Source organism: Pseudomonas helleri, from assembly GCF_009600315.1.
Lineage (GTDB): Bacteria > Pseudomonadota > Gammaproteobacteria > Pseudomonadales > Pseudomonadaceae > Aquipseudomonas > Aquipseudomonas helleri_A.
Genome location: NZ_WIWC01000020.1, coordinates 1 through 56,633 on the forward strand (window position 1 = coordinate 1; position 56,633 = coordinate 56,633).

Sequence of the window (56,633 nt, forward strand, 5' to 3'; positions counted from 1 at the left end):
ACCGGCGCACTGGTCGGTGCAGCCGCGGGCGGCGGTGCCGGCGGCGCGCTGGGCAACTACATGGGTAATAAAAGCGACGCTGACGATCGCCGTTACAACAATCGCGATAACCGCCGCTATTACCGCGACGACAACCGTGGCCGCGGTCATGCGTACGGTCATCGTAAAAAGAACAAACACCGTCACCATTGATACCCAACAACGGGAGCCCACAAGGCTCCCGTTTTTGTTGGTGCTCTTAAAATTGTTTCAATGCATTACGCCCGCCTGTTTAGCCGCCATCATGCAAGCTGCATGACCCCGGAAAACGGTTGGTTTTATAACTCCTTGATAAATATAGATAAAAGCTAAAACCGCAGATTGGCACAACCCCTGCAATCTCCTGAGTGAACGACACATCCAGTCACTTCAGGAGCACAACAACAATGATCGGGACAACAGAAAACTATCCCGCTGCCCTGCAAGACACCTCAGGACACTCCGGTGTTTCCTGGGCTGCCATCTTTGCCGGTGCCGCTGCTGCTGCCGCACTCTCTTTGCTGCTCCTGATGCTGGGCGCAGGATTGGGCTTTTCCGCCGTATCGCCGTGGGCGAATGAAGGCGTAGGGGCCAAGGGTCTCGGTATTACTGCCATTATCTGGCTCGCTGTTACGCAAATTATCGCTTCCGGCATGGGTGGCTATCTGGCCGGCCGTCTGCGGGTACGATGGGCCAGCCTGCACGGCGATGAAGTGTACTTTCGCGACACCGCGCACGGCTTCCTGTCATGGGCAGTCGCCACGCTGGTGACGGCCACATTGGTTGCAGGTTCGGTCAGCAGCGTAATTGGTAGCGGTGTGCAAGCCGGGGCCAGTGTTGCCTCGGGTGCCGCTACGGCCATGAGCAGTGCCGCCGGTAGCGCCGCAGGTAACCAAGCGAATAAAGGTGCGGGCAATGGCACTGATTACTTCATCGACACGCTGTTTCGCGATGATCGCGGCACCGCAGTCAGTGAAGACGCTGCCCACGGCATCGTGACCCGCATCTTTGTGCGCAGCCTGGGTAACGATGGCCAACTGAGCAACGAAGACCGTACCTACCTGGCGCAGATCGTCGCTCAACGTACCAACTTGAGCCAGCCAGAAGCTGAGCAACGGGTTGATCAGGTCTACACCAAAGCTCATCAGGCCATCGAAGACGCTAAAGTCAAAGCCAAGGAAGCCGCCGACACCGCAGCTAAAGTTGCCGCCTGGACCACCTTGTGGATGTTTATCACCCTGTTGATTGGCGCGTTCTTCGCCAGCCTGTGCGCCACCTTCGGCGGTCGTCGCCGCGATGCAGTGACGTACGTTGATCACACCACGACTACCGTTCGTTAATTCTGGAGAATAAAAATGCGCTCACTTCTGCTGCTGTTTCTCGGTATTCCAATTCCGATCATCATCCTGATTGCGTTGTTTGTTCATTGATCAAACCGTAATCAACCCAGAACGGCCTTCTCTTGAAGGCCGTTTTTTTTTGCCGGCTAAACAGGCAGGCAGGTGGTGGATTTAATTTCGGACAGCGCCACGATCGAATTCACCTCTTGAATGCCGGGAACCATAGAAAGCTTCTCGAAGAAAAACCGCTCATACGCTTCAATGTCCGCCGTGACGATACGCAGTAGAAAATCCACCGCACCCATCAACACATAACACTCCAGCACTTCAGGAAAGCCGCGGATGGCGTCGGTGAATTCAGTGAAGTTGGAGCGGCCGTGGGCATTGAGTTTTACCTCGGCGAAGATCTGCGTGTTGAGGCCGATTTTCTTGCGGTCGAGCAAGGTTACCTGCCCGCGAATGATGCCTTCGTCTTTCATGCGCTGAATGCGCCGCCAACAGGGAGACTGCGACAACCCCACCTTTTCGGCAATTTGCGCACTGGACAATGAAGCGTCCTCTTGCAGCAACGCTAAAATATGCCGGTCATAAGCATCCAGATCGCCTTGCATAAAAACACCTTTAATTTATCTATGTGCGACTTGAGCAAGTCTTAATTTCGTTGAAAAACCGCATTTTAGATAAAAAATTTCCCACGCGACGTGTAAATATTTCCCGACCCAATCAGGAGTTATCGCATGCCGCCTCTGGAAGCTGTCCACCCCACACTGCGCCCCGACGTTTGGTCTATCAACGCCGCTCCCTGCGCAGTGTTCTTCCATATTCACGCGCAAGCTGAAGCCGATGTGCTGTGCCGGGTGCTCAACCTGTTTGCCTTACAGCAACTGGTGCCTCAGCAAGTCGATGTGGTGCGCGATCAGGACACATTGAGCATTGAAATTCTGAGCGATGAACAAAGCTGGCATCGCGCCCAGGTGATAGGTGAAAAACTGCGCAATCTGGTCAGTGTATTCAGCCTGGAACTGCAACAGGTCCCCGCCGCCAAGGCACCGGTGCGACAACTTTTGGGGTAATACCTGGCAACGAATCGCCAGCGAGGTGTTATCACGCTGCATCTAGGCTTTGCAGCTCCGCCCGGACAAGGACCTGTCCGGGCACGTGCTTGCAGGAGCGTTTATGCACACCGCCCCACCTCATGATCAGTGGCTGGACCTCACCTACATTCTCCCTCTGTTGCTCACTCAGGGTCGCGTTCATCACGAATGTGCCGAACTGGCCCTGATCCGTAGCCGCGCAGCCCTCCAGAAGAGCGCACACCCTCTGGTATTTCTGGCCGGCCAGCAGCTCAGTGACCCCAGTCGCCCCGGCAAAACCCTCGATATTGAAACCCTCACCGCCTGGCTTTCCCATCAGTGCCACTTGCCTTATTTGCGCATCGACCCGCTCAAAATTGATGTGAAAACCGTCACCGGGCTGATGTCGTTTGCCTTTGCTCAACGGCATCAGATCCTTGTGGTGGCGACCGATGAGCACAGCGTCACCATTGCGTGCACACAGCCGTGGGTGCGCAGTTGGGAGGCAGACCTCAAACAGGTGCTCAAACGACCTGTCAGGCGAGTCATGGCCAACCCACTGGAGATTCAGCGCCTAACCGTGGAGTTTTACGCCTTGGCAAAGTCGGTGACGGGTGCAGCGTTGAATGATCAAAAAAACAGCAGCCAATCCCACCGTGAACAACTGCTCACCCTCAGTGCCAGCCAGCAAGAGGCTGATGCGAACGATGCACACATTGTGAACATCGTGAATTGGCTTTTTCAGTACGCTTTTGAACAACGCGCCAGCGACATTCATATCGAGCCGCGTCGAGAGCAAGGGTGCATGCGCTTTCGTATCGACGGCGCGCTGCATGACGTTTACCCGTTCTCGCCACAGGTCACGATGGCAATTGTGAGCCGCCTGAAAACCCTGGGGCGCATGAACGTTGCCGAAAAACGCAGACCGCAAGACGGCCGCTTGAAAACCAGAACCCCGGCCGGAACGGAAGTTGAATTGCGACTTTCCACATTGCCCACTGCCTTTGGCGAAAAACTGGTCATGCGTATTTTCGACCCTAAAGTGCTGCTCAAAACCTTCGACCAGCTGGGTTTTGGCGCTGATGACCTGCGGCGCTGGGAACACATGACCCGTCAAACCAGCGGTATTATTTTGATTACCGGCCCTACCGGCTCAGGCAAAACCAGCACCCTCTATGCAACCCTCAAGCAACTGGCCACGCCGCAGGTCAACTTGTGCACCCTGGAAGACCCGATCGAGATGATTGAACCGGCCTTTAATCAAATGCAGGTGCAATCCACTATCGACCTGACATTCGCCAATGGTCTGCGCGCCTTACTGCGTCAGGACCCGGACATCATCATGCTCGGTGAAATACGGGATCTGGAAACGGCCGAAATGGCGATTCAAGCCGCGCTGACCGGCCATTTGGTGCTATCCACCCTGCACACCAACGATGCGCCGAGTGCGATCAACCGCTTGCAAGAGCTCGGTATTGCGCCCTATCTCATAAAAGCGACGCTGCTCGGTGTCATGGCCCAACGGCTGGTTAAAACCCTGTGCCCGGATTGCAAGGCCCAAGAGCCCTTGACGCAAACCGACTGGCAGAGCTTCGCCGCCGACTGGCCCACCTCGGCCCCCGCGCACACCTGTCGTGCACAAGGCTGTCAGGAATGCCGGGGCAGCGGTTACAGCGGGCGAGCGGGGGTTTACGAGATCATGGTGATGAGTGACCGCCTACGCGCCCTGATTGGCCCGCAAACCGATGTAAACGCCCTTCGTCGCGAAGCCTGCGCTGAAGGCATGCAACCGTTGAGATGGGCGGCGGCCAGCAAGGTGGTCGCGGGCCAGACGTCAATGGAAGAAGCGTTACGTGTGACACCCGAATCAGGCTCACAACGGCCCAGTAATATTTAGGACGATGGCGGGTAGACAGCGGAACTAGACTGACCTATGGAGTATCAAACACTTCATATAACTTATTCGGAGTCACCGTTATGCGCCTCAAATATGCTGTCGCCGCTATCGCCCTGTTGTCCCTTCCTGTTGGCTCAGCCATGGCCGACACATTCTGGCGTAATGTGTTGTCTTCGGGTGCCACAACAGGGTCCACGTACCTGACCTTCAAAAAAGACCGTAAAGTCATTGCCGCCCAGGATGATGCGGGCAGCTTTGTCGCCAGCAATGGCTCGATTCGTGGCCCGTACCTCGAATCAGCCATGCAACAAGTGCGCGCTGATAACCCGCAGTTGAATGTGAGCGACATGGACTTAGCCAACGCCATTCTGGCTAAAAACGCTACAGCGGAGTAACCCTCCCGGCTCCCGTAATGACCCAATCTCGCCCACGCCACGACGCGGTTATTACGGGAGGCTGACCAGCCATTCAGCCCCCATACAGAATTTTCACCCGATGTGAGTCACGCTCTGGGTATGATCTGAACCTGTGTTCCCATACCTATTCACATCGGACGTCTTGCCGCTATGAGCTCACTGCCTTTCCTGCCGTTTTCCAAACCCACTATTGATGAAGCCACCATTGCTGCCGTGGGCGACGTATTGCGCTCAGGCTGGATCACCAGCGGGCCAAAGGTTCAGGCATTCGAAGCCAAACTCTCCGAGTATTTTGGTGGTCGCCCGGTGCGCACTTTCAACTCCGGCACCTGCACGATGGAAATTGCGCTGCGCATCGCGGGCATCGGTGCTGGGGACGAAGTCATCACCACCTCTATTTCATGGGTGGCCACAGCCAATGTGATTCTCGAAGTCGGCGCCACCCCTGTATTTGCCGATATAGACCCGGTGACTCGCAATATTGACCTGACAAAAGTCGAGGCGGCCATCACGCCACGTACCAAGGCCATCATCCCGGTCTATCTGTCGGGCTTGCCGGTGGACATGGACGCACTCTACGCACTGGCCAAAAAACACAATCTGCGGGTGGTCGAAGATGCTGCTCAAGCCTTGGGCTCCAGCTGGAACGGCCAGCGCATAGGCGCACGCGGTGACTTTGTGTCGTTCAGTTTTCAGGCCAACAAAAACATCACTTCATCTGAAGGCGGTTGTTTGGTTCTGAATAATGACGAGGAAGCGCGTCTGGCCGAGAAGTACCGCCTGCAAGGCGTTACCCGCAGTGGCTTTGATGGCCTGGACGTCGATGTGCTGGGGGGCAAATTCAATATGACGGACATTGCGGCCGCCATTGGTCTGGGCCAGTTTGCCCACATTGAAGCCATTACGGCGCATCGTCGGGCGTTGGCCAAACACTACTTCGACTGTTTCGGCCCGGAGTTTGAGGCTGAGTACGGCGCGCAACTGCCCGTGGCTGACTTCAATAACACCAACTGGCATTTGTTCCAGCTCGTGTTACCCGAGCGCAAAGACGGCGAACCGGCCCGTGCCACCTTCATGAAAGAGATGCAGGCGCTCGGCGTGGGCGTGGGTTATCACTACCCGCCGATTCACTTGTTGAGCTTGTATCGCGCGCAAGGTTTTGGCGAAGGCATGCTGCCGATTTCCGAACGGGTCGGCCGCTTGATCGTATCGCTGCCAATGTTTACGGCCATGACCAAAGCCGACGTAGAGCGTTCGGTGGCGGCGGTGAAAGCGGTATTGAAAGACGCCTAAACTACATCTCCCGTAGCAGCTGCCGAAGGCTGCGTCCGGCGACACCGTCGTCGTAAAACCTGAGATCACGGTCTATCAACAAAGCCGTGAACACAGAATTTACGATTGCTGCGCGACCGAACGCCGCCTGCGGCAGCTGCTACAGCAGTGGTTTACTCGCCGATAGCGGCTTTATAACCGGCAGCGTCCAGCAGTTTTTCCAGTTCAGCGGTGTCGCTTGGCTTGAGTTTGAAAATCCAGTGAGTGTACGGGTCTTCGTTCAGGCCTTCCGGGCTGTCAGCCAGGGCGTCGTTGACCGCAATCACTTCGCCCGACACTGGCGCGTAGATGTCCGAGGCAGCTTTTACCGACTCCACGACGCCTGCCGTATCGCCAGCGGCAAATACTTTGCCGACTTCAGCCAGCTCAACAAACACCACATCCCCCAAGGCTTCCTGAGCGTGATCGCTAATGCCCACGGTCACCGTGCCGTCAGCTTCCAGGCGGGCCCACTCGTGACTTTCGGCAAAGCGCAGGTCGGCAGGGATATTGCTCATATTCAGTGTCCTCAAAAGGGATTGTCAGCGGCTTGCACAGGGTGCAAGCCTGCCAGAAAAGGTTAGATCAAGGCTTTGCCAAGACGAACAAAAGTCGGTTTAACCACGCGAACCGGATACCACTTACCCCGAATTTCGACCTCGGCACGGTCAGCCGTAGCGGTCGGAACTCGCGCCAACGCAATCGATTTGCTTAGCGTAGGAGAGAAACTACCACTGGTGATCTCCCCTTCGCCAATCCCCGCGATCCGAACGACCTGATGCGCACGCAACACACCACGCTCTTCAAGCACCAAACCCACCAGTTTGAGGGGCACGCCGCCCGCTTTTTCAGCCTCCAGCGCTGCGCGCCCAATAAACTGGCGCGATTGCGGTTCCCACGCGATGGTCCACGCCATATTGGCGGAAAGTGGCGAGACAGACAGGTGAATATCCTGTCCATAGAAGTTCATGCCAGCCTCAAGACGCAACGTATCGCGAGCGCCCAGGCCAATGGGGGAGATACCGGCGCCCACCAGATCGTTGAAGAACGCCGGAGCCTGGTCAGCCGGGAGCAGAATTTCCAGGCCATCTTCACCGGTATAGCCGGTGCGGGCGATAAACCAGTCGCCGCAGCTTTGCCCTTCGAAGGGCTTGAGTTGCTGGATAAGTTGGCCACGGGCCTGACTCACCAGCTCGGCGACTTTGTGTCGGGCTTGCGGGCCTTGTATGGCCAGCAACGCCAGCTCGGGCCGCTCCAGCAGTTGCACGGCATAACCTTGAGCCTGAGCCGACATCCAGGCCAGATCCTGTTCGCGGGTGGCGGCATTGACCACTAGCCGATAACCCGCAGGCATCAGGTAGACAATCATGTCGTCTACCACGCCGCCCTGCTCGTTGAGCATGGCGCTATAGAGTGCGCGGCCGGGCGTGTTCAAACGGTCGACATCGTTGGCCAACAAATGCTGTAGCCATTCCTTGGCCTGATCCCCGATGACGTCAATCACGGTCATATGCGAGACATCAAAAACCCCACAGTCGCGGCGCACCTCGTGGTGTTCCTCAACTTGCGAGCCGTAATGCAGGGGCATATCCCAACCGCCAAAATCGACCATTTTCGCGCCTAGGGCGAGATGCAGGTCATACAGAGGCGTACGCTGTCCCATGGGTTTCTCCTTCCGGGCGTGGCGAAGGTGCGGACAGGCGTGTTAAACAATTCAGATCTCAGACAGGGACCTTGATGCGTTTAACAGAGAACCCGGCCTGACAGACAAACCGCACCGAATGCGGCGCATTGTAGCCGCATGGGCCAGCACTGGCACCTAACCGTTGCGATGGGCGGAGCGACGAATTAATCCGATGACCGGGAGCAGACCGACCAGCACCAACGTCAGCGCAGGCAAAGAAGCCCGCGCCCATTCACCTTCACTGGTCATCTCAAAAATGCGCACCGCCAGCGTATCCCAACCAAATGGACGCATCAGCAGGGTTGCAGGCATCTCTTTGAGCACATCGACAAACACCAACAACGCGGCGCTCAAGGTGCCAGGCAGTAATAACGGCAGATACACTTTGAAAAAAAGTCGTGGACCGCTGACGCCCAAACTCCGGGCAGCCTCAGGCAATGAAGGACGAATGCGCGCCAGACTGCTTTCAAGCGGGCCATAGGCCACCGCGATAAAGCGCACCAGATACGCCAGCAGCAAGGCTGACAGGCTGCCGAGCAAGAGCGGCTTGCCCGCCCCACCCAACCAGCCCGACAGTGGAATCACCAGCTCACGATCCAGATAGCTGAAAGCCAGCATGATGGAGACCGCCAGCACTGAACCCGGCAGGGCATAGCCCAGATTCGCCAGACTGACCCCGGCGCGGATCGCAGGAGTGGGAGCCTGACGGCGGGCAAACGCCAGCACCAATGCAACGCTGACCGTGATCAACGCGGCCATGGCACCTAAATACAAGGTATGCACGATCAGCCCGGTGTAACGCTCATCCAGGTCAAAGCGTCCGCGCTGCCAGAACCACACCACCAGTTGCAGCATGGGAATCACAAATGCACAGGCAAAGACCAGCAAGCACCAACCGCTGGCCAACCATGCTTTGGGACCACGCAAGTGATACAACGCCTTGACCCGTGGACGCTCGTTGCTGGCCCGGCTGGCACCCCGTGCGCGGCGTTCGCCGTACAGCACCACCATGACCACCAGCAACAACAAACTGGCCAATTGCGCAGCCGTCGACAGGCTGAAGAATCCGTACCAGGTTTTGTAGATGGCGGTGGTAAAGGTGTCGAAATTAAACACCGACACCGCGCCGAAATCAGCAAGGGTTTCCATCAAGGCCAGAGCCACACCCGCCCCAATCGCCGGGCGGGCCATCGGCAAGGCGACTCTCCAGAACGCTTGCCACGGGCTTTGGCCCAGCACGCGAGCGGCTTCCATCAAACCTTTGCCCTGGGCGAGAAATGCCGTACGCGCCAGCAGGTAAACGTAGGGATAGAACACCAGAATCAGCACGATGATCACGCCGCCGGTGGACCGCACCCTCGGCAGGCGCAGGCCCATGCCAAACCATTCACGCAGCAGGGTCTGCACGGGCCCGGCAAAATCCAGCAGGCCGACAAAAACAAACGCCAGCACATAGGCCGGGATCGCGAAGGGCAGCATCAGCGCCCAGTCCAGCCAACGCCTGCCGGGGAATTCGCACAAGCTGGTCAACCACGCGAGGCTGACACCCAGCAGCGTCACGCCAATACCGACCCCGACGATCAACGTCAGGGTATTGCCCAGCAAACGCGGCATTTGCGTGTCCCAGAGGTGGCTCCAGATCTGCGTGTCGATACTTTGCCAGGAGAGCAACAGGACGCTTAGCGGTAACAGCACTAGAGCAGCAATGGTAAAAACCAGCGGATACCAGCGACGTTGGGCAGGATGGGCCACAAAAAACTCTCGAAAAGTGGTGAATGCAGCCCTCACCCTAGCCCTCTCCCAAAGGGAGAGGGAACTGATTTGAGGTGTATCGAAGATCTGCTTTAGTCCCCTCTCCCTCCGGGAGAGGGCTAGAGTGAGGGGCTTTTGATTAATTCCAGCCCGCACGATCCATCATGCGTATCGCTTCAGCTTGCCGCTTGCCAGCCACTTCAACCGGCAGTGCATCGGCCTTGAAAGTGCCCCAGCTGGCCACTTCGGCCGAAGGCGCAACCGCGGGGTTAGCTGGAAATTCCTGATTGGTACCGGCAAAAATCGCCTGAGCTTCAGGCGTGGTCATCCATTCCACCAGCGCCTTGGCGGCTTCAGGATGCGGTGCGTATTTGGTCAAACCGATTCCCGACAAGTTGACGTGCACCCCACGGTCCGCCTGATTAGGCCAGAACAGTTTCACTCCCAGATCGGGCTTTTGCTTGTGCAGGCGGCCGTAGTAATAGGTATTGACGATGCCGACGTCGCATTGCCCGGCGTTGATGGCTTCAAGCACCGCAATGTCATCGGAGAACACGTCAGTGGACAGGTTATTGACCCAGCCCTTGAGAATTTGCTCGGTTTTATCCGGGCCATTAACTTCGATCATCGTGGCGGTGAGCGACTGGTTGTAGACCTTTTTAGCCGTACGAAGGCACAGGCGCCCTTCCCACTTTTCGTCGGCAAGTGCTTCGTAAGTCGACAGTTCTTCGGGTTTTACCCGGTCGGTGGCATAGGCAATGGTCCGCGCACGCAGGCTCAGGCCTGTCCACTGATGGGTCGAAGAGCGGTATTGAGGCGGGATGTTTTGATCAATCACGTCGGACTTGAGCGGCTGCAAAATGCCCATTTGTTCGGCTTGCCAAAGGTTACCGGCGTCTACGGTGAGCAACAGATCGGCGGTGGCGTTTTCGCCTTCGGCCTTGATGCGCTGCATAAGCGGCGCTTCCTTATCGGTGATGAACTTGACCTTGACCCCGGTCTTGGCGGTGTAAGCATCAAATACCGGCTTGATCAGCTCATCGATACGCGAGGAATACACCACCACTTCATCGGCAGCAGACACACTGCTCGCAAAAACGGTAAGGGCCAGGGCAGTCAGTAGACGCTTGGGTACCAGCATGGGAGGCGGTCTCTCGTGATGCGAATCGGGTGTAAATGGTAGTGAATCACATTTGCCATCTCAACCGAACTCGCCCCCGAGCCGTTACTGAATGTTACAGAAAAAGAAGAAGCGGCTTAAGCGCCACTATCACGCCTTGGCCAACGGCGGTAAATCGCCGCTCAAGCCCAGCGCTTGGCGTACGAACAAGGCTTTCGCTTCAGGCATTTTATCGACCCACTTCAAACCGGTATTGCGTACCAGCCGCGCCGTGAGCGAATCGGACTGGAACAGTCGCTCAAAACCCTCCATCGCGGCCATCAGCGCCAAATTATGCGGCATACGTCGACGCTCATAACGGCTCAGTACTCGTACATCCGCCAGACGTTCGCCACGGTCAGCTGCGTGTAGCAGCACGTCGGCCAGCACGGCGGCATCCAGAAACCCAAGATTCACGCCTTGTCCGGCCAGGGGATGAATGGTGTGCGCCGCATCGCCGATCAGGGCGAGGCCTTCAGCTACGTAACGTTTGGCATGACGCTGACGCAACGGAACGCACACCCTTGGATCAGCACTGAGCACGCTGCCCAGTCGCCCCTCAAAAGCGAATTCCAGCTCGCGGCAAAACGCCTCGTCATCCAGCGCCATTAATTGCTCAGCCTGTTCAGGCGTGGTCGACCAGACAATCGAACACCAATCTTGCTCGCCTTCGCGTTCCAAAGGCAGAAATGCCAATGGCCCGTGGTCAGTAAACCGCTGCCAGGCAGTTCGCTGATGCGTTTGCGCGCAGCGCACACTGGTCACGATGGCGTGATGCTGGTAATCCCACTCGCGAGTCTCGCAGCCGGTCAGGCGGCGCACAGCAGAGTTGGCCCCGTCGGCAGCAATGACCAGTGGCGCACGCAAGGTGCGGCCATCGGCCAAGGTCAGCAGCCAGTCGTCACCCGAGCGGCGCATTTGCTCAAGGCGCGCATTGGCCAGCATTTCAATGTCAGTCTCCTGCAAAGACTCCAGCAACGCGTCCTGTACCACTCGGTTTTCGACAATATGCCCCAGCACCTCGGCATGCACACTGGCTGCCGAAAAGTGAATCTGCCCGGTGCCGCTGCCATCCCACACATGCATGTGCGAGTACGGGCTAACACGCCGCCCAGTGATGCCGTCCCACGCACCCAGACGCTCAAGAATGCGTTGGCTGGCCGCCGATAGTGCGCTCACGCGAGGCTCGAAAGGGTCTTGGGCCGTGAAGGGTTTAACGCTCAGCGGGCTGCCATCCAGCAACAGGATGTTAAGTCCGCTGTTTTGGAGCGCCAGCGCCAGGGCGCTTCCGACCATTCCGGCCCCAACAATCAGCAAATCTGCGCGCATTTCCATGCTTTAAGCCTGTCTCGTGAGCGGCCATGACCGCATCTGAAAAAAGAGTTCGACCCGGCACTGAGTGCCGAGCGTCATCAACTGTCTGCGCGGGTGCCCAAGCCCATGGCCTGACGGGCAAACCAGCGTTTGGCAGGGGGCATCAGGTCGAGGCCCAGCAAGCCAAGGTTGCGGCCCAGCGATATCAGCGTTTGATCGCTTCCAAACAAACGCGTCACCTGGTCCGAGAAACCTATGGTCAGTTGCTGGTCCGGCGTCTGACGCTGTTGATAACTCAATAGCGTCGCCAAATCGCCGGGGGTTTTGTCGCTCGCCAACAGCACATCCGCCAACGCCTGAGCATCGCGCAGCGACAGGTTGAAGCCCTGCCCCGCAATCGGGTGCAGGCTGTGAGCCGCATTACCCAACACCGCCAGATGCGGCCGTACTTGCTCTTGCGCCTCGACCAGTGTCAGCGGGTATAAATGCCGCGCACCCACTTGTTTGAGCGTGCCCAGACGATAGCCGAACACGTCCTGCAACTCGCGCAAAAAGCTTCGCTCGTCCATCTCTGCCAGGCGTTTGGCGTCCATTCCCAGACGCGTCCACACCAATGCACAACGATTGTCGGGCAAGGGCAGCAAGGCCATCGGCCCTTCGTCGGTGAAGCGTTCAAACGCCATACCATCATGGGGTTGGCTGGGGGTGATGTTGGCAATCAGCGCGCTTTGGTCGTAAGGGCGCTTGCGCACATGGATACCCAACTGTTCGCGCAATCCCGAACGCCCGCCATCAGCCAGTACCGCAAGGTCGCAGTCGAGCGAGGTTTCGTCGTTGAGGGTCAAACGGTAGCCCGAGTCCATCGGCTGCATGTGGGTAACTTCTGCCGGACATCGCCAGCTGATCACCTCAGGGTCCAGCCCTTTCCACAAACATTGACCCAGCCAGGCGTTTTCGACCACGTAGCCCAAGGCCGGAACACCCTCTTCACGAGCGGATAAGCGGGCGGTGGAGAAGCGACCGCGATCAGAAACGTGAATATCCATGATCGGCTCGGCACGCTCGGCAATCGCCGACCACACGCCCATACGCTCATAGATAAGGCGGGCACCATAGCTGAGTGCCGAAGAGCGGGCGTCATAACTGGGCTGGTAACTGTTGCCGGGCGCAAAGGGTTCGATCAGGACGATTTTCCACCCGCGTGCCTTCGCCCCGGACTGCAACGCCAAGGCCAGGCTGGCGCCGACCAGACCGCCGCCAATGATTGCCAGACTGACACGACTCATGCTGCGCTCATCCGCGCAGAGGCCATCAAAGCTTCGATTTCAGCGACGGTTTTGGGCACATCGCCAGTCAGAATTTCACAGCCATTTTTAGTGACCACGACGTCATCCTCAATGCGTACACCAATGCCGCGCCACTTCTTGGCAACCTGCATATTGGAGGGGCTGATGTAGATACCCGGTTCTACCGTCAAGGTCATGCCGGGCTCCAGCACACGCCATTCACCGCCGACCTTGTATTCACCGACATCGTGTACATCAAGCCCCAGCCAGTGCCCGGCGCGGTGCATATAAAAGGATTTATAGGCTTCGCTGGCGATCAATTCATTAACATCGCCCTGTAACAAACCGAGTTCAACCAACCCCGCCGTGATGACCTGAACCGTGGCTTCGTGCGCCTGGTTCCAATGCTTGTTGGGTGCAATCTCGGCAAACGCGGCTTCTTGCGACGCCAGCACCAGTTCATAGATGGCTTTCTGCTCCACCGAGAACTGGCCGCTTACCGGGAACGTACGGCTGATATCGCTGGCATAGCAGTCAATCTCACAACCCGCATCTATCAACACCAGATCGCCGTCCTTGAGCAGGGCGTCGTTCTCCTGATAGTGAAGAATGCAGCTGTTATCGCCCGCAGCCACGATTGAGCCATAGGCGGGCATTTTTGCCCCGCTTTTGCGGAATTCGTAATCCAGCTCTGCTTCAAGGCTGTACTCATGCAAACCAGCCAGACTGGCCTGCATGGCACGGATGTGAGCGCGAGCCGAGATCTGCGCCGCGTGGCGCATGACTTTGATTTCAGATGCTGATTTATACAGACGCATGTCATGCAGCAGATGATCCAGCGCAACGAATTCCTCCGGTGGCTGGGCGCCCAGATCGGCCTTGGAGCGAATGCTGTTGATCCAGTCCATCAGATGGCGGTCGAAGGTCGGGTTGCTGCCCATCGCCGAATACACCCGGTCACGCCCTTCGATCAAGCCCGGCAGGATGTCGTCAATGTCAGTGATGGGGAACGCGTCATCTGCGCCAAAGTCGCGTACAGCGCCTTCTTGACCTGCGCGCAGGCCGTCCCACAGCTCTCGCTCGGGGTTGCGCTCGCGGCAAAACAGCACGTATTGCCCGTGGGCTCGACCGGGGATCAAGACGATCACGGCCTCAGGCTCAGGAAAGCCGCTCAGGTACTGGAAATTGCTGTCCTGACGGTAAAGGTATTCGACATCACGGTTGCGAATGGCCACTGGCGCAGCAGGCAATATCGCGATGCTGTTAGGCCCCATCTGCTCCATCAGTGCCTTGCGGCGACGTGTGTATTCCGATTTCGGGATATGGATCATGGGCAGACGGGTTCCCTCTTGGCGATCAATCAGTGCAGTGAAGGCTTGGCAGCCGGCGCGTCGGTTTTTTTGGTTTCAGTAAACAGCAACAACGGCGCGACACGCAGGTATTCCATTACTTCCATGTAGTCGGTTTCGCCGTCTTCGGACTCTTCCAGGGCGTCTTGCACCTGAGAAATAGCCGCCAGGTCGCGCAGCACTTCGCTGGCTTCTTCGCTCATCGCATATTCGCGACGGGTCAGACCGAAACCACTCAGGAAACCGCGGCACCACTCACCCAGCGCGGCAGCGCGCTCGGGCAGCGGAGCATCGTCGGTCGGCAACAACAGTACGACAGTCATGTCGTCACTGGTCAGTTCACCTTTGACCATCTCTTGCAAACCGATCAGGGCATTGCGTACGTTGTCCTGCGGCTCGCCGGAAAGTAGCTCGGTGGCTTCAGCCAACCAGCTATCGTTATCAAAACCGGCGCCAGCACAACTGCGGCCCAATAAATGGCCGTGCAGTTCAGCAGGCGAGACGGAATGACCGCTGGCAGTCAGCAGGGTTACAAAGGCTTGATACGGGGAATTCTGAATAGGCATGGTCAGCTAGGCGCCAAGCGGCGCTATGTCTAGAATGGAGGCCTTGTATCGTAGGGTCTGTGCCCGTTTCAATGCAAGCCGCGTCGCTGGGTCAAATTTAGCCAGGCAAGGCGCAGAGCGAAGGGAATGGTTGTTCCCTTCCGAAGCTCTGCAACACAGCCTGGCTAAATTTGACACGCGACCGGAAGGGACGAAAGCCCATGTGGCGCAGGGCGGCGTTGCTCGAAGCTTATTTGGGACAACCAAACTACGCTTCTCGCGCCTTGCCCTGCACCACGTGGGCTTTCGTCGCGGCTGCATTGAAACGGGCACAGACCCTAGCATCGGCAGACGAGCCAGACCATCAAGGCGTCAATACGGTTGGCTTTCACCCTCCATCCGAAAAACACAGTAGGACCCAATGGAAGACACTGACCTGCATGCACTGATGGCTAGACTTGAATTACTGATTGCCCGAGTCGAGCAACTTAACCGCCAAAACGGACTCTTAGTAGCTCAGGAAAAGACTTGGCGCGAGGAACGCGCGCACCTCATTGAAAAAAACGAAATCGCCCGACACAAGGTGGAATCGATGATTTCGCGCCTCAAAGCCCTGGAGCAAGACTCATGAGTTCAAGTAACAGCATTACCGTACAGATTCTCGATAAAGACTATTCGATCATGTGCCCCCAGGAAGAACGCAGCAATCTGGTGAGCGCCGCTCGATACCTGGACGGTAAAATGCGCGAAATTCGCAGCAGCGGCAAAGTGATTGGCGCCGACCGTATCGCCGTGATGGCCGCGCTGAACATCACTCACGACCTGTTGCACAAACAGGAAGTCGCTGAAGTCCAGACCAGCGGTTCCACCCGCGAACAGGTGCGTGATCTGCTTGAACGCGTTGATGTGGTGCTCGCCACCGATCCGAACGAACGTCAAAGCTGATTCAAAAGGTTTCTTTGGGGTATACTCGCGCCACTCCCTGAGGTATTCGCCAGTTAGCGATGTCCCTGAGCCGATTCGCACTACCCTGGAGCTTGCACGTTGGGCCGGTGTGCATGTCCGCTAGACGGAAAGCCTTAAGGTCTACTGCAACTTCCACCTTGAACTTTCGGGTTCAAGGGCCAAGCCGACAGCGGTACGTCGGGGAGCCTGATTTCTTTATCCATGCCAGCTTCTTGCTGGCATTGATTTTTACGAGCACCGCCCGGTGACTCGACTGTGAAGTGCCCGCCACCATGACCGAACCGGTGACACGCCCGCAACTTCGACGCCAACTGCGCAAAGCCCGCCGCGAGCTATCGCCCTGCGAGCAACGCCAAGCCGCCCGCGGCCTGTATCGGCAATTGGCGCAACACCCGCTGTTTCGCCGCGCCAGACACATTGCCCTGTACTTGCCAACAGACGGTGAAATCGACCCGCGCCTGCTGCTAAAAGAAGCTCAACGACGGGGCAAGACCACCTACCTGCCGGTGCTGAGCGCGTGGCCTAACACCAAAATGGTGTTTCAACGTATCACGCCCGGCGAGAAGCTTATGCCCAACCGCTTTCGCATTCTTGAACCGCGCATTAATAGCGCACGTCAACGCAAGGTCTGGACGCTAGACCTGGTGCTGTTGCCACTGGTTGGATTTGATGCGACGGGAGGACGGCTGGGCATGGGCGGCGGTTTTTACGACCGTAGCCTGGCTTATCTGGCGCGCCGCCAAAACTGGCGCAAGCCAACATTGCTGGGGCTGGCCCATGAGTGCCAAAAAGTCGCGAGCCTGAATCAGGCCAGCTGGGATGTACCGCTGCAAGGCACCGTCTCGGACAAACGCTGGTACGTCGCCCACTGACAGCTGAGGCATCACTCAAAAGCGATGCCCGAACCCCAAATGCTTAGCGTTTAAACGGCGGGATTTGCTGTTGCGCCAATTCAATAGGCGCGTCGGTCGAGTTAGACCAGAGGCTTTGCGCATAACCGGTTGTGACCACGCCCAAACCGAACAAAATAACCAACATCCACAGTAAATCCGGTTTGCGTTTCATCGATTGCCCCCCTTCAGGCAAATCAACACGATGACAGCAACGGTTTTTGTTATAGGCCGTGCAGCAGCGTCAAGCTTAAAATCCCGGCATTCTGAGGCAACGCGAACAGACACGCAAATGCTGACGTCAACCGACTGTCGGTTTACAAGCGCTTGCCAGACAATATGACCACGCAGCATTTAAGGAGTAGGGAAAATGGCCTATTGGTTGATGAAATCCGAGCCTGACGAGTTCTCCATCAAAGATTTGCAGAAGCTGGGCGAAGCGCGTTGGGATGGTGTTCGTAATTATCAGGCGCGCAATTTCATCCGTTCCATGGCCGTCGGTGACGAATTCTTTTTCTATCACTCCAATTGTCCACAACCCGGGATTGCCGGTGTGGGGCGGATTGTTCAGGCGGCCTATCCGGACCCCACTGCGCTTGACCCTGAAAGTCATTATTACGACCCCAAAGCGACCCCCGAGAAAAACCCGTGGAGCGCCCTGCAAGTGGCCCATGTACACACCTTCCCCAAGGTCATCACGCTCGACTACCTGAAACAGCAAACTGCACTGGCCGAGATGCCACTGGTGCAAAAAGGCAGCCGCCTTTCTGTGATGCCCGTGACACCGGAGCAATGGGCAGTGGTGATGGGATTGCTGCGTTGAGGGTTTGTAGTCGCTGCCGAAGGCTGCGATAGGGACCACAGGCTTCTTTTTGGAGCGCCCCTTCGCAGCCTTCGGCAGCGACTACAGGTTTTCTCATGTCGTCAGGCAACATCCTGTTTTAGCAACTAGGCTGTGACTTCCTTTGACTGGAATCAAATTCCTTCAGGTTTGAAATCATCAAACTAGAGCGCTCTGTGACACAGGATGTCGGCATGTCCACAAATAACCGTATCTCCCATTACTTTGTTATTCCGTTGGCAATTCTGCTGATCGCAGCAGGCGGGTTCGGTTACTGGAAGTCCCAACATGATCGCCTCCCCGAAGGCATCGCCATGGGCAACGGTCGGCTCGAATCCACCGAAGTGCAAATCGCCGCAAAAATCCCGGGCCGTCTGGCCGAAGTGTTGGTTGACGAAGGCGATCACGTCACCAAAGGCCAACTGCTGGCACGCATGGACACCCGTACCCTCGAAGCCTCTCGCGCGCAGGCACAAGCTGAAGTACAGCGAGCCCGTGAAACGCTGGCGGCCAACGAAGCCAACGTCAAACTGCGCCAGAGCGAAAAACTGCTCGCCAGTCAGGAGCTCAAGCGCATTAGCCAGTTGGCCCAGCGCGGGTTTGCCAGCGGTCAGCAGTTGGATCAACAACAGGCGAAATTCAGTACCAGCAACTCCGCCGTCGCAGCTGCGCAAGCCCAAGTCGCCGCCGCCCGAGCCGCTATCGTTTCCAGCGAAGCCCAAGTGGCGCAACTGACCAGCGAAATCGAAGACAGCAGCCTGCGTGCGCCTATTAACGGGATCATCCAGTTGCGTCTGGCTGAGCCGGGTGAAGTGCTCGGCTCGGGTGGCCGCGTCTTTATGATGATTGATCCCAGCGACCAGTACATGAACCTCTACTTGCCCGCTGCCGTGGTCGGCAAACTCACCGTCGGTGGCCAGGCCCGCATCGTTCTTGATGCCCTGCCCGATCAGCCGCTGCCGGCCAAAGTCTCATTTGTCGCCGACAAATCGCAGTTCACCCCTAAAGAGGTCGAAACCCGCGACGAACGGCAAAAATTGGTGTTCCGCGTCAAACTGCGCCTGACCGATCCCGGCGCCGTGCCGCAAGCCAAACCCGGCATGCCGGGGGCAGGCTATGTGCGAACTGCTGACGTGGACTGGCCGGCTAATCTGCAATGACCGCCCCGGCGATCAATGCCAGTGGCATCAGCCACCGGTACGGCAAGCAACAGGCACTGCTGGACGTCACTTTCAGCCTGCCCAAAGGCACGCGCTGCGGGCTGATTGGTCCCGACGGCGCGGGCAAGTCGAGCCTGCTCGGGTTGATTGCCGGGGTCAAAAAACTTCAGCAAGGCGCTCTGGAGGTATTGGGCGGCCCCATCGATGATCGTCGCCATCGCAACACACTCTATCCGCTGATCGCCTTTATGCCCCAAGGGCTGGGTGGCAACCTCTATCCAGAACTGTCGATCAGCGAAAATATCCGCTTTTTCGGCACGTTGTTCGGCCTATCAAAAGATGAATGTGAGCAGCGCATGGCACAGTTGCTCAAGGCCACCGACCTTGAGCGCTTTGCCGAGCGTCCAGCGGGCAAGCTGTCCGGCGGGATGAAGCAAAAACTCGGCCTGTGTTGCGCCTTGATCCATGAGCCCGACCTGCTGATCCTCGACGAACCCACCACCGGCGTAGACCCGCTGTCACGCCGCCGTTTCTGGGAGTTGGTCAACGATGTACGCAGCCAGCGACCTCAGCTGACCCTGCTGGTGGCCACCGCCTACATGGAAGAAGCTGAGCAATTTGAGCATTGCCTGATGCTGGATCGCGGCACCTTGATTGCCACCGGGCTGACCCAGGAGTTGGCCGCCGTATCACCCACCGGCAAGCTCGACGAAGCCTTCACCCATTTTCAGGGGGACAGCGGCCATAACAATGAACCTCTGGTGATTCCGCCGCGGGCCCATGACAACAGCGATATCGCCATTGAAGCTCACGATCTGACCCTAAAATTCGGTGATTTCACGGCCGTGAACAAGGTCAGCTTTGCCATTGGTCGCGGTGAGATATTCGGCTTTCTTGGCTCAAACGGCTGTGGCAAAACCTCCACCATGAAAGTGCTCACCGGTCTGGTGCCCGCCACCGAAGGCAGCGCCGAACTGCTGGGCAACCCGGTTAACGCCAGCGATCTGGCCACACGTAAACGCGTGGGCTTTATGTCGCAGAATTTTTCGCTGTATGGCGAACTCAGCGTGCGCCAAAACCTGGTGCTGCACGCCCAGCTGTTTGACATGGCCAAAGACGACAGTCGAACGCGCATCGAAGAACTGATTGAACGCTTCGACCTCGGCGAGGTGGCCGAACAGCAATCCGGCGAGTTGCCTCTGGGGCTGCGCCAACGTTTATCACTGGCAGTGGCGGTGTTGCATCGTCCCGAAGTGTTGATCCTTGATGAACCCACCTCCGGTGTCGACCCGGCCGCACGCGATGACTTCTGGCGCCTGCTGATCGAGTTGTCGCGTGATCAGGGGGTGACCATATTCTTGTCGACTCACTTTATGAACGAAGCCCAACGCTGTGATCGCATCTCTTTGATGCACGCCGGCAAGGTACTCGCGTGTGATACACCGTCCGCATTACAGCAGCAGTTCAAGGGCGATACGCTTGAAGCGGCTTTTGTCACTTGCCTTGAGCAAGCGCAAAACGAACAAACGCCCACCTCAACCGAAACAGCAGCTAGCCCCGTGGTGAACACACCACCGCCGCCGAGCAAAAGCGGTTTTAGCGTGACTCGTTTGTTTGCGGTGGCCAGTCGCGAAACCAAAGAGCTGTTACGCGACAAGGTGCGTATGGCGTTCGCGCTGTTAGGTGCCGTTTTCATGATGGTGATATTCGGCTACGGCATTTCGCTGGATGTAGAAAACCTCGCATTTGCCGTTTACGACCAGGACCAAAGCCCGCAAAGCCGCGCCTACCTCGAAGCCTTTCGTGGCTCTCGCTATTTTGAGGAGCACGCGCCGATCCACAGCGCCGAAGAACTGCACGAACGTCTGCAGCGCTCGGAAATCAAAATCGCCCTTGAGATTCCTCCGGGTTTTGGTCGGGATCTTTATGCCGGTCGCCAGCCTACCGTGGCCGCGTGGCTTGATGGCGGCATGCCATTTCGCGCAGAGACCAGTCGCAGTTACATTCAGGCCGTGCACCAAGCCAACCTTGAGCAAATGGCCGCCTTGAGCAGTCTGGCGCAAAACAAACAGGCGGCGGCAAAGCTCGAAACGCGGTTTCGCTATAACCAGGATGTGATCAGCGTCAACGCCATCGGCCCCGGTGTGATGGCGCTGATTCTCGCCTTTATCCCGGCGATGCTCACGGCACTCGGCATCGTGCGTGAAAAAGAGCTGGGGTCGATCACCAACTTCTACGCCACACCGCTGACGCGTCTTGAGTTCCTGCTGGGCAAACAAGCGCCCTATCTGGCGGTCAGTCTGGTCAATCTGGCGTTGCTGGTGGCGATGAATCGCTGGCTGTTTGGCGTACCGTTCAAAGGCAGCGGCGTCACTTTAGCGCTGGGCGGCTTACTGTATGTCCTGTCGACTACCAGCATGGGCTTGTTGATCTCGGCGTTCACCCGCACCCAGATTGCAGCCATTCTGGGCACCATGATCATCACCAGCCTGCCCACCATTCAGTTTTCCGGGTTGCTGGTGCCGCGCTCCTCGCTGGACGGGGCATCGGCGATGATGGGCATGTTGTTCCCGGCCGGGCATTTCCTCGATATTGCGGTGGGCACCTTCACCAAAGCGCTCGATCTTCGTCAGTTGTGGCCGCAGTGCCTGGCCCTGTTCGGGTTTTTCGTCGCGTTTACTGGGCTGAGCCTGATCATGCTCAAGAAGCAGGAGGTTTGATGCACAAGCTCACACACATCCTGCGCCTTGGCCTCAAAGAATTTATCAGCCTGCGGCACGACAATGTACTGCTGCTGTTTTTGCTTTATGCCTTCACCGTGGCGATTTATATGCCCGCGTCGAGCTCAATCATCGGCGTGCACAACGCCAGTGTTGGTTTTATTGATGAAGACCACAGCGCCCTGTCGCGCAAGCTCAGCGAGTCGCTGCTGCCTCCGGAATTCAAGGCGCCAGAAGCCTTGCCCTACGACCAGTTCGATCAGGCCATGGACAAGGGGCAGTACACGTTTGTGATCAACGTACCGGCTAACTTCCAGGCCGACCTGCTGGCGGGCCGCGAACCCAGCGTGCAGGTCAACGTTGACGCCACCGCCATGAGTCAGGCTTTTATGGGCGCGGGTTACATCGGGCAGATTTTCCAGCGAGAGCTGCTCAATTACACGGGCCAAACGGATGCCGCCGCGAACACCCCCGCGCGAATTTCGAGCCGTGCGTTATTCAACTCCAATCTGGAAGGCGGCTGGTTTTTGGCGATCATCCAGATCGTCAACAACATCACCATTCTGGCGATTGTGTTAACCGGCACAGCGCTGCTGCGCGAGCGAGAGCACGGCACCCTCGACCACTTGCTGGTGCTGCCACTGACCGCGCTGGAAATCATGCTGGCGAAAATCTGGAGCAACATGCTGGTGGTTGTGGTGTGCACCTGGATATCACTGGAAGTGATCGTGAAATGGGCGCTGGGCATACCGCTGGCAGGGTCGATGGCCTTGTTTTTGATGGTGACGGCGCTGTACCTGTTCGCCAGTACGGCCCTGGGGATATTTCTCGCCACACTCGCTCGCTCTACCCCGCAGTTCGGCTTGCTGGCGATCCCGGTGGTCATTCCGATGCTGCTGTTATCGGGCGGCAGCACCCCGTTGGACAGCATGCCTGAGTGGCTGCAATGGGTGATGCAGTGCTCGCCGTCCACCCACTTTGTCAGCTTGAGCGCCGCGATTTTGTTCCGCGGAGCGCCGGTTGAAGTGGTGTGGCCGGACTTGCTGGCACTGCTCGCCATAGGCCTGGTGTTTTTCGCCATTGCGCTGGGTCGGTTCCGCAAGAGTCCGGCGTCGTAGCGGCCGGTACGCTCTTGGTCGCAGCTTAGGCCCCCGTCTTTGAACGGCGGTAAAAACGGCTCGCAGCCTCGTGCCTCGGCAGCGACTACAGGGTGCATGACGCAGAGGCTTTGAGCGTTATTGAACAATCAAATTGTTAAACAGCAAATCGTCCACCATCGGTTTGCCGGTCTCGTCACTCATGACCTGTTGAATCTGCTTCAACGCCTCTTGGCGCAGACTTTCCTTGGCCTCAACGCTGCTCAGCGTTGCGCTGGTCTGTTGGGCAAACAACCCCACCAACTGATTACGGATCAACGGATCATTGGCCTTTACCGCTTTAGCCGCCGCATCACCTGTTACGCGCAAGGAAATATCGGCCTTGAACACCTTGAGTTTCGGACTGCCGTCCAATCCGTAATTGCCCACAAAGGGCGGGCTCAAGGTGATGTAGCTGACCTTGGCAGCGCCCTCTTCAGCCTCTTCAGCGACCGCTGCCAGCGGCAAACACAGGGCCAGCATCAATACGATCCACGCTTTCACAATTCGCTCCTTTGTTTGATTAGGCAAGCAGGCGGGATAACCGCCATTCAACAGCAGCACGACGACCACCCTTGAACGCTTCATTGGGTTATCGGCCGTTTTTTTCAGAACAATAGATGTATCTCCGGCGTTCTAAAACAGTGCTGTTTCACCGGATCAAACGGGGGTAATGATGCTATTTAGCGTGAAGAATAAAGTCCGGGCGCTTACGACAAGTCATACACAAGCACCGTTTCACCGCAGTGCCGGCACTGATACTTGTCCACCACAAAATCCTCATTGGGTCGGCCTTCGATAAACGACGCCCACTCATCGACGCTGCGCCCAAAATCATTCATCCATGACGCTTTGTTCGAGTGGCTGGCATTCGCTAAATCCTGCGCATCAGCCTGACCCAGATAGATGCAGGCATCTTTGCAGTGCACTTCCCAGCTGTGTTCCTGCCAACTGATAATCCCCGGCGTTTTGTGTTCAATAATGTCTCTGATTGTCTGACTGACATCCCCGTCTATTTCGTTAAAGACAAGGTCGAATCTTTTGGCAGCCGAACCATCAGCCACACAGGCCGGACAAATATGAACTTCATCCCCACCGTCGAGATTGGACAGTGCGACGTGATAATAAGAAGAGACCGTTGAACAGCAATCGCAAAGCATGTCTTCTTGAATAAAAGCATGATGACTATAAGGGTCAGAAAAATACTCAAAGGCAGGCAATTCTTTCATGGGTTGACCCTTCTTATTTAAATAGGCTGGCTTTCTGCCGGTGCTTTTACGCTCACCGCGCGCGCTAATAGCAACTGAACACTCTCCGGCAATTTCTCGACAAACCGGCGACTTATGGTTCGCTGACAGGTTCTCACGATGCTTTCCGTTGCCTGAGAAAGATCAAACAGTGCAATCGCCAACTCCTCGCTGGAATAGCGCTGGGCCACTAACCCGCTAATCAGTTGATAACGCGTCTTGCTGAACAACCCCAAATGCGCCAAAGGAAGATTTACCCTGCGACGCATGTGGTTTTCAATGTCGGTGTTCAGTTGGCGGCATGTCGAGGCCTCAAGATCGATGGCGCTCAACGGTTTAATTTTTTTGCCGCTGGAATCAGCGTTAAACAGCAGCGGAGCGATGACTTCAACCTGCTCGGGCCGACCTGCCCCCAATGCCCAAGGGCTAAAGCGCCACGCGCGAACAGCCTTCAAAGTCGCGCCCGCAAACTCCGGATGAGAGCTGTAGAGGATGACAGGATCAACGACGGTGCCATCAAGGTTGACCAACATCCGTACTCGTACGTCACCCTCGATGCCTAAAAGCTTCAGGTCTGTTGGGTATGTGGGTTCCAACAGATAGACAAGTGATGGCGGTGAATTGTGCCCCCAGGTATTAAACGCCATCAACAAAACTGCCAACCCCATTAAATGCTTCATCGCCGTTCTCCAGAACTTGCGGCAAGCCGCCTCGGCATCAGTACCGTGGGGACGAATACTATTAATGTGTAGCCAATTCTTTCAGGTGATGGGTTCCGATAGTTCTGTGGGATAACTCTTATTGATTAGGCGAGCTGTTAGTAGGCTATTCAGGTTTGGACTCTTCATGCCTCGCGAAAGGTTCTCAGGACTGGGCCGCACCGCAGCGTTTAAGCCGTGCTTCCAGATTCCGATCGGGCATGGCATGAGTGCGCAGCGCTTTTACCGTCTGCTCAACATAATCGCGAGTAGTACCGTAGCGCCCGCTGGCGTTGGCCAGAACCTGACGCAGCACAGTGTCCGGCAAGTTGCCTGCATAGCTGGGTAAATGGCGCTCCAGCACAAATCCGAGTGCCTGTACCTCAGTGCCGTTGTCCAGCCGACAGCTAAGCCAGCACGGCCGGTAGGAGGGAACCGGCATTTCCCGCAGCCAAAGTGCGTGCAATGCCGCGTCCAGGTTGTCCTCTGGCAGCCTGTACGCAAAGCCACTGCATGAACCACCACGATCCAGACCAAATACCAGACCCGGCCATTGCGGCGTACCACGATGTTCGTGAGATCACAGATACAGGCCGCGATGGTAGCCATGCACTCGTCCGCGCACACGCTCGACCGCTGAACATTCGGGGCGCCAGATCAGTGAACCGTAGGCAAACAACCACACTGGCCCGCCTTGGTGACGCGCCATGGTGCTACGAAGGGAGTTGTGCAATTGCTCAGGGGTCAACGGTGCCCCGAGGTCGAGTCGCGGCGGGTAGTGCGGATTTAAGCAGTCAGTTTCTATAACCGTCATAACCAGTGATCGCGGCCTTACACGCTTAACATGAAGTAAACAAAATAACGTGTTGATTCTTATAGCACTAAAAATAAGACGCTGCGGTTTGTCAGATGAACTGTGCAGGCAAGCCAGCCGTGATGCTGTCGAAAATAGGGCTTGCCTGCCCTGTTTTCAAGGCCGTGGGCAGTAGGCGAACACATCGGCGCGCATTTGATGCGGGTCCATGCCGGCGCTGACCAACGCGTCAAGGGTGCCGTAGATCATCGCAGGGGAACCACTGGCGTAAACATGTACAGCGCTCAAATCACTGATGTCTTCGCACACAGCCTCATGCAGCAATCCACAGCGACCTTCCCAGCCACACAGGTCACTGACGACTTTGTGCAGGAACAAATTGGGAGTTTTTTGCCAGGCTTCCCACTCTTCGAGGCCGTAAAAGTCCTCGGGGCGACGCACGCCCCAGTACAGGTGTACCGGGTACTTGAAGCCTTTCTCTCGGCAATGCTCAATCAGGCTATGCATTTGCGCCATACCGGTTCCGGCAGCGATCAAAACCAAAGGACCGTCTGGTAACTCGGCCAAATGGGTATCGCCATACGGCAGCTCAATTCTAACCATCCGGTTACGCTGCAATTGCTCAATCAAGCTGAGCGAACTGGCCTCACGGGCCAGAACATGCAGCTCCAACTCACGGCCGGAGTGCGGTGCACTGGCCAGTGAGAAGGCCGATTTCTCACCATTCTCGCGTGTCAGCATCGCGTATTGCCCGGCGTGATAACGCGGAAGTTTGCCGGCTGGCGCACGTAAACGCACACGCCATACATCCCCCCCGACTTCGACACATTCGACCAATTGACACGCCAGAGTTCGCACCGGTATTTCTCCTAACGCAAGCACGCCATCCCACAGCACCACGCAGTCTTCAAGCGGTGCTGCCAGACAGGTATAGACCTCGCCGTGATCGCGCACTTCCCCCGCCTGGTCAACCTGCCCTTCAACCAGCAAGGCCGCGCACACGTGGCAATTACCATTGCGGCAGCTCTGCGGGCATTCATAGCCCAAGCGCTGCGCCGCATCCAGAATTCGCTCACCAGGCCGGGTTTCTAACACCGCGCCTGAAGGCTGCAAGGTTACTCGCATCAATCTATTCCTAATTGATTCCAGATGTCATCGACCCGGCGGGTAACCGCTTCGTCCTTGACGATGACCCGGCCCCATTCGCGGGTGGTTTCACCGGGCCATTTATTCGTGGCGTCCAACCCCATCTTGGAACCCAGGCCGGAAACCGGCGAGGCAAAATCGAGGTAGTCGATAGGCGTGTTTTCGATCATCACCGTGTCGCGCTTGGGATCCATGCGTGTGGTGATGGCCCAGATCACGTCGTTCCAGTCGCGGGCATTGATGTCGTCGTCAGTCACGATAACGAATTTGGTGTACATGAACTGGCGCAAAAACGACCACACACCGAGCATCACGCGCTTGGCGTGCCCCGGGTACTGCTTTTTCATGGTCACAATGGCCATGCGGTATGAGCAGCCTTCTGGCGGCAGATAGAAGTCAGTAATTTCCGGGAATTGCTTTTGCAGGATGGGTACAAACACTTCGTTTAATGCCACACCCAAAATCGCCGGTTCGTCAGGCGGACGGCCGGTGTAGGTACTGTGGTAGATCGGTTTGACCCGATGAGTGATGCGCTCAACAGTAAAGACCGGGAAGCTGTCGACTTCGTTGTAATAGCCGGTGTGGTCGCCATACGGACCTTCAGGGGCCATTTCACCCGGGTGGATCACGCCCTCAAGAATAATCTCGGCAGTGGCAGGCACTTGCAGGTCGTTGCCTCGGCATTTAACCAGTTCAGTGCGGTTGCCACGCAACAAACCAGCAAAGGCATATTCGGACAGACTGTCCGGAACCGGCGTTACAGCGCCCAAAATAGTTGCCGGGTCTGCACCCAAGGCGACTGAAACAGGGAACGGCTGGCCGGGGTGTTTTTCGCACCATTCACGGTAATCCAGCGCGCCGCCGCGATGGCTCAACCAGCGCATGATGACCTTGTTGCGGCCAATCACTTGCTGACGATAGATGCCGAGGTTTTGTCGGTCCTTGTTCGGACCTTTGGTCACGGTCAGGCCCCAAGTAATCAGTGGCGCCACGTCGCCCGGCCAGCAGTGCTGAACCGGCAACATGGCGAGGTCGACGTCATCGCCTTCAATGACCACTTCCTGACACACCGCGTCTTTAACGACTTTCGGGGCCATGGAAATGATCTTGCGGAAGATCGGCAGCTTGGACCACGCGTCTTTCAGACCTTTAGGCGGCTCCGGCTCCTTGAGAAACGCCAGCAATTTGCCAATTTCACGCAGTTCGCTGACAGACTCCGCCCCCATACCCATCGCCACACGCTCGGGTGTGCCGAACAGGTTGCCGAGCACAGGAATGGTGTGACCGGTCGGGTTCTCGAACAGTAACGCCGGGCCTTTGGCACGCAGCGTGCGGTCGCAGATTTCGGTCATCTCCAGCACTGGAGACACGGGAATCTGGATGCGTTTCAACTCTCCGCGCTGTTCCAGTTGCTGCACGAAGTCCCGAAGATCCTTGAATTTCATTGACGTTGGCACCCTCTAAATAGGCGTACATCCTACCTGCTAAGCCCGTCGCTGGCAGCTTATCGCTGCTTAACGGGCGGTATTGGCATTGTCCAAGCCCGATGAGCCTTTTGCAGGCAGACTTTCAAACAGCGGCTGCAACACAGGAATTATCAACTCAGCCCCCACTTCAGAGAGGTGATTGTCGTCGGCATACAGCGAGTTGCCATTCTTTTCAGCCCGGCAAAATCCAGAGGTGTCACACAATTGCGGTGTCGGGTCCAGCACCTTGACGCCCGGATCTGCTGCCGCGAACTGATCAAACAAGGTATTGATAAACGCTTTTTGTTTGAGATGGTCAGCCAACGGCATTCCCACGTGGTCGGTTGGCTGGCCCAACATCGCCATACGGCTCAAACGGTAAGGCGGATTGAAAGGCTGCAACGGTGCCTCTTTCATCAGCCACACGCGATAACCGGCCTTGCGTAATTGTTCCACTCTGGCACGCAAGCCTTGTGCGAAGCGCTGTTCGGCGGTGGCGCGGTCATAGCGGCCATTACTATCGTGCAAGGCATGCTCGTGATCGCCTTTAGCATCGCCATAGAGGTACAGACTCCAGCGGGCCACCAGCATCACATCAGAAACGGGTTCGGCTTGCAGAGCACGCTCGGCACGGCGGTTGTCATGGGCGCAACGAGCACCGTATTCCAGCCCCTCAAGGGGCAAGCAACCCGCGGAGCTGGCCAACAACACATTGACCCCATGCCGTTTGGCGCTGGCTTGCAATGCCGGGATCAGCGCTGTGCCGTGGCTGTCGCCCCATACCAGCACCTGAGCGGGTGCATCGGCTGGCTCGCCGTAACGGCAAAACGGTGTATCGACAGGCTGCTTGCCATCGGTAATGCACGCCATCAACTCAGGTCGCCATTCGCTGGCCTTGGCAAAGTGCAAGGCTTGCTCGGACAGGCGCGAGGGCAAACCATCAGTCCAGCGCAGCGCCTGTCCTGCCAAACTCAAGACTAAAATACCCAGACCGGCCGCAGTCAATATTTGGCGACGGCCCGCCAACAGGCGACGTTCCCGGAACGGTGTTTCGACCCATCGCCATGATGCATAACCGAGGATCAACGTCAGTACGATCAACGCGCTCGTCAGCCAAGGGCCGAATTGACCCACATTGATATAGCTGGCGAATACAAATACCGGCCAATGCCACAAGTACCAGGAATAGGAAATTAAACCCAGACCTACCATGGCGGGCAGACTCAACACGCGCCCCACCCACGTGGTGTGACACTCATTGGCCCAAATCAGAGCAATAACCCCCAGGACCGGCAGCAAGGCAGCTGCGCCGGGGAAAGGCGTGTGTTTGTCGTAACCCAACACGGCGATCAGAATCAAACTGAGGCCTAGCAGACTGATGCACTGTGCCGCTGTGGCCGTGAGGCGCTTCTTTTGCGCAGGCGCGACTGCCAGAAGTGCACCCGCTAGCAGCTCCCATGCCCGCATAGGTAAAAGAAAAAATGCCTTTTCTGGATGCTGTGCCACGGCCCACACGCTGAGCCCGAACGACATTAACAAGAGCGAGAGCAATGCCAAACGCCAGTGTTTTAAACGGCTGGCGAGTACCGTCAGCACCAAAGGGAAAACAATATAAAACTGTTCTTCAACGGCCAATGACCAGGTATGAAGCAACGGTTTTAAATCACTGGCCGCATCAAAGTAGCCGTCCTGACGCATAAACAGGAGGTTGGAAGCGAACATCACTTGATAACGAACGGAGCGGCCAAGCTCTTCATAATCCTTGGGCGCCATCAGGAACCAGCCCACTGCCAGCACAGCTGCCAACAACACAAACAAAGCCGGAAGAATGCGCCGTGCGCGTCGCGCCCAAAACTCGACAAAACTGAAACGACCAGCTTCTCGCTGACGCCAGATAATCGAAGTAATCAGGTAGCCCGAAATAACGAAGAACACGTCGACGCCAACAAAGCCGCCTGAAAAACCCGGCACACCAAAGTGAAATAACACAACGGCAATAACAGCCACTGCACGCAGACCATCAATATCTCTGCGATAAACAAGAGAAGTCATAAAACCAGTAATCCGTTAATACATTATTGTTATTGACCCGCGCTGGGCACGAACCTTCATTATTTTTGATAAAAAAAAAGGCGCCCGTACATGGGCGCCATTTTTTATTCGAGAAACCGTATTACTTACGCTTCATCGACAGGAAGAACTCATCGTTGGTCTTGGTCTGTTTCAGCTTGTCGATCAAGAACTCGATCGCTGCGACTTCGTCCATCGGGTGCAACAGCTTGCGCAGAATCCACATGCGTTGCAGTTCGTCATCAGCGGTCAACAACTCTTCGCGGCGTGTGCCGGAGCGGTTGATGTTGATTGCCGGGAAGACTCGTTTTTCAGCGATCTTGCGGTCCAGAGGCAGTTCCATGTTGCCAGTGCCTTTGAACTCTTCGTAGATCACTTCATCCATCTTCGAGCCGGTTTCAACCAGCGCGGTAGCGATGATGGTCAGCGAGCCGCCTTCTTCGATGTTTCGCGCCGCACCGAAGAAACGCTTTGGCTTCTCAAGGGCGTGAGCATCGACACCACCTGTCAACACCTTGCCGGAGCTTGGGATGACGGTGTTGTAGGCACGAGCCAGACGGGTAATGGAGTCGAGCAGAATCACCACGTCTTTTTTGTGTTCCACCAGGCGCTTGGCCTTTTCGATCACCATTTCAGCAACCTGCACGTGGCGGGTTGGTGGCTCGTCGAAGGTGGAAGCAACCACTTCGCCGCGAACGGTACGCTGCATTTCGGTTACTTCTTCAGGGCGCTCGTCGATCAACAGAACGATCAAGTGCACTTCAGGGTTGTTGCGCGAAATGTTCGACGCGATGTTCTGCAACATGATGGTCTTGCCCGCTTTTGGCGGAGCAACGATCAGACCACGCTGACCTTTACCAATCGGGGCACAGAGGTCGATCACACGGCCGGTCAAATCTTCGGTGGAACCGTTACCGATTTCCATCTTCATGCGTACGGTCGGGAACAACGGCGTCAAGTTCTCGAAGAGAATCTTGTTTTTCGCGTTCTCTGGACGATCGTAGTTGATCGTGTCGACTTTCAGCAGTGCGAAGTACCGCTCGCCTTCTTTTGGCGGACGGATTTTGCCGACGATGGTGTCGCCAGTGCGCAAGTTGAAGCGACGAATCTGGCTAGGCGAGACGTAAATATCGTCCGGGCCGGCCAGGTACGAAGCGTCAGCGGAACGGAGGAAGCCGAAGCCGTCCTGGAGAATCTCCAGCACGCCATCACCCGAGATTTCCTCGCCGCTTTTCGCGTGCTTTTTGAGCAGGGAGAAAATCACGTCCTGCTTGCGCGAACGGGCCATATTTTCTATGCCCATCTGTTCGGCCAATTCGAGCAGTTCGGTAATCGGCTTTTGCTTGAGTTCAGTCAGGTTCATATAGGAATGACGTAATCATTTATGGGGAGGGAAATTAAGCTTTTGGGCTTAATGAGGCCGCGCCGCAGAGAAGGCGACAGGATCGCGTACTAATTCGATAAGGAGTGCGTCGGCGACGGCTTGCAGGGGGCAGTGGAGAAACCAGTGCGGGGCCGAATGTACCACTTGAGTTTCATAGCGTCTAGTCCTTGAGCCATGAAAAAGCCCCGCATTTAGCGGGGCTTTTATCGACGCTTAAATGTTTGCGTCGAGGAATGCTGCCAACTGCGACTTCGACAAAGCACCTACTTTGGTGGCTTCAACGTTGCCGTTCTTGAACAACATCAGAGTAGGAATACCCCGTACGCCGTGCTTGGCAGGAGTTTCCTGGTTTTCATCGATGTTCAGTTTGGCAACAGTCAGCTTGCCTTTATAAGTCTCGGCGATCTCGTCCAGAACGGGCGCGATCATTTTGCAAGGACCGCACCATTCAGCCCAGTAGTCGACCAATACAGCGCCTTCAGCCTTGAGAACATCGGCCTCAAAGCTAGCGTCGGTGACGTGTTTAATAAGATCGCTGCTCATGGAAGTCTCCGTGGTTGTAAGCAAAAACGTAGCACATCATAGCCGTCATCAACGCGTTCAGGAAGCTGAGCGATGATTGACTCTTACTATAGTGGTACCTGATCAAATGTATCGATCAGGTCGCTCAAGGATCCTGGTGCGCAATTAAGGTGCGCCAGCATCCTTACTCACGCGCCATTGCAGCACTTCATCTGCGCGGGAGCGCCCTGAACACGGAGAGTCATTCACTGAAACGGCTCATGGCTTGAGAGTCGCCCACCGTGTGTAGGCATTTTTGAAACCGACAATAAGAAAAACGAATTATCCGGGAACAGCTAATGTCTTAGCTTGCATGTTCCATATCAAAGCATCTGACACTACGCGTTGGCGCGAGCGTTTGATCGTGGCACGATGGCGACGTTATCGACCGAGACCTCTCAACCATGCCCCAATCCCAACCCAAGAGTCCGCCCCTGATCGCCGCCATTGATCTGGGTTCCAACAGTTTTCATATGGTGGTGGCAAAAGCGCAGAACGGTGAAATCCGTATTCTCGAACGTCTGGGGGAAAAGGTTCAGTTAGCTGCGGGCATCGACGAAGAGCGCAAGCTCAACGAAGAATCCATGCAGCGCGGGCTTGATTGCCTGAAGCGTTTTGCCCAACTGATCAACGGCATGCCGCTGGGTGCCGTGCGTATCGTGGGTACCAACGCCTTGCGTGAAGCCCGCAACCGCCATGAATTTATCGTGCGTGCCGAAGAAATTCTGGGCCATACCGTTGAAGTTATTTCCGGCCGCGAAGAAGCCCGCCTTATCTATTTGGGCGTGTCGCACACCCTTCCTGACACGCCCGGCAAGCGTCTGGTCGCCGATATCGGCGGCGGCAGTACAGAGTTCATTATCGGCCAGCGCTTCGAGCCACTGTTGCGCGAAAGCCTGCAAATGGGTTGCGTCAGTTTTACTCAACGTTACTTTCGCGACGGCAAGATTACGCCGGCGCGATACGCTCAGGCCTACACGGCGGCGCGCCTCGAAATCATGAGTATCGAAAACGCGCTGCACCGTTTGGGCTGGGATGAAGCCATCGGTTCGTCGGGCACTGTTCGGGCCATAGGGCTGGCCATCAAGGCCGGCGGGCACGGCAGCGGCGAAGTGAATGCTGAAGGCTTGAACTGGCTGAAACGCAAACTGTTCAAGCTGGGCGAAGTCGACAAAATCGATTTTGAAGGCATCAAACCGGATCGCCGGACTATTTTCCCGGCGGGTCTGGCCATTCTTGAAGCCATCTTCGACTCTCTTGAACTGCAGCGCATGGACCACTGCGACGGCGCACTGCGTGAAGGCGTGCTGTATGACCTGCTGGGTCGCCATCATCACGAAGACGTACGTGAGCGCACCCTCAGCTCGTTAATGGATCGTTATCACGTTGACCGCGAACAGGCGGCGCGAGTTGAGGCAAAGGCCCTGCGGGCTTTCGATCAAGTCGCCAAGTCATGGGACCTCAAGGACGGTGTGTGGCGAGAGCTGCTGAGCTGGGCAGCCAAAGTGCATGAAGTCGGCCTGGACATTGCCCACTACCACTACCACAAGCACGGTGCTTATCTGATCGAGCACTCCGACCTTGCCGGCTTTTCACGCGAAGACCAACAAATGCTCGCGCTGCTGGTGCGCGGTCATCGACGTAACATCCCTAAAGACAAATTCGCCGAGTTTGGCGAAGACGGCATCAAGCTGATTCGCCTGTGCGTGCTACTGCGCTTTGCGATTTTGTTCTATCACATCCGGGGTAATCAGGAGGCGTCGCAAGTCAAACTGCGCGCTCACGGCGACCACCTGGAAGTGATGTTCCCCGAAGGCTGGCTGGCACAAAACCCGCTGACTCAAGCCGACTTCGAGCAAGAAGCACAATGGCTAACGCGAGTTGGGATTGTGCTGACGGTGTCTTAAAGACCTGAGTGCCGTAGCAGCTGCCGAAGGCTGCGTCCGGCGGTGAAACCGCCGTAAGGCCTAATATCGCGGTGTTTAAATTTTACCGGGACTTCAGGGTTTACGAGCGCTTCGCACTCGGACGCAGCCTGCGGCAGCTGCTACGGAACTGGGCCTTTACACCGATGGGCCGGTGCTGACGGTCAACACTGGCAGGCTCAAACGCTCAAGCAAGGTCGCCTGTGCGCTACGCGGGTTCTGGTTACCGGTGGGTGTATTGCGCACATAACGACCGTCAGACTGCAAAATCCAGCTGTGGGTGTTGTCCGTCAGGTAGCACTCCAATTCCTTCTTGACCCGCAGAATCAGCTTTTTGCCCTCGATCGGGAAACACGTCTCCACGCGTTTATCGAGGTTGCGTTCCATCCAGTCAGCACTCGACAGGAACATCTGCTCCTCGCCGCCATTGAGGAAGTAGAACACCCGTGTGTGCTCCAGGAAGCGACCAATGATCGAGCGCACGTGAATATTGTGCGAAACGCCGGGAATCCCTGGTCGCAAGCAGCACATGCCCCGCACGATGAGGTCTATTCTCACTCCCGACTGACTGGCTTTATACAGTGCACGAATGATTTTCGGGTCAGTCAACGAGTTGAACTTGGCAATGATGTGCGCAGGCTTGCCCTCTACCGCGAACTGAGTTTCGCGGGCGATCATGTCGAGCATGCCTTTTTTCAGGGTAAACGGCGCATGCAGCAGTTTCTTCATGCGTAACGTTTTACCCATCCCGATCAATTGGCTGAACAGCTTGCCAACGTCTTCACAAAGCGCATCGTCCGACGTCAGCAAGCTGTAGTCGGTGTACAACTTGGCGTTACCGGCGTGATAGTTGCCCGTGCCCAAGTGTGCATAGCGGACGATTTCGCCCGCTTCACGACGCAGAATCAGCATCATCTTGGCGTGAGTTTTAAACCCCACCACACCATAAATCACCACCGCACCAGCGGCCTGTAGACGGCTAGCCAGTTGCAGGTTGGACTCTTCGTCAAAGCGCGCACGCAGCTCAACCACCGCCGTCACTTCTTTGCCGTTGCGCGCAGCATCCACCAGCGCGTCAACGATTTCGGAGTTGGCACCGCTACGGTAGAGCGTCTGGCGCACGGCAAGTACATGCGGATCTTTGGCCGCCTGACGCAACAAATCGACGACCGGAGTAAACGACTCAAACGGGTGAAGCAGCAAAATATCCTGCTTGCTGACCACGCTGAAAATGTTCTCACTGTTCTGCAACAGCTTGGGAATGGCTGGCGTAAACGGCGTGTATTGCAGCTCCGGGTGGCTATCCAGCCCGGTGATGCTGAACAGCCGTGTCAGGTTGACTGGACCATTGACCGTATACAGCTCGGTTTCGTGCAGGTTGAACTGTTTGAGCAAGTAATCGGACAGATGTTTAGGGCACGTATCCGCCACCTCCAGACGCACTGCATCGCCGTACCGACGTGAGAACAACTCGCCACGCAGGGCGCGGGCCAGGTCTTCTACATCTTCCGTATCGACAGACAAGTCTGCGTTTCGGGTCAGTCTGAACTGATAGCAGCCCTTGACCTTCATGCCTTGGAAGAGGTCATCGGCATGGGCATGAATCATCGACGACAGGAACACATAGTTGTCCCCTGTACCGCCAACGTCTTCAGGCACCTTGATCACTCGCGGCAATAAACGCGGTGCCGGGATAATTGCCAGACCCGAATCACGGCCAAAGGCATCAATGCCTTCAAGCTCGACGATAAAGTTCAAGCTTTTGTTAACCAGCAACGGGAACGGATGCGTCGGATCAAGGCCGATAGGCGTGATGATGGGTGCTATTTCGTCGCGGAAAAACTTGCGAACCCAAGCTTTGATCTTGGTATTCCAGTGGCGCCGACGAATAAAGCGCACCTGATGCTTTTCGAGTTCAGGGAGCAAGATGTCGTTGAGAATCGCGTATTGGCGATCAACGTGACCGTGCACCAACTCACTGATCCGCGCCAGCGCTTGATGCGGCTGCAAGCCATCTGCGCCCGCTTGTTCACGAGCAAAGGTAATTTGCTTCTTCAGGCCGGCGACACGAATCTCGAAAAATTCATCCAGATTGCTGGAGAAAATCAGCAGGAATTTCAGCCGTTCCAGTAATGGATAGGACTCATCCAGCGCCTGTTCCAGCACGCGAATATTGAACTGCAATTGCGACAGTTCGCGATGGATATACAGGCTGCTGTCATCCAGGCTCGGAATGGCGATCACTGGGTGCGCCGCCGCAGGTGTTTCCGCCGCCGCTGGAGCATGGGTGTCCTGCACGGGTGGCGTTTGCGGGGCCGGCTCAACCATCGGTTGGGCCTCGGTAGCAGCGAGTTCTGTCAGTCCTTCGGTATTCATTGAATGTTCCTGTAAGAGCGGGTTGACTCTCGTAACAGTTAAGCGGCGCATGCGGTCAAGCTGCCAGAATGCCACCAACGCCGGTGGGTTTAAACCGCTCGAAGGTGCTTTGTGTAAGTCAGAGCCTGTTAGAGGACGATTTGTCGATTTTGTTCGTGGTAAACACGCCCACACCTGCGCGCGCCTTTTATACCGACCCTCCATGAACACTAGATGACAACGCATATGATGTAGGTCAAATGGAAATCATTTGTAGGAATTGTTAACGACAAGAGACCTTCCGAGACTTTCCTGAACGTGCCTTAAGGCGTAGGCTGCGCGTTCAATTTCGCCAGCATCCAGACAATGCTCCAACAATTTCTTCAAGAATTCGGCTACTTCGCCCTGTTTCTAGGGACGTTCTTTGAAGGTGAGACCATTCTGGTTCTCGCAGGCTTCTTGGCGTTCCGCGGATACATGGACCTCAAACTGGTCATGATTGTGGCGTTCCTCGGCAGCTATGCCGGCGACCAGCTGTGGTATTTCCTGGGGCGCAAACACGGCCGCAAATTGTTGGCGCGCAAACCGCGCTGGCAGCTGATGGGCGACAAGGCGCTGGAGCATATCCGCAGGCACCCTGATATCTGGGTACTGAGTTTCCGTTTCGTCTACGGCCTGCGCACGGTCATGCCTGTGGCCATTGGCCTGTCCGGCTATCCGCCGGGGCGCTACTTGCTGCTCAACGGTATTGGCGCGGCCATCTGGGCCATTGCACTGGCGACCGCGGCTTATCACTTTGGCGCGGTACTTGAGGGCCTGCTGGGCAGCGTTAAAAAGTATGAACTCTGGGTGCTCGGTGCTCTGCTCCTGCTCGGTGTGTGCCTGTGGATACGTCGCCGCATCAAAAATGCCCGTATTGCAAAACAGACGGCATTGGAAGAAAAAAACAAAGCCGCTGCAACCACAGATATCCCGCCTTCCGAATAGACCTGTCAGCTCCATCGGATAACACCGCCGCCTTGATGATCCAAGCCCCGGCGGTGTACAAAGCCCTATAGCTTCACACGCCGAATCCGGCGACATTAGGGCCATGTCCAAAGGAGACTTCCAATATGACTCAGAAAAAAGTTGCCGTGATTCTCTCCGGTTGCGGTGTCTACGACGGCGCTGAAATTCATGAGACCGTTATTACCTTGCTGCGCCTGGATCAACGCGGTGCCAAGGTTCAATGTTTCGCACCCAACATTGCGCAGCATCATGTGATCAACCACCTGACGGGCGAAGAAATGCCGGAGTCGCGCAACGTGCTGGTTGAGTCGGCGCGTATCGCTCGTGGCGATATCAAGGATATTAGCGAGGCCAATGTCGAAGATTTCGACGCGCTAATCGTTCCGGGCGGGTTTGGTGCAGCCAAGAACCTTTCGGATTTTGCCTTCAAGGGCACCGAATGCGCCGTTCAACCGGATGTGCTGGCGCTGGCCGAAGCCTTCGCCGAAGCCGGTAAACCGATTGGCCTCATGTGCATCTCGCCTGCCATTGCCGCCAAAATCTATGGCCCGGGCGTGGTTTGCACCATCGGCAAAGACGCCGATACAGCGGCTGCGGTCAGCAAAATGGGCGGCGAACATCACGAGTGTGACGTGTCTGAAATCGTTGAAGACAAAGCTCGCAAACTCGTCAGCACACCCGCTTACATGCTCGCCAACTCCATTAGCGAAGCGGCTTCTGGCATCAACAAAATGGTCGACCGCGTGCTGGAACTGACTCAACAGGAGTAATCAGCCCCGCATCAATCGGGTCAGAATCCGGTCAAGTGAATTGGCGAACGCTTGTTTCTCGCGCTCGCCATAGGCACCCTGCCCGCCGCCCATCTGGCCCTGCTCACGCAGGTCGGTAAACAGGTTACGCACCGCCAACCGCTCACCCATGTTTTGCGGGTCAAACTCCTTGCCGCGAGGGTCCAGTGCTGCCACGCCCTTTTTTACCAACCGGTCAGCCAGCGGCACATCGCTACAAATCACCAATTCACCGGGTACGGCATGCTCCACCAGATAGTCATCTGCTGCGTCGGGGCCGCTGGGCACGACGATCAGCTTGACCAGCGCGTACGTGGGTTTGATCTGGCTTTGCCCCGCCACCAGCACCACTTCGAACTGACGCTTGAGCGCGAACTTGATAACTTGATCCTTCGCAGCCTTTGGGCAAGCGTCTGCGTCAATCCAGACTCGCATGGTGGGTACTCCTGAAGTGAATAATGGGCCTGCAACCTACGTCCGTAGCAGCTGCCGAAGGCTGCGTCCGGCAGCAAAGCTGTCGTAAAGCCAGGCTCCTCGGTGTGCCGGGATACCTGGAACTCAGGATTTACGATCGCTACGCAATCGGACGTCGCCTCCGGCAACTGCTACGAAGCCTGCACCCGGCGCCTTTCAGCCAGTTTGCTACGCCCGAAGAGCACCGCAATCGCCGCCAGCGCCAACACTTGTGCGCCCAGTGAATAGGCGTCCGCGTGAATGCCCAGCCAGTCGAACTCAAAGAACGCAACGGGTCGCGTACCGAAAATACCGGCTTCTTGCAGGGCCTTCACGCCATGCCCCGCGAACACGACTGACAAAGCGCACAGCAATGCCGCATTGATGCCGAAGAACAGCGCCAGCGGCAGCTTGGCCGAGCCGCGCAGAATGACCCACGCCAGACCGATCAACAGCACCAATGCCGTGGCACCTCCCGCTAGCACGGCATTGTGGCCGGCCGGGCCGGCTTGCAGCCACAGGGTCTCGTAAAACAGGATGACTTCGAACAGTTCTCGGTAAACCGAAAAGAACGCCAAAATGGCAAAACCAAATCGACCGCCACCGCTGACCAGGCTGCTTTTGATGTAGTCCTGCCACGCTGCCGCATGACGCCGGTCGTGCATCCACACGCCCAACCACAACACCATGACGCTGGCGAACAAGGCGGTACAGCCTTCGAGCAGTTCACGCTGGGCGCCACTGACATCAATCACATAGGCAGCCAAGGCCCACGTCGTCAACCCCGCAACCAATGCCAAGGCCCAACCGGCGTTGACGCTGCGTACCGCAGATTGCTGACCCGTGTTGCGCAAGAAGGCAAGAATCGCCGCCAGCACCAGAATCGCTTCAAGCCCTTCGCGCAGCAATATCAGCAAACCGGAGATGTAGCTCAATGACCAGCTCAGACCGTCGCTGCCCAGCAACCCTGCCGACTCTTTAAGCAAGGCTTTAGCCGCCTCCAGACGCTGCTCAACCTGTGCAATCGGCAACCCGTCCTGCAGCGATTGCCGATACGCCATCAGCGCTTTTTCGGTGTTTTTGCGCACGTTGCTGTCAACGTTATCCAACGAGCTTTCAACCAGCTCAAAGCCTTCCAGATACGCGGCCACAGAGAGGTCGTACGCTTGTTCGTGATCCCCTTCGCGGTAAGCGACCAGGCTCTTGTCGAGCGTTTCGCTGGTGTAGTCCAGCAACTGCGCAGGACCACGCTTGACCTGCGGCGGTTGGGCCCGTTGAGCACGGAACGTTGCCGCCGCTTGTGGGCCTGCAGCTGCCAGTACTTCATTGGGTGTTTGACGGGCAAGGTCGGCAAGGTTGTAGGTTTTCTCTGTCTTGGCAGCCGCCGGATCGGCACTCAAACCTGCAACATAGGTCGCCAGATCCCAACGCTGGCGCTCGTCCAGTTGGTCGGCAAACGACGGCATATCGGTGCCTTCAACGCCTAAGGTCAAGGTGTTGAAAATAGCGTAAAGACTCAGACGATCCAGCCGCGCTGCGTCGCGAAGATTGGCGGGGGGCGGTGTCATGCCGAGGCTGGCCGGGCCATCTCCCGCCCCGGTTTCGCCGTGACATACCGAACATTGCTGCGCATACAGCGTCGCACCGCGGGCCGGGTCGGGGGTAATTACCGGTGCTTGACTGACTTCGTAAGCCGCCGCCAGCTTGGCCCCAAGCTGGCGCGCTGCACGGGCCACGCTGGCGCCGTCTTCACGCCGTTCGATTGCGCCCTGCAAGGCACTGACGCCTTGTACCAGTTCGCCATGCTCAGGACGATCTGGCAGGTCAGCAATCAAGCCTTTAAGCACCGACAAAAATTCCAGCTGCTCGCGATACTCGGTTTCGTCGATGACCTTGCCATCTTCAACCGTAGGCGGATAGTCAGCCCCAATGTAGTCGATCAGGTGCAGCGCTTGTGAAGCACCTTCCGGGGAATTGGCAGATACGGCAAGGCTGCACAACGCGAGCGCTGGCAGGATCAGCCAGGCCAAGAAACGCGAGCGGGCGGTCATGGATAAATCCGAATGGAAATGAGAAGTAACACATTGTTCACTTCCCATGACCGCGACTCAAGATGTTTAAGTGGTGGCGCGGTGCAATGTCGCCAGAAAACCGGCTGCGCCTACGAACAAACCCGCAAAGGTGCGGTTCATGCGCCGCTGCTGCTTGGGGGTACGCAACATGCGCAGCACTTTGGAAGCCAGCCCGGTGTAGCCGGCCATGACAATCAGGTCAACGCAGATCATGGTCACGCCCAGCGTTAGATACTGGCTTACCAATGGCGCGTTAGGGTCTACAAACTGCGGCAACACCGCGAGCATGAATACCAGCGCTTTGGGGTTGCTGACGTTGACCAGAAATCCCCGAAAGATCAGCGCCAGCGGCTTGCCGATGGGGCGCACGGCAGCGTCATCGGAGAGATCAGCCGGCATGGCCCGCCATTGTTTAACGGCAAGGTAGATGAGGTAGGCCACGCCGAACCATTTGATCGCGTAGAAGGCATTGGAAGAAGCCGCGAGCACCGCTCCGACGCCGGCGGCAACGATCGCGATTTGCAGCGCCAACCCCAATTGCAGGCCTAAAGCGTTCCAGTAACCGCGCCAGAACCCGTATTGCAGGCCGCACGACATTGAAGCAATGGCACCCGCGCCGGGCGACAGGCTGATCACCCAACAGGCTGCAAAAAAGGCTAACCACGTTTCCATCGACATCGCGCACCCCGGACAAATGCTGTAACAAGTCCATCAAGCTAATGCGCGTCTGTCGAAGAATCAACTGTGTTTCGGCGTCAGATGTCGCCTTCACGCCAGCGGCGCACCGAGCGCTGGAAGAACAGGCTGTTGGGAACTTGCACCATACTGCTGCCGCTGCCGGCTTCTGCAGGTTCAATCAAGGTGGTGTAAAGCAGGTTGATGGCGACCACACGGCCTTTGACACCCGGCTTATCGAGGGTGTCGAGCAGCTCCACCACATCGCCAATCCGAAAGGGTCCGACGGTGAAAATCAGCACCGCGCACAGCAGGTTGGACAGCACACTCCACATCGCGAAGAAGGCAATCGCTGCTACGGCGACAAAGCCCGACAGGGCTGTCCACAACACCGTGGCCGAAACACCGAGGCGTTCCAGCACGAAAATCACCGCGCTGCCCATGATGAACCAGCGCAAACCACCTCGCAGCGGCAGTAGCAACTGCGGCGGTAAGGAAGGGTAGCGCTCACCCATGCGGGTCAGAAAACGCGCCACCCCACGTTGCAGGAAGTAACCCACCAGCAGGATCAAGAGGATTTGCACGCCAATCCACAGAGGGCCGATCAATTGCGCCGGCACCGGTAGGTTGAGGGCTTCCATCAGGACAGTGCCTCCAGCTCCGCTTGCAAGCTTTCAAGCAGCTCCAGTGCTTCCATCCAGCGCTCTTCGAGCTGGCCTTCCAGCACTTTAAGCTTGGCCTGTTCAGCCAGCAGCTCACGCAGTTCGTCTTTGCGAGCGGCTTCGTAAACGCCGCTGTCGCCCAGACTGGCTTCAATTTTGGCGAGTTTTTCGTTGACCTTGCCCAGCTCGCTTTCGAGCTTGTCGGCTTCGCGCTTGTGCGGGGCCAATTGTTGACGCAGCGCTGCCGCTGCCTGACGCTGAGCCTTTTTATCGGTCTTGTCAGGGTTAACCGGCGTATTGCTGGTCGGGGCATTGCGCAAGCGGTAGTCGGCCAACCAACGGGCGTAGTCTTCGAGGTCGCCGTCGAATTCCTCTACCTTGCCGTCTGCCACCAACAGAAACTCGTCCGTGGTGCTTTTGAGCAAATGCCGATCGTGAGAGACCACCAGTACCGCACCGCTGAACTCTTGCAGGGCCATGGTCAGCGCCAGACGCATTTCGAGGTCAAGGTGGTTGGTCGGTTCGTCGAGCAGCAACAGGTTGGGACGGCCCCAGGCAATGAGCGCCAAGGCCAGACGGGCTTTCTCACCACCGGAGAAGTTTAGAACTGGCTCATCGATGCGCGCACCCCGGAAGTCAAAACCTCCGAGGAAGTCGCGCAGCGTTTGCTCACGCTCAGTAGGCGCCAGACGCTGCATGTGCAGCAACGGGCTGGCTTTGGAGTCCAGTGAGTCCAGTTGGTGTTGAGCAAAGTAGCCCACCACCAGATTTTCACCACGGGCCAGACGGCCCGACAGCGGTTCCAGCTCGCCCGCAAGGTTTTTGATCAGGGTCGATTTACCGGCACCGTTCGGCCCAAGCAAACCAATGCGCGCACCTGGAACCAGTTGCAGCTTGACCTTCTCGAGGATGGTTTTATCGCCATAGCCCAAGCGTGCATCGGACAAGTCGAGCAGCGGGCTGGAAAGTTTCACCGCCTCGCGAAACACAAAGTCAAACGGCGAATCGACATGGGCCGCGCTCAGTTCTTCCATGCGCTCCAGGGCTTTGATCCGGCTTTGAGCCTGACGTGCCTTGGTCGCTTGGGCCTTGAACCGAGCGATGTAACTTTCCATGTGCGCACGTTGTGCCTGTTGCTTTTCGTAGGCTTGCTGCTGCTGAGCCAGACGCTCGGCACGGGCGCGCTCAAAGGCGCTGTAGCCGCCGCGATAGAGCGTGATTTTGCGCTGATCAACATGGGCGATGTTATCGACCACGGCATCAAGGAAGTCCCTGTCGTGAGAGATCAGCAGCAAGGTGCCCGGGTAATTTTTAAGGAAGTCTTCAAGCCACAGAATGGCGTCGAGGTCCAAGTGGTTGGTCGGCTCATCGAGCAACAACAGATCAGACGGGCACATTAGCGCTTGTGCCAGGTTCAGGCGCATCCGCCAGCCACCCGAAAAGTCAGCAACCGGACGGTCCATTTGTTCGTTGGTGAAACCCAAACCGGCCAGCATTTTGCGAGCGCGCGCATCGGCGGTGTAGCCATCGGCGCTGTCCAGCTCGGCATGCAGACGCGCCAGCGCGGCGCCGTCTTCTGCGGCTTCGGCCTTGGCCAAATCGGCTTGCACCTGGCGCAAGCGCTGGTCGCCATCGAGCACGTAGTCGACCGCAATGCGGTCGAGGGTGTCGATTTCTTGCCGCATATGGGCAATCCGCCAGTCGGCAGGTAGCAGACAATCCCCGGAATCAGGCGTCAACTCACCCAGCAGCAAGGCGAACAAAGTGGATTTACCGGCGCCATTGGCGCCGACCAGACCGGCTTTGTGGCCGGCGTGCAGGGTCAGCTCGGCGTCTTCTAGCAGACGTTGCGGGCCACGCTGTAAAGTCAGGTTCTGAAGTCGGATCATAATGGCGGCGGAGTCTACCAGCTTCCCTCTCAACTGGCGCGAATTGCACTATGCAGACTGACCTGTGGAATTACTGTTTGAACCTCTATGCCCGGCCGGGTGTAGAGCCCGCGTGTTTACGCCTGCAAGACCAAGGCCTGGACGTATGCCTGTTGCTCTGTGCGGCATGGCTGCTACAGCGGGGTATAGTCTGCACTGAGGCGCGGATGGCGCAATTGAAGGACTGCGCCGAACCGTGGCAGCGCGAGGTGGTACAACCATTACGGCAATTACGCACACAGTGGCGCGAAGCGGCCGCACACGATGAGTCGCTGGCAGTGATGCGCTCGCAGATCAAGGCATTGGAGCTGGAGGCTGAACGGACGTTGTTGCGGCGTTTGGAGGAGGCAACCCAGCAATGGTCTCCTGCTCAATCGCAAGATAACTGCGACTGGCTGGGAAAAATGGCCGCGGGTATCGACCACCCTGATCGCGGCGCGCTGCACACATTGCGCGCCGCAATCAGCCCCGCTTAGGAAGCGCTGGAAGACGTTGTTGCTGGCGCAACGGATGCTGCCGGGGACGTAGCCGCTGCGGTTGCTGCTGAGGCCGCAACAGGCGCTGTAGCCGGTTTGGCTGGCGTAGCAGCAGGTTTGGCTGCCACTGGTTTGGCTGCCACTGGTTTTTTAACGGCTGGCTTGGCTGCAGCTGGTTTGGCTGCTGGTTTGGCGGGTGCCTTGGTGGCGACTGCCGGTTTAGCGGCTGGCTTTGCGGCTGGCTTAGCAGCAGCCGGTTTAGCTGCGGCGGTTTTCAGCGCTGGTTTGGCTGCGGCTTTCACCGGTGCTTTGACGGGTGCCTTGGGTGCTGCAGGCTTGGCAGCCGGTTTAGCCGCTGCGGTTTTAGCGGCAGCCTGTTTGACGGCTGGGGCTTTTGCTGCAACTGGCTTGGCGGCAGGTTTAGCGGCTGGCTTGGCCGCGCGGGAAGCTACCGGCTTTTGCGCTGGCGCTTTGGCAGCAGGTTTGGCTGCTGCTTTTGCCGGTACCTTGGCGGGAGCTTTGGCAGGCGTTTTAGTCGCAGTTTTTTTAGCAGCAGAGGCTGGCTTGGCGTCGCGAGTCGACAACGCTTTGCTCACCGCTTCTTTAACGCGACCCACACCTTGGGCCAACTTCAGGCTTTCTTGGGCATCACGCTTGAGTTGTTGAATGTAATCGCGGGTTTCAGTCTGGCGCTCTTTGAGCGAATCCAGAAGTTGCTCCAGCTCTTTAACCGCAGACTTGGCCTTGGATTGAGCTTTGGACTTGCCAGCATGCGCAGCCTCTTGCAGCTTTTCACGCGACTTGTGCAATTTTTCCTGCGCTTTACCGCGCTGCTTCTCAAGCTTGGCGAGCAATTTCTCAGCATCAGCCAACGCTTGGGAACAAGCGTTTTCCAAATGCTCAAGCAAGCTGCCTGAGAGCTGTTGGAGCAGGTGCAACGGCGTATTTACTGGCTTCTTTTTGGCCGACATGGTTTACCTCCTGGCTGAAGTGAGTGCGGCTCATACTAGACCTCTGTAGGAACCGCCGCTAGATCATCTTGACACTAACGATAGCTGTGGGTTGCATGGCGTCTAGAAACTTGTGCCAGATCCTTTTTAAATAATCATCGCGCTCCATTCTCAAGGTCGATTAACACGCTTGTCAGCTCCGAATATATTCACGTTTCTACGCCTGCGCGCTGGCATAATCCTGCGCACTTCAGGTCGGAGAGTGTCCATGCCGCGTTACCTTTTTTTGACGTTACTGAGCCTCGTACCGCTGGCCCACGCGGCCTCACCTCCCAGCCCTGACGCCGCCCACGACCTGGCTTACAGCCTGGGTGCCAGCCTTGGTGAGCGCTTACGTGACGAAGTTCCAGAGTTACAGATTCAGGCATTGATCGAGGGCCTGCGCACGGCGTATCAAGGCAAACCGCTGGCTTTAAGTGATGAGCGCATCGAAGCGATTCTGACCGAGCATCAGGCAAACGTTGAAAACGCGAGCACGGCACCACGCAGTGAAATGGCCTTGGCCTTTGAGCGTGATTTTTTATCGAAAGAGATTCATAAGGTGCATGCGCGAGAACTGTCAGACGGCATCATCGTGACTGAGCTAAAACCCGGCACTGGCGCCAAACCGGGGGCGCAGGATTCGGTGTATGTGAACTATGTGGGCCGTCTGCCAGACGGCACCGTATTCGATCAAAGCACCCGGCCCCAATGGTTTCGCCTGGACAGCGTTATTGCCGGATGGCGCAGCGCGCTGGTGCAGATGCCGGTGGGGGCAAAGTGGCGAATGGTGATTGCATCACGCCAGGCTTACGGCGCTACGGGAGCTGGGGATTTAATTGCACCCTATACGCCGCTGGTGTTTGAAGTCGAGTTGCTCGACAGCAAAAAGTGATATCCAGAGAACGAAAAACGGCGCGCCTTGCGCACCGTTTTTTGAAGCGCCTAGGCCTAGGCCTGTATCGCTTCGACTTCTTTTTGTTTGTGCGCGTTGTGCAGCACTTCAATCAGGCAGTCTTCAAGTTCGAAACGCTCATCCAGCAAGGCACCGAGCTCTTTGAATTTAGCGGCAAGGATGTCGCAAGCAGGGTCATGGTCTTTTCCACAGCGCTCATGGAAAGCTAAGGCCGCCTCTGTGCTGACGTCGATTCGCGGGTAAATACTTTGGGCAAACTCCAGCGCCCGCACATCATTAAACGCTTTGGCTTCTTCAGCCAGCTCCGCATAAATCTCAAAATGACCTGCGGAAACGTAGTCGACTAAAATCACACAAAAATCTTTTTGAGGCTTTCGCTTGGGGTTTGAGCTCATTTGCTCAAGCTTGACAGCCTCATACGCCTCGATAAGTTGTTCGCGCTCTGCAAGCCAGCGATCAATCAGCTTATGGACGCCATTGAAACGTTCCTGAGCATTCTTGCAACTCTCGAGCATGACGATCTCTCTTCCCTTGTGGGCTTAGGCGGTCTGGCGATAGCCAGCCAGTCTGAGCCCAAATGTGCAAAGCGCACCTGGATTGGGCGGCATATTTCCAATAATGCGTGCGGGCCAGATTATGCTCGCACAGCGACGGCTTCAAGGTACGCACGAGAGAAAGTTCATACAAGCGTTTAATCTTGACTGCTACGTCACGCCGCATGCACGGGTGATACCCGATACGAGAGCGCTCGAATAATTTGATAACCACTCAGCACACTTAAACCGGCAAAGGCCAGCAAGCTCAGTTCAGCCACCCGCAAATCGAAAATGCTCCAGTGAGTCAGCACACACGCTTCGCTGCCCCGGTAGATGGTCGACACTACTTCGGAAAGCGGCAGGTTGTGCAAGATTGCGCCAAGATCAGGCTGACAAAACATCAGTTGCTCGGGTGCCTGACTTTGTAGAAGCACCTGCCTCAAAGCACTGCCAGTACCTCCTAGCGCAAGCACTGTGGACACAATGGAGTAAACCCTCATGCCGCTAAAACGCGGCCTTTGAACGAATGCCATCAGGTTGACGATACAAAAGCCCAGCAAGAAATACCGCTGAATCTGACAGAGCAGACACGGTTCAAACCCCAGCCCATATTCCAGAAATAAGGAAGCCCCCATGACGAGGCTGCCAAGAAGGAAAGCAAGGAGAAAAATGAAACGTGAGCAGGCCAAAAACATGGCTTTTCCGTAACAAAATTGGTAGCTGGCTACGGTAGATGAAAGCCATTGGCCGTTTCAAGATGGCTCACTGGCGAACCGTCTTTAAGGCTGTAGGGAATAACAAACAGATCTTGCAGGAGAGATGCAATTGGCCTGTAGGAAATAACTTCAAGGCTCATTTCATGCCTGTTTTACACCTGTTGCGGTATCACTTCCTGCACTCACTCTTCGCTTAAAGCGAAGAATTTGTAGGAGGCATCAAGCGATATGAACGAGGGAGCGGCTGTAAAAAAAGCCTCCGCTCACCGCGCTCGTTCATCGTTTAACGAACCTTTACCAGGCTTAAGGACAGGACGCGCTTCAGGCAGGCAACGGCAGCGCCAGCAGGCGCTCATCCAGCATATTCAAGCCCTCCTGAAACAACTGATTGCTGCGTCCCGTATCGCCCAGCTGAGCCAGCAAGCGCGCCAGTTCGGCGCAGGTCTCAGGATTACGTTCAATCTTGAGACTACTTTCAAAGTAGTCACGCGCTTTACCCCACAAACTGTTTTGCAGACACAGACGACCCAACGTCAGTAGCAAACTGGCATCACCGGGGTGCGCCTTCAGCCACCCTTCGGCGGTCTGCAACTGTTTCACCGGGTCACTGCCACGAAGCAAGCCATAAAGTCGAACAAGGTGGCTGTCATAGTTGCGTTTGAGTGCGCCACGCAAGACTTCCTCAGCCTCGGCTTGAGCACCCAGTTGGCGCAATTGTTCGGCATAAGCCAGCACCAGTGCAGGCTCCTGGCGCTGGGCCGAAGTCAGTTGTTGCCACGCCCGCTGCAAGGATTGAAGCCCCGCCTCGCCTTCTGTTTCACGCTGCGCAGCCAGGCTCAGGTTTTGCCCCCAAGCGCGACGTTCCAGCTCCGCCAGCTCATTTGCGGGCAGCACTTTATCTTTGCGCAATTCGGGCAACAAGCGGATCAAAGCAGCCCAATCACCGCGCTGCTGGTGCAAACGCTGCAACTGACGGAGCACTTGCACGTTGTGTGGATGACGCTCGTGCATGGCCTGCAACGTAACCAGCGCTCCTTCGGTATCGGCACGGTCGACTTGCAGCTGGGCATGGCTCAAAGCAATCGCCAGCTCGGCTTGAGGCTGGCGCTCAAGTGCACGCTCCAGCAAACGGTCACTGTCTTCGTACCGGCCTAGCTCATTGGCGGCTCTGGCGGCGCCTAGGTAATAAAGCAATGGCTGGCGCTCGGCTTCGGCGGCTCGTGCGAGGTTTTTTTGCGCACTGGCCCAACGACCCTCCGCGAGGTCCATTTGGCCTTGTTCGATGGCGATTTGCACACGACGGCTGCGGTTACGTCGTGACCAGGGATTGACCAGGCCGGTCGACGTGGTCAGCAGCTCTACCAGCAGCTTGATGCCCCAGACCAGCAGCCACAGCACCAGCACTAATGCCAACGTTGCCCACAGACTGGATTCGTAACGGAAGCTTTTGTAGGCAATCAGCACATAACCCGAGTCTTCGGCGATTGCCAGGCCGATGCACGCCGCCGCTGCGATCAACAAAAACACAATCACATAGAAACGTCTCATGGGCTGGTCTCCTGCGCGGGATTGCCAGCCGCCTTGCCCGGCTCGTCAGCAGAGACGTGGCGACGTTCCAGATAGGCCTGCACTGCGCTCAGGGTGCCCGCGAGGTCGGGGGTTTGCACCGTGACCGGCTGTTTGCTCAGGGCGACCACCTGGTCGAGCAGCTTTTTACTTTGCGCGTTATCCGCATTGAAATTATTTTTCAGCACGTCTTCGGCTTGCGCCAGAGCCCGGGTATAAACCGGCTCTTGGCCATTTAGGGCTGCCCACTGCGCCTGCTCCAGCGCCAGGCTCAGGGCAAGACGCACTTGAGTCAGACTTTGGCCGGCCAACAGTGGCCGTACATTTTTATCCGCGTTGAAGTCGATACGGATGTAATGCGAAATTTCATCCCACCACTGAGCCCAACGACTCGCACCATCACCGTCGGCCGTCAGGCCTAACAGAGAGTCGCCCGCGTCCTTGTAGGCCGGTGCCAGCGCATTGAGCTGTGCCACCTGGTCACGCAAGGCAGCCAATTGCAGGAACAAGCCAGTGCGATCGGGTTGTTCGACGCTGCGCAAGGCTGCAAGAGATTTGGCCAACTGCTCACGGGCAGCGAATGAGCCGGGGTCATTCTGCTCGCGCAAAATATCATCGGCACCCTGCACCAGCGCTTGCGCACTGCTGATGTCTTGCAGGGCTGACAAGCGCAGGCTGGCAAGGCGCAGCAAGTGCTCGGCTTCGGCCAGACGCCAATCCTTGCGGCTTGCACCTAATACGGTTTCAAGTCGCTGGTTCAAGCGCTGTTGATCACCTTGCAGTTGCACAACCAATTGACGCTGATTATCCAGCTCATTGGCAGACGGCAATTGATTGAGGCGCGTCAGCAGTTGTTGCTCACCCTGCTTGATCGAGAGCGTCTGCGCCGCCAGCGCCGGCACTTCGCTTAACTGCTGCTCGGTGGTGACTTGCAGATGACGCACCTGCCACACCCCCCAACCGCCGACTGCAACGCCTGCAGCACCGAGCAACAGCGCCACGACGGCCAGACCATTACCCCGTCGCTCGGAACGCGTATCGGGCTTTTGAGCCGGCGCCTGAGGCGCGGGCTGCACGGATTCTTTTGGCAAGACTGTTTCGCTCACGTATCCATCCTTTGCATTAGAAAGCAGGTACGGGATGTTCCCGTAACGCCGCCAGCAAAGCCGTGGCACTGGCACCACGACAATCCACAACGTTTAGCGCCCCGGCATTTCGCGCCATTTGCGCAACCCGAGGGCTTGGAACAAACAACGGTAAAGTTGCCAATTGCGGCCAGGCATCGCCGGCCAATTGGCATAAATGTTCGAAACCCTGCCCACTGCTGACCACCAGGCCGTTCAGGCGTTCCACTTTCACGCGCTCAACCAGCGCTGCTGGCGGATAAGAAGGCAGTTCGCGACGGTACAGCTCAAGGTAGTCGACTTGTGCGCCAAGGTCTCGCAAACGCTCGGCAAGCATCTCTCGCCCGCCCTCCCCGCGCAAAATCAGAACCCTGGGATTGTCGCAGGCAACAGCCTGACCAAACACTGGTAACGCCAGCAAGGCTTCGCTGTCATCCGCGCTTTGAGGGTAGCTAACATCGAGACCATAGTCGGTGAGAATCTGCGCGGTCGCGACGCCGACACTGAACCACTTCTGAGTGGGGGGCTGTGACCAGTATTGGCTGACCAGAGCAAGGCCCAGCCGCGCTGCGGGCTTGCTGACGACAATGACCGCGCAATAGCGATCGAGGTGAGCGATCAGTGCCCGTTGCGCGCCAGTCAATGCCAGCGGCTGGATGGACAGCAGCGGCAAGCTACTGCTGTAAACCCCGACACTGGACAGCTCACACGCCAGCGCTGCCGACTCCTCTGCGGGCCGGGTCAGCAACAAGCGCCAACCTGTCACTCGTGGCCTGCCTCACCGTAAACAGCTTTGAGGATGGCGCCAGCACCTTGATCCAGCAATGCTTCAGCCACCTTGACCCCAAGTTCTGTAGCCGCAGATTGAGGCCCGCGTGCTTGAGCCGTCAGGAGCAGGCTGCCATTGGGGTCGCCTACGAGACCACGCAACCAGATTTGGTCGCCTTCGAGAACGGCATAACAGGCGATAGGCACCTGGCAGCCGCCATTCAAATGCTTGTTCAATGCACGCTCGGCCGTCACACGCACCGCAGTGTCGGCATGATGCAAGGGTGCCAGCAAGGCATGAATTTCACTGTCGGCAGTGCGGCACTCGATACCCACCGCGCCTTGGCCGCCGGCCGGCAAGCTGTCATCGATGCTGATTGCAGAGGTGATGCGGTCTTCAAAGCCGAGGCGAATCAAACCCGCTGCTGCAAGAATAATGGCGTCGTATTCACCCGCGTCCAGCTTGGCCAGACGCGTATTAACGTTGCCACGCAAAAACCGGATATTCAGGTCTGGCCGACGGGTCAATAACTGCGCCTGACGACGCAGACTCGACGTGCCGACAACGCTGCCTTCTGGCAAGTCATCAAGGCTGGCGTGGGTATTGGAAACAAAAGCATCGCGCGGGTCTTCACGCTCGCAAATACAGAACAGGCCCAGACCTTCGGGGAAGTCCATCGGCACGTCTTTCATGGAGTGCACAGCAATGTCTGCTTCGTTTTCGAGCAGCGCGGTTTCAAGCTCTTTAACGAACAGACCCTTGCCGCCGATTTTCGACAACGGCGAGTCCAGTAACTTGTCGCCACGACTGACCATAGGAACCAGCGTCACCAGAAGACCAGGGTGAGCGTGCTCCAAACGGGCTTTGACGTACTCGGCCTGCCACAGAGCCAGGGCGCTTTTACGGGTAGCGATGCGGATTTCGCGAGAGGACATGGATCAATCCGTACTGAATAGATACGGCTGATAATAACAGCTCAGCCAAAACAGCTCTGACTTGTATCAGAAAGTACGTGGCCTCCCTGGCCCGTCTGCTGGCTCTAAAGCTGCTGCATCATTTTGCGAACCCCGGCTACATGACGTCTGCTGACAATCAGCGCATCACCATTGAGCCCACGCAGGTAGAGCTGGAAATGCCCTAACGGCGTACGTTGCAGGCGCTCGATACGGTTGCGCGCTACCAGCGCATTGCGGTGAATACGCACAAAACGGTCGCCGAATTCGTCTTCAAGGGACTTGAGGGGTTCATCGAGCAAGACTTCGCCGCCTTCGTGACGCAGCGTCACGTATTTATGGTCTGCGATAAAGTAGATCACTTGTTCGATGGGAATCAGCTCGATCCCTTTTCGGGTGCGGGCACTGATGTGGCTACGCGGACCGCTGCCCGATTGAGCAGCAGGGCGGGTCAGCGCAGCCAGCTGGCTTCGATTGGGCCGATGCGCCTCTTTCAATGCAGCGCTCAATGCCTCGGCACTGATCGGCTTGAGCACATAACTGAGCCCACTCTCCTGCAAGGCTTGCAGGGAGAACTCGTCCGGTGCGACGCAAAAGACAACCGAAGGCGGTAGCTCGCGCTCACATAATTTGGCTGCAACCTGCAAACCGTCCAGCCCCGGCAGGCCAATGTCGAGTAGCACGACATCCGGCTTGAGGCTTTCGATCAGGCTCAACGCCTCTTCGCCATTTGAGGCGGTGGGTTCCAGCAATGTATAGCCACCAAGCGTGCCAACTAAACGGCTCAAATGCTCGCGGGCCAGGGTTTCGTCATCAACGATCAGGACATTCATATAGCGCTGTATTCCTGCGTGAGTCTCGCACAAGGATAGCGTAGACAGGTGAAGTGACGACCGTCACGGCGATCAACGCTAAGACTAGCGCCAAGGCCAAAAAGTGCCGCAACATCGCAGCGAAATTCACCTGTGTCTGTTGCTCGATTTATTACGGAATCAGTTTAGTCATCTATAAAGACTTGCAAAGACTGATCCATACGACCAACTGTAGACGGTTGCCAAGACGAATGGGCATAAACAGTCAATTTCGTTCCTGTATTTTTTATATCCCATTTCATACAAAAGGTTACCGACGTACGTCAACGTCAGCGCTGGCAACCCTGTTATGATCTGCAGCAACTTTTTGTGTAACTTTCCTCAGCCGATTACGAGCGAATTCATGAGCACCGACAAGACCAATCAGTCCTGGGGCGGCCGCTTCAGTGAACCCGTCGACGCCTTCGTTGCGCGCTTCACTGCCTCCGTCACTTTTGACCAGCGCCTTTACCGTCACGACATCATGGGCTCTGTGGCTCACGCTACGATGTTGGCCAAAGTCGGCGTACTCACCGATGACGAGCGCGACAGCATCATCGAAGGCCTGAAAACCATCCAGAGCGAAATCGAAGCCGGCACGTTTGACTGGCGCATCGATCTGGAAGACGTGCACATGAACATCGAAGCGCGCCTGACCGACCGCATTGGTGTGACCGGCAAAAAACTGCACACCGGGCGTAGCCGTAACGATCAGGTCGCTACCGATATTCGCCTGTGGCTGCGTGACGAAATCGACGTGATCCTGGCTGAAATTACCCGTTTGCAGAAAGGCCTGCTGGAGCAGGCAGAACGCGAAGCCGAGACCATCATGTCCGGCTTTACGCACCTGCAAACCGCGCAGCCAGTGACATTTGGTCATCACATGCTGGCGTGGTTCGAAATGCTCAGCCGCGACTATGAACGCTTGGTCGACTGCCGCAAGCGCACCAATCGCATGCCTCTGGGCAGCGCCGCACTCGCTGGCACCACTTACCCGATCGACCGCGAATTCACTGCTCAATTGCTGGGTTTTGACGCCGTGGGCGGTAACTCGCTGGACAACGTGTCGGACCGCGACTTCGCCATCGAATTCTGCGCCGCGGCCAGCATTGCGATGATGCACTTGTCGCGTTTCTCTGAAGAGTTGGTGTTGTGGACCAGCGCGCAGTTCCAGTTCATCGACTTGCCCGACCGCTTCTGCACCGGCAGCTCGATCATGCCGCAAAAGAAAAACCCGGACGTCCCTGAACTGGTGCGCGGTAAAAGCGGCCGTGTATTTGGCGCGCTGATGGGCCTGTTGACCCTGATGAAAGGCCAGCCACTGGCCTACAACAAGGACAACCAGGAAGACAAAGAGCCGTTGTTCGATGCGGCTGACACCTTGCGCGATTCGCTGCGCGCCTTTGCCGACATGATCCCGGCGATCAAGCCTAAGCACGCCATCATGCGCGAAGCTGCGCTGCGCGGGTTCTCAACAGCCACCGACCTTGCAGATTATCTGGTGCGTCGAGGCTTGCCGTTCCGTGACTGCCACGAGATCGTTGGCCACGCGGTAAAATACGGCGTTGAAACGGGTAAAGACCTGGCTGAAATGAGCCTGGAAGAACTGCGCCAGTTCAGCGATCAGATCGAAGACGACGTGTTTGCCGTGCTGACCCTCGAAGGCTCGGTCAACGCCCGTAATCACATTGGCGGCACCGCGCCTGCGCAAGTGAAAGCGGCTGTTGCCCGTGGCAAGGCGTTGCTGGCCAACCGCTGAGCACGACTGCAAGGCAGCTAAAAAAAACGGGCACTTTAAGTGCCCGTTTTTTTATCCCGCGCTTAAGCCAGGCTTTATTTCTTGCTACTGATCCAGGCCAGAAACTGCGGCATGACCGCTTCTTTATCCGCCGCAATTTTCTGCACGTGCGGGTTTTGCTCAAGTCGGTCGAGCAGCGCCTTGGCGCCCGGCATATCGGCCAATATGTCCAGGCCAAACACTTTATGCCCTACCGCACACGCCAGACTGACGCTGTACAGGAAGTAAATATCCGCCAGGCTCAGCGCCTCACCCGCAACGAAGGGGGCGAATTTACCGTGTCGCCCCAGCGAAGCAATACCTTCAAGCAACTCGGTACGGGCTTTGGTTTTGATGGCCTCAGGTACGGTCATGCCGAAGAATGCCTCCGAGTACAACGCACGGGCCGGCAACTCGATATACAGCTCAATTTCCCTGGCGAGCGCCAGCACTTGCGCGCGCTCGAAAGGTTCCGTCGGCAACAGCTTTGGACCTGACTGTGTCTGTTCGATGTACTCAAGGATCACGCTGGTTTCGTTGATAAAACCTTGCTCGACACCCAACACCGGGACTTTGCCACGGGGGCTGATGGTCAACGTTTGAGGTGCTGCGCCTGGAAAGAAGGGGACTTCTTCAAAAGCAACGCCCTTTTCCAGCAGCGCCAGTTTGACCATGTTGTAGTAATTGCTGACTGCGAATCCATAAAGCTTAAGCATTGCAAAGCCTCCAGGCCGTATTGGGGTTGGCAGCAGCTGTTATAGAGGTTCGCCGCTAAGCTGGCTAGCAGCATCACTGAGCTGAATGCCGTTAGACTGCCAGCCTTTACTTAAGGAGCCTGCCCATGAGCGAGCCAACTGATATCGACACCGACGAAGAAGAATTCGCCGAAGACACCCTGATTCAGGCGATTGAAAACCAGATTGAAAGCGACAACCCCCCAGCCGCCAAAGCAACATTCAATAAGCTGACTCTGGTTGGCTACGAGCGCGACGATATTCTGAACATGATGGCGCACGTGCTGGCTGTGGAAATTGACGCGCTCCTCGAAGAAGACCGCGCCTTTGATTCGCAATGGTACGAAGCAGCCCTGCGCGCGCTGCCGACCTTGCCGCCCGAGAAGAACTGAGTCGGCTTAGCCGTGCATCGCGGGAGCTCGTTGCCAGTCCAGTTCGCTGGCGGGCATCGGGCGTCCAAACCAGTAGCCCTGGCCCAGATCACAGGTGAGATCGAGCAGTAATTGTGCTTGCTCGACGTGCTCAATCCCTTCTGCCTGCACAGCCAAGCCCATGCTTTGAGACAGTGCGATGACTGCGCGAACAATCGCCACGTCGTCATTGTCTGCTGGTAGCCCGGCGACAAATCCTTGATCGATTTTGAGCTTCTGCACAGGCAACTGCTTGAGGCGTAGCAAAGACGAAAAACCCGTTCCAAAATCGTCAATGGCCAGTCGCAACCCCAAGGTGCGCAGGCGGTGCATTTGCTCTAGTGCGGCTTGCGAATCGTCCATCACAGCACTTTCCGTGACTTCCAACTCCAACAGTGCCGGGTCCAGACCGGTATCGGCCAGTACCGTAGACACCAGCGTGAACAGTTCGGGGCGAGCAAACAAACGGCTGGAGATATTAACGGCCACAAACGACAACTCGACGCCAGCCGATTGCCACTGGCCCATTTGCCAGCAGGCTTGCTCCAACACCCACGCGTCGATTTCGGCAATCAGACCGGTTCGTTCGGCGATAGGAATAAATTCGCCCGGCGATATCAAACCTCGCACCGGATGCTGCCAGCGCACCAGCGCCTCAACGCCAATCAGTTGGCAGGTCTTGAGGTCATGCACCGGCTGGTAGTACA

The 56,633-nt window shown here is 56.8% G+C and carries 53 protein-coding genes, 1 other RNA gene and 3 pseudogenes (1 of these 57 running past the window's edge); 21 read left to right on the top strand and 36 right to left on the bottom strand.

Annotation, left to right across the window (positions count from 1 at the left end):
• Positions 1-192: pseudogene (locus tag GHN86_RS13320) on the top strand (hypothetical protein); the annotation flags it as partial.
• 233 nt (positions 193-425) lie between these two features.
• Positions 426-1,358 carry a hypothetical protein gene (locus GHN86_RS13325; protein WP_153380009.1) on the top strand — a complete coding sequence of 311 codons (933 nt, stop codon included), beginning with the start codon at positions 426-428 and terminating at the stop codon, positions 1,356-1,358.
• A 146-nt stretch (positions 1,359-1,504) separates the two neighbouring features.
• Here GHN86_RS13325 and GHN86_RS13330 read toward each other — a convergent pair whose 3' ends face one another.
• On the bottom strand, positions 1,505-1,969 hold the full coding sequence (locus GHN86_RS13330; protein WP_153380011.1) for an Lrp/AsnC family transcriptional regulator: 465 nt from the start codon (positions 1,967-1,969) through the stop codon (positions 1,505-1,507).
• Between the two features lie 126 nt (positions 1,970-2,095).
• Here GHN86_RS13330 and GHN86_RS13335 point away from each other — a divergent pair, with 126 nt between their 5' ends.
• The 4 genes from GHN86_RS13335 (at position 2,096) to GHN86_RS13350 (ending at position 6,037) form a co-directional block, all read left to right on the top strand.
• Positions 2,096-2,431, top strand: a complete 336-nt coding sequence (locus GHN86_RS13335; protein ID WP_153380013.1) for a hypothetical protein — start codon at positions 2,096-2,098, stop codon at positions 2,429-2,431.
• Between the two features lie 103 nt (positions 2,432-2,534).
• Positions 2,535-4,328: a GspE/PulE family protein gene (locus GHN86_RS13340; protein ID WP_153380015.1), complete on the top strand. Its 1,794-nt coding sequence runs from the start codon at positions 2,535-2,537 to the stop codon at positions 4,326-4,328.
• Between the two features lie 80 nt (positions 4,329-4,408).
• Entirely contained in the window at positions 4,409-4,723 is a 315-nt protein-coding gene (locus tag GHN86_RS13345; protein ID WP_153386719.1) for a DUF2388 domain-containing protein, read from the top strand.
• 171 nt (positions 4,724-4,894) lie between these two features.
• Positions 4,895-6,037, top strand: a complete 1,143-nt coding sequence (locus tag GHN86_RS13350) for a DegT/DnrJ/EryC1/StrS family aminotransferase (RefSeq protein WP_153380019.1) — start codon at positions 4,895-4,897, stop codon at positions 6,035-6,037.
• Between the two features lie 152 nt (positions 6,038-6,189).
• Here the strand turns inward: GHN86_RS13350 and gcvH are convergent, their stop codons facing one another.
• The 8 genes from gcvH to GHN86_RS13390 all read right to left on the bottom strand — a co-directional run bounded on the left by gcvH (position 6,190) and on the right by GHN86_RS13390 (position 15,165).
• Positions 6,190-6,573 carry a glycine cleavage system protein GcvH gene (gene gcvH / locus GHN86_RS13355; protein WP_153380021.1) on the bottom strand — a complete coding sequence of 128 codons (384 nt, stop codon included), beginning with the start codon at positions 6,571-6,573 and terminating at the stop codon, positions 6,190-6,192.
• 62 nt (positions 6,574-6,635) lie between these two features.
• A complete protein-coding gene (gene gcvT, locus GHN86_RS13360; protein WP_153386721.1) occupies positions 6,636-7,718 on the bottom strand; it encodes a glycine cleavage system aminomethyltransferase GcvT in 1,083 nt (360 codons plus the stop codon).
• 156 nt (positions 7,719-7,874) lie between these two features.
• Positions 7,875-9,491, bottom strand: a complete 1,617-nt coding sequence (locus tag GHN86_RS13365; protein WP_323369977.1) for an iron ABC transporter permease — start codon at positions 9,489-9,491, stop codon at positions 7,875-7,877.
• Positions 9,492-9,630: 139 nt separating this feature from the next.
• Positions 9,631-10,632, bottom strand: coding sequence for an extracellular solute-binding protein (locus tag GHN86_RS13370; protein WP_153380025.1), 1,002 nt, complete (start codon positions 10,630-10,632; stop codon positions 9,631-9,633).
• A 129-nt stretch (positions 10,633-10,761) separates the two neighbouring features.
• Positions 10,762-11,979 (bottom strand): 2-octaprenyl-3-methyl-6-methoxy-1,4-benzoquinol hydroxylase, encoded by a 1,218-nt coding sequence (locus GHN86_RS13375; protein WP_194286243.1) that lies wholly within the window; start codon positions 11,977-11,979, stop codon positions 10,762-10,764.
• Between the two features lie 83 nt (positions 11,980-12,062).
• A complete protein-coding gene (ubiH, locus tag GHN86_RS13380; protein WP_153380029.1) occupies positions 12,063-13,250 on the bottom strand; it encodes a 2-octaprenyl-6-methoxyphenyl hydroxylase in 1,188 nt (395 codons plus the stop codon).
• A complete protein-coding gene (pepP, locus tag GHN86_RS13385; RefSeq protein WP_153380031.1) occupies positions 13,247-14,581 on the bottom strand; it encodes a Xaa-Pro aminopeptidase in 1,335 nt (444 codons plus the stop codon). The genes ubiH and pepP overlap by 4 nt, the downstream gene beginning before the upstream one ends.
• Before the next feature lie 29 nt (positions 14,582-14,610).
• Positions 14,611-15,165, bottom strand: a complete 555-nt coding sequence (locus tag GHN86_RS13390; protein ID WP_153380033.1) for a YecA family protein — start codon at positions 15,163-15,165, stop codon at positions 14,611-14,613.
• A 400-nt stretch (positions 15,166-15,565) separates the two neighbouring features.
• Here GHN86_RS13390 and GHN86_RS13395 point away from each other — a divergent pair, with 400 nt between their 5' ends.
• From GHN86_RS13395 to GHN86_RS13410, 4 genes are all read left to right on the top strand, one after another.
• The gene (locus tag GHN86_RS13395) at positions 15,566-15,775 is read left to right on the top strand and encodes a TIGR02449 family protein (protein ID WP_122785325.1); all 210 of its coding nucleotides are present in this window, start codon (positions 15,566-15,568) and stop codon (positions 15,773-15,775) included.
• The gene (locus GHN86_RS13400; RefSeq protein ID WP_153380035.1) at positions 15,772-16,089 is read left to right on the top strand and encodes a cell division protein ZapA; all 318 of its coding nucleotides are present in this window, start codon (positions 15,772-15,774) and stop codon (positions 16,087-16,089) included. Before GHN86_RS13395 ends, GHN86_RS13400 begins: the two co-directional genes overlap by 4 nt.
• A gap of 31 nt (positions 16,090-16,120) precedes the next feature.
• A non-coding RNA gene (gene ssrS / locus GHN86_RS13405) (6S RNA) lies at positions 16,121-16,298 on the top strand.
• Positions 16,299-16,382: 84 nt separating this feature from the next.
• Positions 16,383-16,982 (top strand): 5-formyltetrahydrofolate cyclo-ligase, encoded by a 600-nt coding sequence (locus tag GHN86_RS13410; protein WP_153380037.1) that lies wholly within the window; start codon positions 16,383-16,385, stop codon positions 16,980-16,982.
• A gap of 43 nt (positions 16,983-17,025) precedes the next feature.
• Here the strand turns inward: GHN86_RS13410 and GHN86_RS23420 are convergent, their stop codons facing one another.
• Positions 17,026-17,175, bottom strand: a complete 150-nt coding sequence (locus tag GHN86_RS23420; RefSeq protein ID WP_122785328.1) for a hypothetical protein — start codon at positions 17,173-17,175, stop codon at positions 17,026-17,028.
• Positions 17,176-17,370: 195 nt separating this feature from the next.
• Here GHN86_RS23420 and GHN86_RS13415 point away from each other — a divergent pair, with 195 nt between their 5' ends.
• The 4 genes from GHN86_RS13415 (at position 17,371) to GHN86_RS13430 (ending at position 22,839) form a co-directional block, all read left to right on the top strand.
• Entirely contained in the window at positions 17,371-17,823 is a 453-nt protein-coding gene (locus GHN86_RS13415) for an EVE domain-containing protein (RefSeq protein ID WP_153380039.1), read from the top strand.
• Between the two features lie 212 nt (positions 17,824-18,035).
• Positions 18,036-19,001: an HlyD family secretion protein gene (locus GHN86_RS13420; protein ID WP_153380041.1), complete on the top strand. Its 966-nt coding sequence runs from the start codon at positions 18,036-18,038 to the stop codon at positions 18,999-19,001.
• Positions 18,998-21,721, top strand: a complete 2,724-nt coding sequence (gene rbbA / locus GHN86_RS13425) for a ribosome-associated ATPase/putative transporter RbbA (RefSeq protein WP_153380043.1) — start codon at positions 18,998-19,000, stop codon at positions 21,719-21,721. The genes GHN86_RS13420 and rbbA overlap by 4 nt, the downstream gene beginning before the upstream one ends.
• Positions 21,721-22,839, top strand: a complete 1,119-nt coding sequence (locus GHN86_RS13430; protein ID WP_153386723.1) for an ABC transporter permease — start codon at positions 21,721-21,723, stop codon at positions 22,837-22,839. Before rbbA ends, GHN86_RS13430 begins: the two co-directional genes overlap by 1 nt.
• Before the next feature lie 117 nt (positions 22,840-22,956).
• Here GHN86_RS13430 and GHN86_RS13435 read toward each other — a convergent pair whose 3' ends face one another.
• The 9 genes and pseudogenes from GHN86_RS13435 to trxA all read right to left on the bottom strand — a co-directional run bounded on the left by GHN86_RS13435 (position 22,957) and on the right by trxA (position 32,225).
• Entirely contained in the window at positions 22,957-23,361 is a 405-nt protein-coding gene (locus GHN86_RS13435; protein WP_323369411.1) for a flagellar basal body-associated protein FliL, read from the bottom strand.
• A gap of 206 nt (positions 23,362-23,567) precedes the next feature.
• Positions 23,568-24,086: a CbrC family protein gene (locus GHN86_RS13440; RefSeq protein ID WP_153380049.1), complete on the bottom strand. Its 519-nt coding sequence runs from the start codon at positions 24,084-24,086 to the stop codon at positions 23,568-23,570.
• A gap of 17 nt (positions 24,087-24,103) precedes the next feature.
• Positions 24,104-24,784 (bottom strand): energy transducer TonB, encoded by a 681-nt coding sequence (locus GHN86_RS13445; RefSeq protein WP_153380051.1) that lies wholly within the window; start codon positions 24,782-24,784, stop codon positions 24,104-24,106.
• 184 nt (positions 24,785-24,968) lie between these two features.
• Positions 24,969-25,616: pseudogene (locus GHN86_RS13450) on the bottom strand (gamma-glutamylcyclotransferase).
• Positions 25,617-25,772: 156 nt separating this feature from the next.
• Entirely contained in the window at positions 25,773-26,741 is a 969-nt protein-coding gene (locus GHN86_RS13455) for a CDP-6-deoxy-delta-3,4-glucoseen reductase (RefSeq protein WP_153380053.1), read from the bottom strand.
• Positions 26,741-28,207 (bottom strand): 4-hydroxy-3-polyprenylbenzoate decarboxylase, encoded by a 1,467-nt coding sequence (gene ubiD, locus GHN86_RS13460; protein WP_153380055.1) that lies wholly within the window; start codon positions 28,205-28,207, stop codon positions 26,741-26,743. Before ubiD ends, GHN86_RS13455 begins: the two co-directional genes overlap by 1 nt.
• 69 nt (positions 28,208-28,276) lie before the next feature.
• Positions 28,277-30,280 carry an acyltransferase family protein gene (locus tag GHN86_RS13465; protein ID WP_153386725.1) on the bottom strand — a complete coding sequence of 668 codons (2,004 nt, stop codon included), beginning with the start codon at positions 30,278-30,280 and terminating at the stop codon, positions 28,277-28,279.
• Between the two features lie 121 nt (positions 30,281-30,401).
• Positions 30,402-31,661 carry a transcription termination factor Rho gene (gene rho, locus GHN86_RS13470; RefSeq protein WP_003438291.1) on the bottom strand — a complete coding sequence of 420 codons (1,260 nt, stop codon included), beginning with the start codon at positions 31,659-31,661 and terminating at the stop codon, positions 30,402-30,404.
• 234 nt (positions 31,662-31,895) lie between these two features.
• Positions 31,896-32,225 (bottom strand): thioredoxin TrxA, encoded by a 330-nt coding sequence (gene trxA / locus GHN86_RS13475; protein WP_016783018.1) that lies wholly within the window; start codon positions 32,223-32,225, stop codon positions 31,896-31,898.
• Positions 32,226-32,647: 422 nt separating this feature from the next.
• On the opposite strand from trxA, the gene ppx reads away from it, so the two are divergent.
• Entirely contained in the window at positions 32,648-34,150 is a 1,503-nt protein-coding gene (gene ppx / locus GHN86_RS13480) for an exopolyphosphatase (protein WP_153380057.1), read from the top strand.
• Between the two features lie 156 nt (positions 34,151-34,306).
• Here ppx and ppk1 read toward each other — a convergent pair whose 3' ends face one another.
• Positions 34,307-36,544 (bottom strand): polyphosphate kinase 1, encoded by a 2,238-nt coding sequence (ppk1, locus tag GHN86_RS13485; RefSeq protein WP_153380059.1) that lies wholly within the window; start codon positions 36,542-36,544, stop codon positions 34,307-34,309.
• 345 nt (positions 36,545-36,889) lie between these two features.
• Between ppk1 and GHN86_RS13490 the strand changes: the two genes are divergently transcribed.
• Positions 36,890-37,510, top strand: a complete 621-nt coding sequence (locus GHN86_RS13490; protein ID WP_153380061.1) for a DedA family protein — start codon at positions 36,890-36,892, stop codon at positions 37,508-37,510.
• Between the two features lie 125 nt (positions 37,511-37,635).
• Positions 37,636-38,301, top strand: a complete 666-nt coding sequence (elbB, locus tag GHN86_RS13495) for an isoprenoid biosynthesis glyoxalase ElbB (RefSeq protein ID WP_153380063.1) — start codon at positions 37,636-37,638, stop codon at positions 38,299-38,301.
• Here elbB and GHN86_RS13500 read toward each other — a convergent pair whose 3' ends face one another.
• The 5 genes from GHN86_RS13500 to GHN86_RS13520 all read right to left on the bottom strand — a co-directional run bounded on the left by GHN86_RS13500 (position 38,302) and on the right by GHN86_RS13520 (position 44,070).
• Entirely contained in the window at positions 38,302-38,754 is a 453-nt protein-coding gene (locus GHN86_RS13500; protein ID WP_153380064.1) for a YaiI/YqxD family protein, read from the bottom strand. It abuts the gene before it with no gap.
• 170 nt (positions 38,755-38,924) lie between these two features.
• Complete coding sequence (locus GHN86_RS13505) at positions 38,925-40,823, bottom strand: cytochrome c/FTR1 family iron permease (RefSeq protein WP_153380066.1); 1,899 nt, start codon at positions 40,821-40,823, stop codon at positions 38,925-38,927.
• Between the two features lie 66 nt (positions 40,824-40,889).
• A complete protein-coding gene (locus GHN86_RS13510; RefSeq protein ID WP_153380068.1) occupies positions 40,890-41,522 on the bottom strand; it encodes a LysE family transporter in 633 nt (210 codons plus the stop codon).
• 77 nt (positions 41,523-41,599) lie between these two features.
• Positions 41,600-42,160: a mechanosensitive ion channel family protein gene (locus GHN86_RS13515; protein ID WP_153380070.1), complete on the bottom strand. Its 561-nt coding sequence runs from the start codon at positions 42,158-42,160 to the stop codon at positions 41,600-41,602.
• On the bottom strand, positions 42,160-44,070 hold the full coding sequence (locus GHN86_RS13520) for an ATP-binding cassette domain-containing protein (protein WP_153380072.1): 1,911 nt from the start codon (positions 44,068-44,070) through the stop codon (positions 42,160-42,162). Before GHN86_RS13520 ends, GHN86_RS13515 begins: the two co-directional genes overlap by 1 nt.
• A gap of 50 nt (positions 44,071-44,120) precedes the next feature.
• Here GHN86_RS13520 and GHN86_RS13525 point away from each other — a divergent pair, with 50 nt between their 5' ends.
• A complete protein-coding gene (locus tag GHN86_RS13525; RefSeq protein ID WP_153386727.1) occupies positions 44,121-44,585 on the top strand; it encodes a TIGR02444 family protein in 465 nt (154 codons plus the stop codon).
• Here the strand turns inward: GHN86_RS13525 and GHN86_RS13530 are convergent.
• Positions 44,582-45,556: an AlgP family protein gene (locus GHN86_RS13530; RefSeq protein WP_153380076.1), complete on the bottom strand. Its 975-nt coding sequence runs from the start codon at positions 45,554-45,556 to the stop codon at positions 44,582-44,584. The genes GHN86_RS13525 and GHN86_RS13530 overlap by 4 nt on opposite strands.
• A 247-nt stretch (positions 45,557-45,803) precedes the next feature.
• On the opposite strand from GHN86_RS13530, the gene GHN86_RS13535 reads away from it, so the two are divergent.
• Positions 45,804-46,469, top strand: coding sequence for an FKBP-type peptidyl-prolyl cis-trans isomerase (locus GHN86_RS13535; RefSeq protein ID WP_153380078.1), 666 nt, complete (start codon positions 45,804-45,806; stop codon positions 46,467-46,469).
• Positions 46,470-46,525: 56 nt separating this feature from the next.
• Here the strand turns inward: GHN86_RS13535 and rsd are convergent, their stop codons facing one another.
• The 8 genes and pseudogenes from rsd to GHN86_RS13575 form a co-directional block, all read right to left on the bottom strand.
• The gene (rsd, locus tag GHN86_RS13540) at positions 46,526-47,005 is read right to left on the bottom strand and encodes a sigma D regulator (RefSeq protein ID WP_153380080.1); all 480 of its coding nucleotides are present in this window, start codon (positions 47,003-47,005) and stop codon (positions 46,526-46,528) included.
• Positions 47,006-47,199: 194 nt separating this feature from the next.
• On the bottom strand, positions 47,200-47,661 hold the full coding sequence (locus GHN86_RS13545) for a disulfide bond formation protein B (protein ID WP_397462723.1): 462 nt from the start codon (positions 47,659-47,661) through the stop codon (positions 47,200-47,202).
• Positions 47,662-48,063: 402 nt separating this feature from the next.
• Complete coding sequence (locus GHN86_RS13550; RefSeq protein ID WP_153386729.1) at positions 48,064-49,290, bottom strand: heme biosynthesis protein HemY; 1,227 nt, start codon at positions 49,288-49,290, stop codon at positions 48,064-48,066.
• Positions 49,287-50,414, bottom strand: coding sequence for a uroporphyrinogen-III C-methyltransferase (locus GHN86_RS13555; protein ID WP_323369413.1), 1,128 nt, complete (start codon positions 50,412-50,414; stop codon positions 49,287-49,289). The genes GHN86_RS13550 and GHN86_RS13555 overlap by 4 nt, the downstream gene beginning before the upstream one ends.
• 16 nt (positions 50,415-50,430) lie before the next feature.
• The gene (locus GHN86_RS13560) at positions 50,431-51,198 is read right to left on the bottom strand and encodes a uroporphyrinogen-III synthase (protein ID WP_323369978.1); all 768 of its coding nucleotides are present in this window, start codon (positions 51,196-51,198) and stop codon (positions 50,431-50,433) included.
• Positions 51,195-52,136, bottom strand: coding sequence for a hydroxymethylbilane synthase (hemC, locus tag GHN86_RS13565; protein ID WP_153380086.1), 942 nt, complete (start codon positions 52,134-52,136; stop codon positions 51,195-51,197). Before hemC ends, GHN86_RS13560 begins: the two co-directional genes overlap by 4 nt.
• Positions 52,137-52,240: 104 nt before the next feature.
• On the bottom strand, positions 52,241-52,987 hold the full coding sequence (locus tag GHN86_RS13570) for a LytR/AlgR family response regulator transcription factor (RefSeq protein WP_153380088.1): 747 nt from the start codon (positions 52,985-52,987) through the stop codon (positions 52,241-52,243).
• Positions 52,984-53,100 (bottom strand): annotated as a pseudogene (locus GHN86_RS13575) (sensor histidine kinase); the annotation flags it as partial. The gene GHN86_RS13570 and the pseudogene GHN86_RS13575, both read right to left, overlap by 4 nt.
• A 269-nt stretch (positions 53,101-53,369) precedes the next feature.
• Between GHN86_RS13575 and argH the strand changes: the two are divergent.
• A complete protein-coding gene (gene argH / locus GHN86_RS13580) occupies positions 53,370-54,764 on the top strand; it encodes an argininosuccinate lyase (protein WP_153386731.1) in 1,395 nt (464 codons plus the stop codon).
• Positions 54,765-54,838: 74 nt separating this feature from the next.
• On the opposite strand, the gene GHN86_RS13585 is transcribed toward argH, so the two are convergent.
• Complete coding sequence (locus tag GHN86_RS13585) at positions 54,839-55,498, bottom strand: glutathione S-transferase family protein (RefSeq protein WP_153380092.1); 660 nt, start codon at positions 55,496-55,498, stop codon at positions 54,839-54,841.
• Positions 55,499-55,623: 125 nt separating this feature from the next.
• Between GHN86_RS13585 and GHN86_RS13590 the strand changes: the two genes are divergently transcribed.
• Positions 55,624-55,908, top strand: coding sequence for a hypothetical protein (locus GHN86_RS13590; protein WP_153380094.1), 285 nt, complete (start codon positions 55,624-55,626; stop codon positions 55,906-55,908).
• Positions 55,909-55,914: 6 nt separating this feature from the next.
• On the opposite strand, the gene dibA is transcribed toward GHN86_RS13590, so the two are convergent.
• Positions 55,915-56,633, bottom strand: the final stretch of a protein-coding gene (dibA, locus tag GHN86_RS13595; RefSeq protein WP_153380096.1) for a phosphodiesterase DibA. The gene runs 1,204 nt beyond the window's last position; only the last 719 of its 1,923 coding nucleotides appear in the window; its start codon lies beyond the right edge, outside the window; it ends in the stop codon at positions 55,915-55,917.

Excerpts from the sequence above, each read along its gene's own strand:
- GHN86_RS13325 (WP_153380009.1), top strand. The coding sequence starts at position 426 with ATGATCGGGACAACAGAAAACTATCCCGCTGCCCTGCAAGACACCTCA.
- GHN86_RS13330 (WP_153380011.1), bottom strand. The coding sequence starts at position 1,969 with ATGCAAGGCGATCTGGATGCTTATGACCGGCATATTTTAGCGTTGCTG.
- GHN86_RS13335 (WP_153380013.1), top strand. The coding sequence starts at position 2,096 with ATGCCGCCTCTGGAAGCTGTCCACCCCACACTGCGCCCCGACGTTTGG.
- GHN86_RS13340 (WP_153380015.1), top strand. The coding sequence starts at position 2,535 with ATGCACACCGCCCCACCTCATGATCAGTGGCTGGACCTCACCTACATT.
- GHN86_RS13345 (WP_153386719.1), top strand. The coding sequence starts at position 4,409 with ATGCGCCTCAAATATGCTGTCGCCGCTATCGCCCTGTTGTCCCTTCCT.
- GHN86_RS13350 (WP_153380019.1), top strand. The coding sequence starts at position 4,895 with ATGAGCTCACTGCCTTTCCTGCCGTTTTCCAAACCCACTATTGATGAA.
- gcvH (WP_153380021.1), bottom strand. The coding sequence starts at position 6,573 with ATGAGCAATATCCCTGCCGACCTGCGCTTTGCCGAAAGTCACGAGTGG.
- gcvT (WP_153386721.1), bottom strand. The coding sequence starts at position 7,718 with ATGGGACAGCGTACGCCTCTGTATGACCTGCATCTCGCCCTAGGCGCG.
- GHN86_RS13370 (WP_153380025.1), bottom strand. The coding sequence starts at position 10,632 with ATGCTGGTACCCAAGCGTCTACTGACTGCCCTGGCCCTTACCGTTTTT.
- GHN86_RS13375 (WP_194286243.1), bottom strand. The coding sequence starts at position 11,979 with ATGCGCGCAGATTTGCTGATTGTTGGGGCCGGAATGGTCGGAAGCGCC.
- ubiH (WP_153380029.1), bottom strand. The coding sequence starts at position 13,250 with ATGAGTCGTGTCAGTCTGGCAATCATTGGCGGCGGTCTGGTCGGCGCC.
- pepP (WP_153380031.1), bottom strand. The coding sequence starts at position 14,581 with ATGATCCATATCCCGAAATCGGAATACACACGTCGCCGCAAGGCACTG.
- GHN86_RS13390 (WP_153380033.1), bottom strand. The coding sequence starts at position 15,165 with ATGCCTATTCAGAATTCCCCGTATCAAGCCTTTGTAACCCTGCTGACT.
- GHN86_RS13395 (WP_122785325.1), top strand. The coding sequence starts at position 15,566 with ATGGAAGACACTGACCTGCATGCACTGATGGCTAGACTTGAATTACTG.
- GHN86_RS13400 (WP_153380035.1), top strand. The coding sequence starts at position 15,772 with ATGAGTTCAAGTAACAGCATTACCGTACAGATTCTCGATAAAGACTAT.
- GHN86_RS13410 (WP_153380037.1), top strand. The coding sequence starts at position 16,383 with ATGACCGAACCGGTGACACGCCCGCAACTTCGACGCCAACTGCGCAAA.
- GHN86_RS23420 (WP_122785328.1), bottom strand. The coding sequence starts at position 17,175 with ATGAAACGCAAACCGGATTTACTGTGGATGTTGGTTATTTTGTTCGGT.
- GHN86_RS13415 (WP_153380039.1), top strand. The coding sequence starts at position 17,371 with ATGGCCTATTGGTTGATGAAATCCGAGCCTGACGAGTTCTCCATCAAA.
- GHN86_RS13420 (WP_153380041.1), top strand. The coding sequence starts at position 18,036 with ATGTCCACAAATAACCGTATCTCCCATTACTTTGTTATTCCGTTGGCA.
- rbbA (WP_153380043.1), top strand. The coding sequence starts at position 18,998 with ATGACCGCCCCGGCGATCAATGCCAGTGGCATCAGCCACCGGTACGGC.
- GHN86_RS13430 (WP_153386723.1), top strand. The coding sequence starts at position 21,721 with ATGCACAAGCTCACACACATCCTGCGCCTTGGCCTCAAAGAATTTATC.
- GHN86_RS13440 (WP_153380049.1), bottom strand. The coding sequence starts at position 24,086 with ATGAAAGAATTGCCTGCCTTTGAGTATTTTTCTGACCCTTATAGTCAT.
- GHN86_RS13445 (WP_153380051.1), bottom strand. The coding sequence starts at position 24,784 with ATGAAGCATTTAATGGGGTTGGCAGTTTTGTTGATGGCGTTTAATACC.
- GHN86_RS13455 (WP_153380053.1), bottom strand. The coding sequence starts at position 26,741 with ATGCGAGTAACCTTGCAGCCTTCAGGCGCGGTGTTAGAAACCCGGCCT.
- ubiD (WP_153380055.1), bottom strand. The coding sequence starts at position 28,207 with ATGAAATTCAAGGATCTTCGGGACTTCGTGCAGCAACTGGAACAGCGC.
- GHN86_RS13465 (WP_153386725.1), bottom strand. The coding sequence starts at position 30,280 with ATGACTTCTCTTGTTTATCGCAGAGATATTGATGGTCTGCGTGCAGTG.
- rho (WP_003438291.1), bottom strand. The coding sequence starts at position 31,661 with ATGAACCTGACTGAACTCAAGCAAAAGCCGATTACCGAACTGCTCGAA.
- trxA (WP_016783018.1), bottom strand. The coding sequence starts at position 32,225 with ATGAGCAGCGATCTTATTAAACACGTCACCGACGCTAGCTTTGAGGCC.
- ppx (WP_153380057.1), top strand. The coding sequence starts at position 32,648 with ATGCCCCAATCCCAACCCAAGAGTCCGCCCCTGATCGCCGCCATTGAT.
- ppk1 (WP_153380059.1), bottom strand. The coding sequence starts at position 36,544 with ATGAATACCGAAGGACTGACAGAACTCGCTGCTACCGAGGCCCAACCG.
- GHN86_RS13490 (WP_153380061.1), top strand. The coding sequence starts at position 36,890 with ATGCTCCAACAATTTCTTCAAGAATTCGGCTACTTCGCCCTGTTTCTA.
- elbB (WP_153380063.1), top strand. The coding sequence starts at position 37,636 with ATGACTCAGAAAAAAGTTGCCGTGATTCTCTCCGGTTGCGGTGTCTAC.
- GHN86_RS13500 (WP_153380064.1), bottom strand. The coding sequence starts at position 38,754 with ATGCGAGTCTGGATTGACGCAGACGCTTGCCCAAAGGCTGCGAAGGAT.
- GHN86_RS13505 (WP_153380066.1), bottom strand. The coding sequence starts at position 40,823 with ATGACCGCCCGCTCGCGTTTCTTGGCCTGGCTGATCCTGCCAGCGCTC.
- GHN86_RS13510 (WP_153380068.1), bottom strand. The coding sequence starts at position 41,522 with ATGTCGATGGAAACGTGGTTAGCCTTTTTTGCAGCCTGTTGGGTGATC.
- GHN86_RS13515 (WP_153380070.1), bottom strand. The coding sequence starts at position 42,160 with ATGGAAGCCCTCAACCTACCGGTGCCGGCGCAATTGATCGGCCCTCTG.
- GHN86_RS13520 (WP_153380072.1), bottom strand. The coding sequence starts at position 44,070 with ATGATCCGACTTCAGAACCTGACTTTACAGCGTGGCCCGCAACGTCTG.
- GHN86_RS13525 (WP_153386727.1), top strand. The coding sequence starts at position 44,121 with ATGCAGACTGACCTGTGGAATTACTGTTTGAACCTCTATGCCCGGCCG.
- GHN86_RS13530 (WP_153380076.1), bottom strand. The coding sequence starts at position 45,556 with ATGTCGGCCAAAAAGAAGCCAGTAAATACGCCGTTGCACCTGCTCCAA.
- GHN86_RS13535 (WP_153380078.1), top strand. The coding sequence starts at position 45,804 with ATGCCGCGTTACCTTTTTTTGACGTTACTGAGCCTCGTACCGCTGGCC.
- rsd (WP_153380080.1), bottom strand. The coding sequence starts at position 47,005 with ATGCTCGAGAGTTGCAAGAATGCTCAGGAACGTTTCAATGGCGTCCAT.
- GHN86_RS13545 (WP_397462723.1), bottom strand. The coding sequence starts at position 47,661 with ATGGGGGCTTCCTTATTTCTGGAATATGGGCTGGGGTTTGAACCGTGT.
- GHN86_RS13550 (WP_153386729.1), bottom strand. The coding sequence starts at position 49,290 with ATGAGACGTTTCTATGTGATTGTGTTTTTGTTGATCGCAGCGGCGGCG.
- hemC (WP_153380086.1), bottom strand. The coding sequence starts at position 52,136 with ATGTCCTCTCGCGAAATCCGCATCGCTACCCGTAAAAGCGCCCTGGCT.
- GHN86_RS13570 (WP_153380088.1), bottom strand. The coding sequence starts at position 52,987 with ATGAATGTCCTGATCGTTGATGACGAAACCCTGGCCCGCGAGCATTTG.
- argH (WP_153386731.1), top strand. The coding sequence starts at position 53,370 with ATGAGCACCGACAAGACCAATCAGTCCTGGGGCGGCCGCTTCAGTGAA.
- GHN86_RS13585 (WP_153380092.1), bottom strand. The coding sequence starts at position 55,498 with ATGCTTAAGCTTTATGGATTCGCAGTCAGCAATTACTACAACATGGTC.
- GHN86_RS13590 (WP_153380094.1), top strand. The coding sequence starts at position 55,624 with ATGAGCGAGCCAACTGATATCGACACCGACGAAGAAGAATTCGCCGAA.